The 53,686-nt window shown below is 64.9% G+C and carries 60 protein-coding genes, 2 tRNA genes and 2 pseudogenes (1 of these 64 cut by a window edge); 28 read left to right on the top strand and 36 right to left on the bottom strand.

Going from position 1 to position 53,686, the window contains the following annotated elements:
- The 3 genes in view from NF876_RS16235 to NF876_RS16225 are tightly spaced (each overlapping or abutting the next) and all read left to right on the top strand, a layout consistent with a single transcriptional unit that may run on beyond the window.
- On the top strand, positions 1-147 hold the final stretch of the coding sequence (locus tag NF876_RS16235; RefSeq protein ID WP_262269822.1) for an ImuA family protein. It extends 609 nt beyond the left edge of the window; only the last 147 of its 756 coding nucleotides appear in the window; the start codon falls outside the window, past its left edge; the stop codon is at positions 145-147.
- On the top strand, positions 65-1,567 hold the full coding sequence (locus NF876_RS16230; protein ID WP_262269821.1) for a Y-family DNA polymerase: 1,503 nt from the start codon (positions 65-67) through the stop codon (positions 1,565-1,567). The genes NF876_RS16235 and NF876_RS16230 overlap by 83 nt, the downstream gene beginning before the upstream one ends.
- Complete coding sequence (locus tag NF876_RS16225; RefSeq protein ID WP_262269820.1) at positions 1,564-4,830, top strand: error-prone DNA polymerase; 3,267 nt, start codon at positions 1,564-1,566, stop codon at positions 4,828-4,830. The genes NF876_RS16230 and NF876_RS16225 overlap by 4 nt, the downstream gene beginning before the upstream one ends.
- 526 nt (positions 4,831-5,356) lie before the next feature.
- Here the strand turns inward: NF876_RS16225 and NF876_RS16220 are convergent.
- The 5 genes from NF876_RS16220 to NF876_RS16200 form a co-directional block, all read right to left on the bottom strand.
- On the bottom strand, positions 5,357-5,563 hold the full coding sequence (locus NF876_RS16220) for a hypothetical protein (protein WP_262269819.1): 207 nt from the start codon (positions 5,561-5,563) through the stop codon (positions 5,357-5,359).
- Positions 5,564-5,651: 88 nt separating this feature from the next.
- The gene (locus NF876_RS16215; protein WP_262269818.1) at positions 5,652-5,897 is read right to left on the bottom strand and encodes a BrnA antitoxin family protein; all 246 of its coding nucleotides are present in this window, start codon (positions 5,895-5,897) and stop codon (positions 5,652-5,654) included.
- A gap of 581 nt (positions 5,898-6,478) precedes the next feature.
- Positions 6,479-7,456 (bottom strand): YsnF/AvaK domain-containing protein, encoded by a 978-nt coding sequence (locus NF876_RS16210; RefSeq protein WP_262269817.1) that lies wholly within the window; start codon positions 7,454-7,456, stop codon positions 6,479-6,481.
- Positions 7,453-7,944 (bottom strand): YsnF/AvaK domain-containing protein, encoded by a 492-nt coding sequence (locus tag NF876_RS16205; RefSeq protein WP_262269816.1) that lies wholly within the window; start codon positions 7,942-7,944, stop codon positions 7,453-7,455. Before NF876_RS16205 ends, NF876_RS16210 begins: the two co-directional genes overlap by 4 nt.
- Positions 7,945-8,157: 213 nt before the next feature.
- Positions 8,158-8,820, bottom strand: a complete 663-nt coding sequence (locus NF876_RS16200) for a DUF6766 family protein (RefSeq protein WP_262269815.1) — start codon at positions 8,818-8,820, stop codon at positions 8,158-8,160.
- Between the two features lie 367 nt (positions 8,821-9,187).
- On the opposite strand from NF876_RS16200, the gene NF876_RS16195 reads away from it, so the two are divergent.
- A complete protein-coding gene (locus tag NF876_RS16195; protein WP_262269814.1) occupies positions 9,188-12,559 on the top strand; it encodes a PAS domain S-box protein in 3,372 nt (1,123 codons plus the stop codon).
- A gap of 38 nt (positions 12,560-12,597) precedes the next feature.
- Here NF876_RS16195 and NF876_RS16190 read toward each other — a convergent pair whose 3' ends face one another.
- The 5 genes from NF876_RS16190 to NF876_RS16170 all read right to left on the bottom strand — a co-directional run bounded on the left by NF876_RS16190 (position 12,598) and on the right by NF876_RS16170 (position 17,204).
- Positions 12,598-12,990, bottom strand: a complete 393-nt coding sequence (locus NF876_RS16190; RefSeq protein WP_262269839.1) for a response regulator — start codon at positions 12,988-12,990, stop codon at positions 12,598-12,600.
- A gap of 634 nt (positions 12,991-13,624) precedes the next feature.
- Positions 13,625-13,873, bottom strand: coding sequence for a spore photoproduct lyase family protein (locus NF876_RS16185; protein ID WP_262269813.1), 249 nt, complete (start codon positions 13,871-13,873; stop codon positions 13,625-13,627).
- A 21-nt stretch (positions 13,874-13,894) separates the two neighbouring features.
- Positions 13,895-15,187 (bottom strand): multidrug effflux MFS transporter, encoded by a 1,293-nt coding sequence (locus tag NF876_RS16180; protein WP_262269812.1) that lies wholly within the window; start codon positions 15,185-15,187, stop codon positions 13,895-13,897.
- A gap of 255 nt (positions 15,188-15,442) precedes the next feature.
- Positions 15,443-16,057: a M15 family metallopeptidase gene (locus NF876_RS16175; RefSeq protein WP_262269811.1), complete on the bottom strand. Its 615-nt coding sequence runs from the start codon at positions 16,055-16,057 to the stop codon at positions 15,443-15,445.
- A 253-nt stretch (positions 16,058-16,310) separates the two neighbouring features.
- Positions 16,311-17,204 carry a LysR family transcriptional regulator gene (locus NF876_RS16170; protein ID WP_262269838.1) on the bottom strand — a complete coding sequence of 298 codons (894 nt, stop codon included), beginning with the start codon at positions 17,202-17,204 and terminating at the stop codon, positions 16,311-16,313.
- A 124-nt stretch (positions 17,205-17,328) separates the two neighbouring features.
- On the opposite strand from NF876_RS16170, the gene NF876_RS16165 reads away from it, so the two are divergent.
- Positions 17,329-17,802 carry an SRPBCC family protein gene (locus NF876_RS16165; protein WP_262269810.1) on the top strand — a complete coding sequence of 158 codons (474 nt, stop codon included), beginning with the start codon at positions 17,329-17,331 and terminating at the stop codon, positions 17,800-17,802.
- A 169-nt stretch (positions 17,803-17,971) separates the two neighbouring features.
- Here NF876_RS16165 and NF876_RS16160 read toward each other — a convergent pair.
- From NF876_RS16160 to mnmA, 4 genes are all read right to left on the bottom strand, one after another.
- Positions 17,972-18,048 (bottom strand) — tRNA-Met (locus NF876_RS16160).
- Positions 18,049-18,203: 155 nt separating this feature from the next.
- Complete coding sequence (locus NF876_RS16155) at positions 18,204-18,422, bottom strand: hypothetical protein (protein ID WP_173946356.1); 219 nt, start codon at positions 18,420-18,422, stop codon at positions 18,204-18,206.
- A 142-nt stretch (positions 18,423-18,564) separates the two neighbouring features.
- A complete protein-coding gene (locus NF876_RS16150) occupies positions 18,565-19,206 on the bottom strand; it encodes a class I SAM-dependent methyltransferase (protein ID WP_262269809.1) in 642 nt (213 codons plus the stop codon).
- Positions 19,207-19,228: 22 nt separating this feature from the next.
- Positions 19,229-20,383: a tRNA 2-thiouridine(34) synthase MnmA gene (gene mnmA / locus NF876_RS16145; RefSeq protein WP_262269808.1), complete on the bottom strand. Its 1,155-nt coding sequence runs from the start codon at positions 20,381-20,383 to the stop codon at positions 19,229-19,231.
- 473 nt (positions 20,384-20,856) lie between these two features.
- On the opposite strand from mnmA, the gene sciP reads away from it, so the two are divergent.
- Together sciP and NF876_RS16135 are read left to right on the top strand one after the other, a co-directional pair.
- Positions 20,857-21,132 carry a CtrA inhibitor SciP gene (gene sciP / locus NF876_RS16140; protein WP_009763782.1) on the top strand — a complete coding sequence of 92 codons (276 nt, stop codon included), beginning with the start codon at positions 20,857-20,859 and terminating at the stop codon, positions 21,130-21,132.
- 164 nt (positions 21,133-21,296) lie between these two features.
- Positions 21,297-21,575: pseudogene (locus NF876_RS16135) on the top strand (helix-turn-helix domain-containing protein); the annotation flags it as partial.
- Positions 21,576-21,648: 73 nt separating this feature from the next.
- On the opposite strand, the gene NF876_RS16130 reads toward NF876_RS16135, so the two are convergent.
- Both NF876_RS16130 and NF876_RS16125 read right to left on the bottom strand, forming a co-directional pair.
- The gene (locus NF876_RS16130; RefSeq protein ID WP_262269807.1) at positions 21,649-22,476 is read right to left on the bottom strand and encodes a class I SAM-dependent methyltransferase; all 828 of its coding nucleotides are present in this window, start codon (positions 22,474-22,476) and stop codon (positions 21,649-21,651) included.
- Complete coding sequence (locus NF876_RS16125; protein WP_262269806.1) at positions 22,473-23,486, bottom strand: lysylphosphatidylglycerol synthase domain-containing protein; 1,014 nt, start codon at positions 23,484-23,486, stop codon at positions 22,473-22,475. The genes NF876_RS16130 and NF876_RS16125 overlap by 4 nt, the downstream gene beginning before the upstream one ends.
- 251 nt (positions 23,487-23,737) lie before the next feature.
- On the opposite strand from NF876_RS16125, the gene NF876_RS16120 reads away from it, so the two are divergent.
- Entirely contained in the window at positions 23,738-24,361 is a 624-nt protein-coding gene (locus NF876_RS16120) for a GNAT family N-acetyltransferase (protein WP_262269805.1), read from the top strand.
- 54 nt (positions 24,362-24,415) lie between these two features.
- On the opposite strand, the gene NF876_RS16115 is transcribed toward NF876_RS16120, so the two are convergent.
- Positions 24,416-24,805, bottom strand: coding sequence for a flagellar export protein FliJ (locus NF876_RS16115; RefSeq protein ID WP_262269804.1), 390 nt, complete (start codon positions 24,803-24,805; stop codon positions 24,416-24,418).
- Positions 24,806-25,323: 518 nt separating this feature from the next.
- On the opposite strand from NF876_RS16115, the gene ctrA reads away from it, so the two are divergent.
- Both ctrA and NF876_RS16105 read left to right on the top strand, forming a co-directional pair.
- Positions 25,324-26,025, top strand: a complete 702-nt coding sequence (ctrA, locus tag NF876_RS16110; RefSeq protein WP_009763776.1) for a response regulator transcription factor CtrA — start codon at positions 25,324-25,326, stop codon at positions 26,023-26,025.
- Positions 26,026-26,145: 120 nt separating this feature from the next.
- Positions 26,146-26,583 carry an EamA family transporter gene (locus NF876_RS16105; RefSeq protein WP_262269803.1) on the top strand — a complete coding sequence of 146 codons (438 nt, stop codon included), beginning with the start codon at positions 26,146-26,148 and terminating at the stop codon, positions 26,581-26,583.
- 9 nt (positions 26,584-26,592) lie between these two features.
- Here the strand turns inward: NF876_RS16105 and chpT are convergent, their stop codons facing one another.
- Entirely contained in the window at positions 26,593-27,234 is a 642-nt protein-coding gene (gene chpT / locus NF876_RS16100) for a histidine phosphotransferase ChpT (RefSeq protein ID WP_262269802.1), read from the bottom strand.
- A gap of 172 nt (positions 27,235-27,406) precedes the next feature.
- Between chpT and NF876_RS16095 the strand changes: the two genes are divergently transcribed.
- The 3 genes from NF876_RS16095 to NF876_RS16085 all read left to right on the top strand — a co-directional run bounded on the left by NF876_RS16095 (position 27,407) and on the right by NF876_RS16085 (position 30,292).
- Entirely contained in the window at positions 27,407-28,240 is an 834-nt protein-coding gene (locus NF876_RS16095) for a 3'(2'),5'-bisphosphate nucleotidase CysQ family protein (RefSeq protein ID WP_262269801.1), read from the top strand.
- A 181-nt stretch (positions 28,241-28,421) separates the two neighbouring features.
- Positions 28,422-29,024, top strand: coding sequence for a DUF1134 domain-containing protein (locus tag NF876_RS16090; protein ID WP_262269800.1), 603 nt, complete (start codon positions 28,422-28,424; stop codon positions 29,022-29,024).
- Between the two features lie 158 nt (positions 29,025-29,182).
- The gene (locus tag NF876_RS16085; protein WP_262269799.1) at positions 29,183-30,292 is read left to right on the top strand and encodes a coiled-coil domain-containing protein; all 1,110 of its coding nucleotides are present in this window, start codon (positions 29,183-29,185) and stop codon (positions 30,290-30,292) included.
- Here the strand turns inward: NF876_RS16085 and NF876_RS16080 are convergent.
- Both NF876_RS16080 and NF876_RS16075 read right to left on the bottom strand, forming a co-directional pair.
- The gene (locus NF876_RS16080; RefSeq protein ID WP_262269798.1) at positions 30,271-30,624 is read right to left on the bottom strand and encodes a hypothetical protein; all 354 of its coding nucleotides are present in this window, start codon (positions 30,622-30,624) and stop codon (positions 30,271-30,273) included. The genes NF876_RS16085 and NF876_RS16080 overlap by 22 nt on opposite strands.
- A gap of 53 nt (positions 30,625-30,677) precedes the next feature.
- Positions 30,678-31,541 carry a D-amino-acid transaminase gene (locus NF876_RS16075; RefSeq protein ID WP_262269797.1) on the bottom strand — a complete coding sequence of 288 codons (864 nt, stop codon included), beginning with the start codon at positions 31,539-31,541 and terminating at the stop codon, positions 30,678-30,680.
- A gap of 123 nt (positions 31,542-31,664) precedes the next feature.
- Here NF876_RS16075 and NF876_RS16070 point away from each other — a divergent pair, with 123 nt between their 5' ends.
- Positions 31,665-32,270, top strand: a complete 606-nt coding sequence (locus NF876_RS16070) for a hypothetical protein (RefSeq protein ID WP_262269796.1) — start codon at positions 31,665-31,667, stop codon at positions 32,268-32,270.
- Positions 32,271-32,276: 6 nt separating this feature from the next.
- Here the strand turns inward: NF876_RS16070 and NF876_RS16065 are convergent, their stop codons facing one another.
- The 9 genes from NF876_RS16065 to NF876_RS16025 form a co-directional block, all read right to left on the bottom strand.
- Positions 32,277-32,600 carry an SWIB/MDM2 domain-containing protein gene (locus NF876_RS16065; RefSeq protein ID WP_213563760.1) on the bottom strand — a complete coding sequence of 108 codons (324 nt, stop codon included), beginning with the start codon at positions 32,598-32,600 and terminating at the stop codon, positions 32,277-32,279.
- Positions 32,601-32,785: 185 nt separating this feature from the next.
- Positions 32,786-33,238, bottom strand: a complete 453-nt coding sequence (locus NF876_RS16060; protein WP_262269795.1) for a response regulator — start codon at positions 33,236-33,238, stop codon at positions 32,786-32,788.
- Positions 33,239-33,318: 80 nt separating this feature from the next.
- Positions 33,319-34,359 (bottom strand): apurinic/apyrimidinic endonuclease family protein, encoded by a 1,041-nt coding sequence (locus tag NF876_RS16055; protein ID WP_262269794.1) that lies wholly within the window; start codon positions 34,357-34,359, stop codon positions 33,319-33,321.
- Positions 34,360-34,409: 50 nt separating this feature from the next.
- The gene (locus NF876_RS16050) at positions 34,410-34,763 is read right to left on the bottom strand and encodes a response regulator (RefSeq protein WP_262269793.1); all 354 of its coding nucleotides are present in this window, start codon (positions 34,761-34,763) and stop codon (positions 34,410-34,412) included.
- Between the two features lie 441 nt (positions 34,764-35,204).
- The gene (locus NF876_RS16045) at positions 35,205-35,912 is read right to left on the bottom strand and encodes a hypothetical protein (protein WP_262269792.1); all 708 of its coding nucleotides are present in this window, start codon (positions 35,910-35,912) and stop codon (positions 35,205-35,207) included.
- 21 nt (positions 35,913-35,933) lie between these two features.
- The gene (locus NF876_RS16040; protein WP_262269791.1) at positions 35,934-36,350 is read right to left on the bottom strand and encodes a DUF3618 domain-containing protein; all 417 of its coding nucleotides are present in this window, start codon (positions 36,348-36,350) and stop codon (positions 35,934-35,936) included.
- Entirely contained in the window at positions 36,350-36,742 is a 393-nt protein-coding gene (locus NF876_RS16035; protein ID WP_173946335.1) for a phage holin family protein, read from the bottom strand. Before NF876_RS16035 ends, NF876_RS16040 begins: the two co-directional genes overlap by 1 nt.
- An 11-nt stretch (positions 36,743-36,753) precedes the next feature.
- Positions 36,754-37,281 carry a hypothetical protein gene (locus NF876_RS16030; protein ID WP_262269790.1) on the bottom strand — a complete coding sequence of 176 codons (528 nt, stop codon included), beginning with the start codon at positions 37,279-37,281 and terminating at the stop codon, positions 36,754-36,756.
- A 119-nt stretch (positions 37,282-37,400) separates the two neighbouring features.
- A complete protein-coding gene (locus tag NF876_RS16025; RefSeq protein WP_262269789.1) occupies positions 37,401-37,787 on the bottom strand; it encodes a helix-turn-helix domain-containing protein in 387 nt (128 codons plus the stop codon).
- Between the two features lie 37 nt (positions 37,788-37,824).
- Here NF876_RS16025 and NF876_RS16020 point away from each other — a divergent pair, with 37 nt between their 5' ends.
- The 3 genes from NF876_RS16020 to NF876_RS16010 all read left to right on the top strand — a co-directional run bounded on the left by NF876_RS16020 (position 37,825) and on the right by NF876_RS16010 (position 39,636).
- Entirely contained in the window at positions 37,825-38,676 is an 852-nt protein-coding gene (locus NF876_RS16020) for a helix-turn-helix transcriptional regulator (RefSeq protein WP_262269788.1), read from the top strand.
- Between the two features lie 83 nt (positions 38,677-38,759).
- The gene (locus NF876_RS16015; protein WP_262269787.1) at positions 38,760-39,401 is read left to right on the top strand and encodes an acyl-homoserine-lactone synthase; all 642 of its coding nucleotides are present in this window, start codon (positions 38,760-38,762) and stop codon (positions 39,399-39,401) included.
- Positions 39,388-39,636 (top strand): hypothetical protein, encoded by a 249-nt coding sequence (locus NF876_RS16010; RefSeq protein ID WP_262269786.1) that lies wholly within the window; start codon positions 39,388-39,390, stop codon positions 39,634-39,636. The genes NF876_RS16015 and NF876_RS16010 overlap by 14 nt, the downstream gene beginning before the upstream one ends.
- A gap of 77 nt (positions 39,637-39,713) precedes the next feature.
- Here the strand turns inward: NF876_RS16010 and NF876_RS16005 are convergent, their stop codons facing one another.
- Complete coding sequence (locus NF876_RS16005) at positions 39,714-40,208, bottom strand: YciE/YciF ferroxidase family protein (RefSeq protein ID WP_262269785.1); 495 nt, start codon at positions 40,206-40,208, stop codon at positions 39,714-39,716.
- Between the two features lie 226 nt (positions 40,209-40,434).
- On the opposite strand from NF876_RS16005, the gene NF876_RS16000 reads away from it, so the two are divergent.
- Positions 40,435-40,680, top strand: a complete 246-nt coding sequence (locus NF876_RS16000) for a YgaP-like transmembrane domain (protein WP_262269837.1) — start codon at positions 40,435-40,437, stop codon at positions 40,678-40,680.
- 61 nt (positions 40,681-40,741) lie between these two features.
- Here NF876_RS16000 and NF876_RS15995 read toward each other — a convergent pair whose 3' ends face one another.
- Positions 40,742-41,008: a GlsB/YeaQ/YmgE family stress response membrane protein gene (locus NF876_RS15995; protein ID WP_262269784.1), complete on the bottom strand. Its 267-nt coding sequence runs from the start codon at positions 41,006-41,008 to the stop codon at positions 40,742-40,744.
- 147 nt (positions 41,009-41,155) lie between these two features.
- Here NF876_RS15995 and NF876_RS15990 point away from each other — a divergent pair, with 147 nt between their 5' ends.
- Positions 41,156-41,323 carry a hypothetical protein gene (locus NF876_RS15990; RefSeq protein WP_262269783.1) on the top strand — a complete coding sequence of 56 codons (168 nt, stop codon included), beginning with the start codon at positions 41,156-41,158 and terminating at the stop codon, positions 41,321-41,323.
- 93 nt (positions 41,324-41,416) lie between these two features.
- Here the strand turns inward: NF876_RS15990 and NF876_RS15985 are convergent.
- From NF876_RS15985 to NF876_RS15975, 3 genes are all read right to left on the bottom strand, one after another.
- Positions 41,417-41,493, bottom strand: a tRNA-Arg gene (locus NF876_RS15985).
- A 105-nt stretch (positions 41,494-41,598) separates the two neighbouring features.
- Positions 41,599-43,035 carry a sensor histidine kinase gene (locus tag NF876_RS15980; protein WP_262269782.1) on the bottom strand — a complete coding sequence of 479 codons (1,437 nt, stop codon included), beginning with the start codon at positions 43,033-43,035 and terminating at the stop codon, positions 41,599-41,601.
- A 155-nt stretch (positions 43,036-43,190) separates the two neighbouring features.
- Positions 43,191-43,988, bottom strand: a complete 798-nt coding sequence (locus NF876_RS15975; protein WP_262269781.1) for a TVP38/TMEM64 family protein — start codon at positions 43,986-43,988, stop codon at positions 43,191-43,193.
- Positions 43,989-44,254: 266 nt separating this feature from the next.
- Here NF876_RS15975 and rpmH point away from each other — a divergent pair, with 266 nt between their 5' ends.
- From rpmH to NF876_RS15935, 8 genes are all read left to right on the top strand, one after another.
- Positions 44,255-44,389, top strand: a complete 135-nt coding sequence (gene rpmH, locus NF876_RS15970; RefSeq protein WP_027314822.1) for a 50S ribosomal protein L34 — start codon at positions 44,255-44,257, stop codon at positions 44,387-44,389.
- A gap of 18 nt (positions 44,390-44,407) precedes the next feature.
- Entirely contained in the window at positions 44,408-44,842 is a 435-nt protein-coding gene (rnpA, locus tag NF876_RS15965; protein ID WP_262269780.1) for a ribonuclease P protein component, read from the top strand.
- Positions 44,835-46,694, top strand: a complete 1,860-nt coding sequence (gene yidC / locus NF876_RS15960) for a membrane protein insertase YidC (RefSeq protein WP_262269779.1) — start codon at positions 44,835-44,837, stop codon at positions 46,692-46,694. Before rnpA ends, yidC begins: the two co-directional genes overlap by 8 nt.
- Before the next feature lie 150 nt (positions 46,695-46,844).
- Positions 46,845-47,510: a ribosome biogenesis GTP-binding protein YihA/YsxC gene (gene yihA / locus NF876_RS15955; RefSeq protein WP_262269778.1), complete on the top strand. Its 666-nt coding sequence runs from the start codon at positions 46,845-46,847 to the stop codon at positions 47,508-47,510.
- Positions 47,507-47,869 (top strand): DUF423 domain-containing protein, encoded by a 363-nt coding sequence (locus tag NF876_RS15950; RefSeq protein WP_262269777.1) that lies wholly within the window; start codon positions 47,507-47,509, stop codon positions 47,867-47,869. Before yihA ends, NF876_RS15950 begins: the two co-directional genes overlap by 4 nt.
- 148 nt (positions 47,870-48,017) lie before the next feature.
- Entirely contained in the window at positions 48,018-49,106 is a 1,089-nt protein-coding gene (locus tag NF876_RS15945; RefSeq protein ID WP_262269776.1) for a calcium-binding protein, read from the top strand.
- 140 nt (positions 49,107-49,246) lie between these two features.
- On the top strand, positions 49,247-50,152 hold the full coding sequence (gene argB, locus NF876_RS15940) for an acetylglutamate kinase (RefSeq protein WP_210807925.1): 906 nt from the start codon (positions 49,247-49,249) through the stop codon (positions 50,150-50,152).
- An 82-nt stretch (positions 50,153-50,234) separates the two neighbouring features.
- On the top strand, positions 50,235-50,966 hold the full coding sequence (locus NF876_RS15935) for a pyrimidine 5'-nucleotidase (RefSeq protein WP_262269775.1): 732 nt from the start codon (positions 50,235-50,237) through the stop codon (positions 50,964-50,966).
- A gap of 576 nt (positions 50,967-51,542) precedes the next feature.
- On the opposite strand, the gene NF876_RS15930 is transcribed toward NF876_RS15935, so the two are convergent.
- Together NF876_RS15930 and NF876_RS15925 are read right to left on the bottom strand one after the other, a co-directional pair.
- On the bottom strand, positions 51,543-52,046 hold the full coding sequence (locus NF876_RS15930) for a YciE/YciF ferroxidase family protein (protein ID WP_173948416.1): 504 nt from the start codon (positions 52,044-52,046) through the stop codon (positions 51,543-51,545).
- Between the two features lie 47 nt (positions 52,047-52,093).
- Positions 52,094-53,343: pseudogene (locus tag NF876_RS15925) on the bottom strand (DNA recombination protein RmuC).
- An 87-nt stretch (positions 53,344-53,430) separates the two neighbouring features.
- Here NF876_RS15925 and NF876_RS15920 point away from each other — a divergent pair.
- The coding region (locus NF876_RS15920) for a peptide deformylase (RefSeq protein ID WP_262269773.1) at positions 53,431-53,686 on the top strand (256 nt) is incomplete at its 3' end.

Here is a 53,686-nt window from a genome sequence, read left to right as displayed (position 1 = left end):
TGGCAGATCGAACTCCTGCGCTGCCGTGGCGCCGAACCGCGTACCTGGATTTTGGAGGCCTGCGATGCGAAGGGTCGTCTCGCTCTACCTGCCGACCTGGCCGACCGATCGGATCAGGCGGCGGACCGGCGAGCCGCCGCGCGATGAGCCGCTCGTGACCGTTCATACGGTTGGATCACGCCGCGCCGTGCGTGCCGCCTGCGCGGCCGCGCAGGCGGCGGGTCTGCATGTCGGCATGGTGCTTGCCCAGGCTCAGGCCCTGGTGCCGAACCTGCACGTGGTCGAGGCGACGCCGGACGAGGATGAGGCTTCGCTGCGCGAGCTGGCACGCTGGGCCATCGGCTACTCCCCTGTGGTGGCGCCCGATCCTCCGGATGGGCTCTGGATCGATATTGCCGGCGTGGCGCATCTCTTCGGCGGCGAGGAGGAGTTGCTCGCCGATCTGACCAGCCGCCTGGGACGGCAGGGGATTGCCTCGAAGGCAGCCGTCGCCGATGCCCCGGGGGCGGCCTGGGCCGTGGCCCGCTACGGAAGCGGCGGGGTCGTGCCGACGGGCCGGACCGCGGACGCCGTTGCGACCTTGTCGATCCGTGCCCTGCGGATGGCGGCCGACAAACTCGGCGCCCTGCACCGGCTCGGCATCGAACGGATCGGTCAGCTGGCCGCCATGCCGAGAGCGCCTCTCGTCCGACGCTTCGGCCGCGATGTGGCGCTGCGTCTCGACCAGGCCATGGGCCACGCCTTCGAGCCGATCACGCCGCTCATCCCGAGGGAAGCGCCGACGGCAGCCATCGCCTTCGCGGAGCCGATCGGTCGGCTCGAGGATCTCAAGAGCGTGGTGCTGCGCCTGGCCAAGGATCTGTGCCGGCAACTGGAGCGCCGCGGCGAAGGGGTGCGCCGCCTCGATCTTCTCTGCCAGCGCGTCGATCAGAAGAGCGCCTGCCTGCGGGTCGGCACCGCCAGAGCCAATCGGGATGCGGTTCATCTCGCCAGGCTCTTCGACGAGCGCCTGCAAGCGATCGATCCCGGTTTCGGCATCGAGGAGATCGTTCTCGTCGCCAGCAAGGTCGAGCCTCTGACGGAGACGCAGGTTCAGGTCCATGGCCTCAGCGATGAGGTTGCCATGGAGGCCGATATAGGCCCCCTCGTCGATCGTCTCGGCGCCCGCATCGGCATGAGAAAGGTTTACCGCCTCGCCCCCGTCCAGAGACTCGTTCCCGAGCGCATGGCCCGCAGGATCCCGGCGCTCGCGCCGCCGACCGGCTCCATCTGGCCGGAGAACCTGCCGCGCCCCACGCGCCTGCTCGACCCGCCGGAGCCCGTCGTGGCGACCGCCCTGCTCCCGGATCACCCGCCGCGCTTCTTCATCTGGCGCAAGGTGAAGCACACGGTCGCCAAGGCCGACGGGCCCGAGCGCATCGCACCGGAATGGTGGAACGGCGACAAGGGTTCGGCCGCCCGGGATTACTATCGCGTCGAGACCATGCAGGGAGGCCGCTTCTGGATCTTCCGCGATGCGCCGACCGCCGAGGGCGGGCGCTGGTGGATGCACGGCTTCTTCTCATGACGGATGCCCTCTGCCCCCTCTATGCCGAGCTCCAGGTCACGACCCACTTCTCCTTTCTGCGCGGCGCCTCGAGTCCGCAGGAGCTGTTCGAGCAGGCAAAGCTCCTCGGCATCCGGGCGCTCGGCATCACCGACCGCAATTCCCTGGCCGGCATCGTTCGGGCTTACGAAGCGTCGCGGGACACGGGCGTTCGCCTCGTCGTCGGGAGCCGCCTCGACCTCACGGACGGCACATCGCTGCTCGTCTATCCGACCGACCGGGCTGCCTATTCCCGCCTCTGCCGGCTGCTCAGCATCGGCAAGAGCCGCGGCGGCAAGGGCAAGTGCTATCTCGTCTGGGACGACGTCGTCACCTGGAACCAGGGACTCGTCGCGATCCTGCTGGGCGATGAGGCGACGGAGGAGCTCGCTCGGAACCTCGTCCGGCTCAAAGAGACCTTCGGCAACCGCGCCTATATGGCGCTGATCCGGCGCTTTGCGCCCAACGAGCACCTGCGGCTTCACGCGATCGAGCAAGCCGCGCAGGCCGCCAGGGTGCCGACCATCGCCATGGGGGACGTGCTTTATCATCATCCCGATCGCCGCCGCCTTCAGGATGTGGTCTCCTGCATCAGGGAAGGCACCACCATCGACGAGGCCGGCTTCCGGCTCGAGCGCCATGCCGACCGCTACCTCAAGGACCCAGTCGAGATGGAGCGCCTGTTCGAACGCCACGGGCAAGCCTTTCATCGTGTTCGGGAGATCCTCGAGCGCTGCACCTTCTCTCTCGACGAGCTGCGTTATCAGTATCCGTCCGAGACGGAGGACGGCGAGACCGCGCAGGAAAAGCTGGAGCGGCTGACCTGGGACGGTGCGAGGCATCGCTATCCCGACGGCATTCCTGATACGGTCGCAACGACCTGCCGCCACGAACTGCACCTCATCGAGGAGCTCGGATACGCTCCTTATTTCCTCACGGTCCACGCCATCGTGTCGTTCGCCCGGTCGCGGGGCATCCTGTGCCAGGGGCGCGGCTCGGCGGCGAACTCCGCCGTGTGCTTCGTGCTCGGGATCACGTCGATCAATCCCACCGAGCACGACCTGCTGTTCGAGCGCTTCGTCTCTCAGGAGCGGCGGGAGCCGCCTGACATCGACGTCGATTTCGAGCATGAGCGGCGCGAGGAGGTGATCCAGTGGATCTATGACACCTATGGCCGGCACCGCGCGGCGCTGACCGCCGTCGTCTCCTGCTACCGTGCCCGGGGCGCCGTGCGCGAGGTCGGCAAGGCTCTCGGCGTTCCCGAGGACGTGACGGCAGGATTGGCCGGCCTCGTCTGGGGCTGGGGCAACGATGGCGTGTCGGACAAGGAGGCCAGGGAGCTCAACCTCAACCTCGATGATCCGCGCCTGCGGATGACGCTGGAACTCGCCGCTGAGCTCATCGGCGCTCCGCGTCACCTCTCGCAGCATCCGGGCGGCTTCGTGCTCACCCATGACCGCCTCGACGACCTCGTGCCCATCGAACCGGCCGCCATGGAGAACCGGCAGGTCATCGAGTGGGACAAGAACGATATCGACACTCTGACGTTCATGAAGGTCGACGTGCTGGGTCTCGGCATGCTGGGCTGCATGCGCCGCGCCTTCGATCTCCTGCGCGAGCACAAGGGCGAGGATTACGACATCGCCACGATTCCGGCCGAGGATCCGGCCACATACGCCATGATCCGGCGCGCCGACACGATCGGCACCTTCCAGATCGAGAGCCGCGCCCAGATGGCGATGCTGCCGCGCATGAAGCCGAAGACTTTCTATGACATCGTCATTCAGGTGGCGATCGTCCGTCCTGGTCCGATCCAGGGCGACATGGTTCATCCTTATCTGCGCCGGCGCGAGAGGCGCGAGGAGGTCGAGTACCCGCGCCCGGAGCTCAGGCGCGTGCTGGAGAAGACGCTCGGCGTGCCGCTGTTCCAGGAGCAGGCCATGCGGGTGGCGATCGAATGCGCGGGATTCACGCCCTCCGAGGCCGATCAGCTCCGGCGCGCCATGGCGACCTTCAAGTTCACCGCAGGCGTCTCCAGGTTCCGCGACAAGCTGATCCAGGGCATGACCGCCCGCGGCTACGACGCGGCCTTCGCCGAACGGACCTTCAAGCAGCTCGAAGGCTTCGGCTCCTATGGCTTTCCGGAGAGTCACGCGGCGAGCTTCGCCAAGATCGCCTACGCCTCGTCCTGGATCAAGTGTCACCATCCCGACGTGTTCTGCTGTGCCATCCTGAACGCGCAGCCGATGGGCTTCTATGCCCCGGCCCAGCTGGTCCGGGACGCGCAGGCCCACGGCATCGAGGTCCGGCCCGTCGACATCAACCATTCGCGCTGGGACTGTACCCTGGAAGCAACGGCCGACCCACGGCGCTTCGCCGTCCGGCTCGGGTTCCGCATGGTCCATGGTCTTGCCAATGCGGACGCAGCCCTGATCCCGATCGTCCGCACCGGGCAGCCGTTCACGTCCATCGAAGATCTGTCGCGGCGCACCGGTCTTCCGGTCGCATCCCTCACCCGTCTGGCGGAGGCTGATGCCTACGGTTCCCTCGGAATCAGGCGCCGCGACGCCCTTTGGACCATCGAGGGGTTGTCGGACGCGGTGCTGCCGCTGTTTGCGGCTGCCGACGAGCGGGAGCGCACGATCCGACCCGAGGTGATCGAACCCGAGGTCGAACTCGCCCCGATGACCGAAGGTCGCGAAGTGGTCGACGATTACCGCTCGAAAGGGCTGACGCTGCGCCGGCATCCTGTCTCCTTCCTGAGGCCGGAGCTGACCGAACGCCGGATCCGTTCATGCGGGGATCTTCACCATGCCCGGGACGGGCAGCGGATGACGGTGGCAGGTCTGGTGCTGGTGCGCCAGAAGCCGGGCTCCGCCAAGGGCGTGACCTTCATGACCATCGAGGATGAAACCGACGTCGCCAATCTGGTGATCTGGTCCAGGGTATTCGAGACGCACCGGCGGCTGATCCTGTCGTCGGGCATGATCGGCTGCCGCGGGCGGCTTCAACGAGAGGGCGGCGTCACCCATCTGATCGCCGAGCATCTCATCGATCTGTCCGATCTCCTGCGCTCTGTGGGTGATCGGGACGAGCCCTTCCGGATGAGGCATGGGGCCGGCGACGAGGCGAAGTCCGGCTCGCGCGAGATGTTGCGGATGAGTGCCCAGGAGCCCCCCGAACGATCGACGACCGACATTGCGCAGGCGCCCGTGATCAGAGTTGCAACGCGGGACTTTCGCTGAATGGGCCTCAGCATCGCCCGAGGGCCGTCCCGGGCCGCTCGCGCATCGTGCGGGATGGGAGCATCGGACAATCGGGATGGCCGGCCATGACGACGAGGGTGGTGCGAGCCGGGTCTTTCATCCTCCACGTCATCACCGGCCTCGTGCCGGTGATCCCGCTTCTGAGAGGCGCCGCGCTTCAAGCAATCGGGATGGCCGGGACAAGCCCGGCCATGACGTGGGAGGGTGGCGGGAAGGGCGGAGGTTGCCATGACGTGGGAAAGGTCACGCCACGGCGATGGTCACTCTCTCCACGTCATCACCGGCCTCGTGCCGGTGATCCCGCTTCTGAGAGGCGCCGCGCTTCAAGCAATCGGGTTCACCGGGACAACCCCGGCCATGACGTTGGGAAGGTGTCATTACCGGGCGTGTCCCGGTGAACCCGATCGAAAGACCGCAGAGCGCATCGTGCGGACGATGCGCCGCTTCAAAGTGTGAGCAACGGAATCGATCCCAAAAGCGGTGTCCCCTCTTCACGTCCGAGGCTCTAGCGCGGGCCTGCCTTCATGGATCTGCGCTCGGCTTCGTCGAGTCTTTCAATCAGAGCGATCAGATGGCGCGGATGCGCCTCTGCAAGGGTTTCCGCATAGAGGTTCTTGAGCAAGAGCCCGACCATCGCCGCAGTGTGGCTCGGCGGCAGCTCGAGGGTATTGGGGAGCCGAAGCCCCCGGATCTGCTCATCGTCAACCAACATCGCCAGGCTCCGCGTGCCTCGCCTTCCCCTTGCCCATCGTTGAGCCAACCCTCTCGGAGGGATCCGGTTTCAACGCAAGAGTTGATTCTCAGTCGTCGGACTTGCCGGCAACCTTCCGGAGCGCCGCATTGATGCGATCCTGCCAACCGGGGCCGTCCTCCTGGAAGAATGCAAGCACGTCCTGGTCGATGCGAAGGGTGACCGTCTCCTTGACGCCGGGAATGGCAGCAGCCTTCGGCGGCCCCTCGACCGGCTTCGTGGTGGCCTTCTTGAAGGCGGCTTCGGCCGCCTTCAAAGGATCGCTGGAGCGCCGGCCCCCTGTGGATCTCGTCATTGCTTCCCTCCTGAACCTGCCCTGCCCCGCACGCGTTCCGCCATCGTCATGCTTGGGCCCGTCGGAATGCGGGCGCCCCCTGTCACCAGAGGTACGAAACGCTGTAGGCAAGGATGCCCGCCACGACGAGGATGGCCGCGGTCTTCCAATGTTTCTGTATATGCTGGTGCAGGGTCATCCTGTGTCCCACCTCGCCCTTCGCGGAACGCGCGCCCGGAATGCGCAGGCGCGAACGTCGCCTGCGCGGCTGTCGGCAACCGGGCGCATGGCCCGTCAGCCTGCGTCGATCCTATGCCGGATCGAGGGAAATGAACAGTTGGAGGCAAACAGGGGACGATGGTCCACGGTCGACCTGCGGGAATCGGCCGGATCTGCCGTGCGAGCCCCACGTTCAGGCCGGATCAGAGCCCTGTGGCCTTTCATGCTTCGGCGATGTGCCTCCAGCGCAAACCACGCCAAAACTCCGACGAGGCAGATTCAACGATGGCAGGGGAACCTGATTCCCGCTGATCGACCCTGAAGAATGTCTCGCCTGATGGGCGGGCCCTTTCCGCCAGGATCTTTGGCCCGCCTCTCATGGGTTAGGAGGTGCGATCGTCCGTGCCCGTCCGGTTGCCGCCGGCGCCGCGCTCGTCCTCGACGTCGACCTCGGTGCGGCGCACCGTGTCGGAGATCGTCTCCGTGCGCTGCTCGGCTTCCTTTCGGACGACAACCTCCTCGACCACGCGGGCTTCCTTCGAGACCACCGCCTCTTCGCGACGCTCTTCGACCTCGATGGTGCGCTCCTGGAACGGGTCGCCGCCGATCGTACCGGCCTGCGCCGCGCCCGAGACCGGGCGCCGCTCCACCTCCACGTGCTCCTCGCGCAGGTTCACCTGCTCGCTGACCGGACGCTCGACCACGTAAGAGCGGATTCGAACACGCCCGTGGCTCACGTCACGCCGGCCGACATGCAGCTGCTCCTCGGCAATCGGGATCACCTCGTCGCCGCGCGCAGTGCGCTGCGAGTCCGTGTTCATCGAGGCTGCGCCCCCGGAGCCTTCGAAGCCTTCGAAGCCTTCGGAGCGTGCGGAAGTCCCGGACGCGGTCGAGGTGCCTGTGGTCAGGTTGGCCGTGCTCCCGGACAGCACGTCCGAGGTTCCGACATCCGATGCTCCCGCCCATCCTTCGGAACGCCAGGAATCAGCGCGCTCATCGATGTCGATCGTGCCTTCATCATCGAGGATGTCGATCACGCGCTCGTAATCGGCATCGGCGGCGTTGACCGAAACGAGGTAGCCGCCGCGGCGCAGGCCCTCGGCGTAGGTATGGCGATCCTCGTCGGGCAGGAACAGGTCGCGCAACGAATCCCACAGGCCTACGCTGGCCTCCGGGAACGACGGCGTGTCCGTGCCGCGGGACGTATCGGCGTCCTCGTCGCCCGGGGTCAGGCGGATGCTGTCCTGTGCAATCCCGGCGGCATGAAGACGGCTGATCGCCTGTTCGGCATCGCCACGGCTGTCGAAGAAGGCCGTCACGAGCTTTTGGGTTGCAGATCCGGTTGCGGCTCCAGAGTTCATCGGGATGTCTCCTCCTGAGGGGTGGGTGCATCGGGAGCAAGCCGCTCCACGACGGCGCGCTGCTTGCGCAAGCTGACTGGCACCTCGACCGTTTCGGTTTCGGCACTGCGCCGGATGTGCAGTTCCTCCTTGAGCACCAGCCGCTTCTCGACCACGAGCACCTCCTCCAGCACCGGCACGATCGTCACATCGCCTTCGGTTCTGATCTCGGGAGCGCTCTCGACCATCCTGTCGATGGGGACGCGCGTGACCTCCACGACTTCCCGGCGCATGTCCGCATGCGCCAGTTCCTCGACGGTGTCCGTGATCGTTTTGACCTGCACACGCCCGGTCACGACCTGACGTTTGCCGACCGAAACGGTCTCCTCGACGATCGGGATGGCTTCTTCGGATACGGCCTGGGTGCCGGCCTCGAGGGACGCCTCGAGCCTGGCGTGGTGCTGCTCGTCGTCCGGGCGCCGAAAGATGGGTGTGGTTGGATCGCTCATGGCCGTTCTCAAGTGAACGGAAGCCAACGGGCGCTTGCCATGAGAGTTCCCTGAACGTGAGAGTTCCCTGAACGTGAGAGCTCCCTGAACCTGGGCGTTCCCTGAGACTGCGGGCGCGATCGACCCTATGCTTCCAGACACGACAGGGCCGATCCGTTCAGACCGGAACGGAGTTGCGGCCGCCCGGATCGAGGGGACGGACAGGCCTTCTTGTCAATGACCGGTCATCGCATGCGGAGCGGCCACCGGCTTCGACTCGGGCGAGCCGCGCTCGCGCAGATAGATCCCGAGCAGCAGCAATACGCCGATCGACAGGAACTCGCTCTGCCAGTTCTGGAAGCTCTCGTACCAGAACTGCGGATCTCCCAAGGTCTCCAGCACCGTCTGCGTCGGCTGGTGGTGCTGAAGCGCCTCCTCGTTGATCCGGCGCGTGCTCCCCGCGAGATGCAGCCAGAAGGACGCAAGAAAGAGCGTGACCAGCGCGATGCTGAGCGAGTGCGAGTAGAGCTTCAGCACCAAGCCGCCCCGGTGGACAGGCCACGGTGCGTCCGGATCGGCGCGATGCGCCGACGGCGACTCGTCCTCGGCATTGGCCTCGTCCGGCTTCTTGGACTCCGAGGCGCCCTTCTGAAAAAGGAAGATGGTGAGCAGCACGTAAGCCGCCATCTGGAGGAACTCGCTCTCCCAGTTCTCGAAGACGGCCGAGATGAAGTGGCCGCTGGCCAGATAGGAGCCGAAACCGATGGCCGGCAGGTTGTGGAGGCGCAGTTCCTCCCCATGGGCCCGCCATCCGGTGAGGGCCTGACCGATCAGGGACAGGACGAACAGGGCCAACAATGTGACCGTCAGCCCATTGTCACGCAGGAACCTCCGCATACGCCAACCTCACGGAAACACGAACTGCTACGGTTGGATAACTCGGAACGGGAATGTTGGTTTCGTTCCCGTCGCGGAGGCGGCAAGGCGCCCCGGTGACGCGCGTGGCCATCGTCGGGACGCAAGAGGAGCGTTGAGATCGGCGGCGCATCGTGCCGGACTTAGAGCTGCTTCCCCTCACGTGGAATCATCTCTCTTCTTTGCCGAGTCGCATTTTTTGACGGTGAACCGGATCCACTTCACCGAAAAATGCTCTAGATTTCAGCCCGAGGCCGATCCAGCCTCCGTTCCGACCGTCGCTAGAGCCCTGGCGAAGCCTGATTCTGGCCCGTCCACGAGCCGGACCTAACTTCCGCACAGGATACCGATGCACGATACGACGTCACTCCGCCCTGCCCCCGTTGATCGCGAATTCCTGTCCTCCGGAGGGGAGATGGGAGCCCGGATGCGGGCGCACGACTGGACGACCTCTCCCCTGGGGCCGCCCGAAGCCTGGCCGCAATCCCTGCGCACCCTGGTGCGCCTGATGCTCAATGCCAAGCAGGCGATGTTCATCGCCTGGGGCCCCGAACTCGCCTTCCTGTACAACGACGACTATGCCCCGATCTTCGGCGCCAAGCATCCTGAGGCTCTGGGGCGCCCGTTTGCGGAGGTCTGGTCGGATATCTGGGGGCAGATCAAGCCGCTCGTCGACCAGACTCTCGCGGGACAGGCGAGCTGGCATGAGGATCTCCTCATCCCCATGGAGCGGCACGGCTATCGGGAGGAGGCTTGGTTCAGCTTCTCCTATTCTCCCGTTCATGACGAGAGCGGGGCCGTGGCCGGCATGTTCTGTGCGGCCATCGAGACGACCGGGAAGATCCTCAATCAGCGCGCCCTGCGCGAGAGCGAGGAGCGCGCGACGGGCGTGCTCAATGGAATGGACGAAGCCTTCATCCTGCTCGACCGCGAGTTCCGCATTCTTCAGATCAACACGGCGGGACTGCGGCTGGACACCCGGCCGGAGACCGAGATCATCGGGCGCCGCCATTGGGAGGTCTGGCCGGGTACGGAGGAAACGCCGCTCGGCCAGTTCTACAAGCAGGCGATGGCCGGCCGGGCGCCGATGCGGATGGAGAACCGCTATGTCTGGCCCGACGGCCGGGAAGCCTGGACCGAGATCCGGGTCTATCCGGGCCCAGACGGCCTGGCTGTGTTCTACCGGGATATCACCGAGCGGAAGATCGCCGAAGATCGGCTCCACGAGGCGGAGGACCATTACCGCCACACGGTCGAGCTTAATCCGCAGGTCACCTGGACGGCCGCTCCGAACGGGCAGCTCGACCGTGTGGCCCAGCGTTGGCAGGACTGGACCGGCACGTCCGGGCTCGGGGAGACCTGGACCCAGGCCATGCACCCGGAGGATCTGGAGCCGTCCCTGAAGGCATGGACCCACTCCACATCCACCGGGGAGACCTACGACATCGAGCACCGCGCCCGCATGCGCTCGGGCGAATACCGCTGGATGCATTCCCGCGCCTTCCCGCGACGGGGCCCGTCCGGAGACATCGTCAAGTGGTACGGGACCACGGAGGATATTCATGAGCGCAGGGCCGCCCGGGAGGCCCTCCAGGAAGAGACGCGCTCCCTGGAGATCCTGAACACCGCCCTCGCGGCGGTCGCGTCGGAGCTTGATCTCGACCGGCTGGTCCAGCGGGTGACCGATGCGGGCGTCGAGCTCACGGGAGCGCAATTCGGCGCCTTCTTCTACAACGTCGAGAACGCGGCAGGCGAGAGCTACATGCTCTATACGATCTCCGGCGTTCCGCGCGAGGCGTTCGCCAAGTTCCCCATGCCGCGCAACACCAAGGTGTTCGCTCCGACGTTCGGCGGGGACCGCATCGTCCGCTCGGACGACATCACCCGCGATCCGGCCTACGGTCACACCGAGCCGCATCGCGGCATGCCGCCGGGCCATCTGCCCGTCCGCAGCTATCTGGCTGTCCCCGTGGCGTCCCGTTCGGGCGAGGTGATCGGCGGGCTGTTCTTCGGACACGCACAGACCGGTGTCTTCGATCAGCGCTCCGAGCGCCTGATGGCAGGGCTTGCCGCAGGAGCCGCGGTGGCGATCGACAACGCTCGCCTGTTCCAGAACGCTCAACGCGAGATCGAGGAGCGGCGGCGTGCCGAGGAGGCCTTGCGGCGCCTGAACGAGACCCTGGAGGCCCAGGTCGAGGAACGGACCCGCGAACGCGACCAGATCTGGCAGCTCAGCACCGACCTGATGGATGTATGCCGTTCGGACGGAACCCTGCTCGCCGTCAATCCGGCCTGGACCACGATGCTCGGCTGGACCGAGGAGGAGCTCCTGGCGAGCAACTTCCTCGGCCTCATCCATCCCGACGACATCGAGAGCACCCTCGCGGAACTTGCCCATCTGGAACAGGGGATTCAGACGTTCCGGTTCGAAAACCGCTTCAGGACCAAGGGCGGCAGCTATCGCCTGGTCTCCTGGACCGCCGTGCCCAAGGAGGGACTGTTCTACGCGATCGGTCGCGACATCACGGCGGAGCGGGAAGCCGCGGAGGCATTGCGCCAAACCGAAGAGGCGCTGCGGCAGTCGCAGAAGATGGAAGCGGTGGGCCAGCTCACGGGCGGCATCGCTCACGACTTCAACAATCTTCTGACCGGAATCGTCGGCTCCCTCGACATGCTGCGCACGCGGGTCTCCCAGGGCAGGCTCGACACGGTCGATCGGTACATCACGGCCGCGACCACGTCGGCCAACCGGGCGGCGGCGCTCACCCACCGCCTGCTGGCCTTCGCACGCCGCCAGCCGCTCGATCCCAGGCCGGTGCAGGCGAATGCGCTGGTTGCCTCCCTCGAGGATCTGTTCCGGCGCACGGTTGGCGAAACGGTGACCCTCGAGGTGGTGCTCGCCGGCGGGTTGTGGCCGACGCTCTGCGACCCGAACCAGCTCGAGAGCGCACTTCTCAACCTTGTCATCAACGCCCGCGACGCCATGCCGGACGGGGGCCGGCTCACGGTCGAGACCTGCAACGCGCACCTCGACGACACCTACATCGCCGCGCAGCGGGACGTGAAGCCGGGCCAGTATGTCTGCATCTGCGTGACTGACACGGGCACCGGCATGCCGCCCGACGTGATCGAGCGTGCGTTCGAACCGTTCTTCACGACGAAGCCGTTGGGTCAGGGCACCGGACTCGGATTATCGATGGTGTATGGGTTCGCGCGCCAGTCGGAGGGCCATGCCCGGATCTACAGCGAGATTGGCCAGGGCACCACGATCAAGATCTACCTGCCGCGCTACAGAGGAGAGACGCAAGCCGAGATCGAAGCCTCGACCCTCGCCGAGGCGCCGCGGGCGCAATCCGGCGAGACCGTTCTGGTGGTGGAGGACGAGCCGGTGGTGCGTGGCCTCATCCTGGAGGTGCTGGAGGATCTCGGCTACCGCACCCTCGAGGCGGTGGACGGACCGGAGGGGCTCAAGATCCTTCAATCCAAGCGGCACATCGACCTTCTCGTCACGGATGTCGGCCTTCCCGGGCTGAACGGGCGCCAACTGGCGGATGCCGCCCGGGAAACGCGCCCGAACCTCAAGACGCTTTTCATCACGGGCTATGCCGAGAACGCCACTCTGGCCGCGGGCTTCCTCGAGCCGGGGATGCAGATGATCACCAAGCCGTTCGCGGTGGATGCCCTCGCGCAGAAGATCCGGTCGATGATCGAGGATGAGTGACGCCCGTGGCCATCGAATCCGACCGGATCGGGAGGGCGTCAGATGTCATTCGCGACGAGAAGCTTCTTGAGCAGACGGACCAGCGTTTCGGGATGAACGGGCTTCCCGATGAACAGCGCCCCTTCGGGCAGTTCGCCCGACTTGGGGGCGGCCCGCCCGGAGACGACCAGAACGCCGATTTCGTGCCGGCTCGCCCGCACGTGTCGGGCCAGCTCGAAACCGTTGATGCTGCCGCGCGGCATTTCCACGTCCGTCACCATCCCGTGGATGCCCGAGACGGCCCTCAGAACCTGGAGCGCCTCATCCGCATGGACGGCTTCGATCACCTTGAAGCCTGCATCTTCCAGCACGTCGACGAGCGTCATCCGGACGAGCGCCTCATCTTCAACCACCAGAATGATGGGGCGAGTATCATGTTTCGGTCCAGCCATGCCCGACGAAAGAGGAAACAACGGTCTTTGTTCCGAATGCCAAGATCTCGATCGACCCCCACCCGAGCTGCTCCCCCTCGCGTGGAATCATCTCACTTCTATGATTCCACGCGAGGGGAATTGGCCGAGCCGCATTGTGTGACGGTGAATCGGATCCATTTCGCCGAAAATGTCGAGTCTCCCGCTTCGCGCCGGCCACGCCCCGGCACGGGAGAGCCGCGTCCCTCTCCCCGTCATCTCCCGCTCATACCACCCTCCACGTCATCACCGGGCTTGTCCCGGTGATCCCGATGCGAGAAGCGCCGCGCGCTTCCGTATCGGGATGGCCGGCACAGGGCCGGGCATGACGTGGGTGGGTAGCAGGAAGGGCGGAGGATGCCGTGACGCGGGAGGGTGTCGGCACCGGCCCTGACCACCTTCTCCACGTCATCACCGGCCTTGTGCCGGTGATCCCGATGCGAGAGGCGCCGAGCCCTTCCGATCGGGATGGCCGGCACAAGGCCGGCCATGACGTGCGGAGGCGACCCAACGGACGAAAGCGGGCCACGCTCGTGACCAGGGTCGTGTCCTGGAAGAACCCGATGGAGATGTCGACCGGAGGTATGACATCCGATCACGGATGCGCCGTGAGAGTTCAGGTCCAGGAGAGCACCTGCGCGGCGAGGAGCCGGCTCGGCAGCTCGGCCATGAAGAAGTCGCGCATCCGCTCCATGAGTTCGGGCTGGTAGACATCCTTGAACGAGCCGAACTTCATGTGCTTTTGGGCCCGTGAGGCTTCGTCCATGTCGAGGCTCGAACCCGGATACCAGCGCGCCAGCATTTCTTTCGATCCAGCCGTGAAGCGGTGCGTGATCAGCGCGACGGTGAGGTCCGCCCCGGGCACGCTGCCGAGAGACTCGGCCCCTCACTCCGCCGCAACCGGCATGGCCTGCTCGTCGCCTTCTTCATCGGGCTCGCTCCAGAGGGACAGGTGCCCTCTCTCGGTCCACAGGACCACCGCGAGGCATGCCGCGCCGAGGCAGAGATAGCCCAGGCTGAGAGGCACGACCGTGCCGTTGAAGGAGCGTCCGATGACGAACCCGAACAGAGCCCCGACCAGCGTGGTGTAGGAGCCGATGAAGGATGACGCCGTGCCCGCGATGGCTGCCAGGGGGGCCATCGCGATGGAATTGAAGTTCGGCACGGTGAGGCTGTACAGGAACTGGTTGAAAGCGAAGATCGCCGCGAACAGAAGCAGGGGCGGCCGGCCGCCGTAGAGGAGCGCCACGCCAAGCTGCACGGCCGCAACGAGCGTGAAGCCGCACAGGCCGATATGCGACAGGCGGCGCATCCCTAAGCGCCGCACCAGCGTCGCGTTCGTGAACGAGGCGGCTCCCATGAAGGCCGCGATGCACCCGAAGACCAGAGGGAAGAGCGCTCCAAGGCCGTAGACCTCCGTCTCGAAGATCTGTTGCGCGGACCCGATATACGCCATGAGACAGCCCATCATGAGGGCGACGCCCGTCGCATAGCCGATGCTGACCCGCGTGGAGACCGTGACTTTCACCGCGGACACGATCTGGCCGACGGAGAAGGGCCTGCGGTATTCCGGATGGAGGGTTTCCGGCATGCGGATGAAGAACCAGGCCGCCACCAGCACGGCAAAGCCGAGGATGGTCCCGAAGATCATGCGCCACGTGCCCAGGAGCAGGAGAAGGCTGCCCGATGCGGGCGCCAGCATCGGCACGATGATGAAGACCATCATGGTGATCGACAGAACGCGCGCCATCTCGCGGCCTGCGAAGCGGTCCCGGATGATCGCCACCGTCAGCACGCGCGTGGCGGCCAGGCCGGCTCCCTGAACGGCACGTCCGACCAGCAGCATGGCGAAGCTCGCGGCGGTCGCTGCGATGAATCCGCCCAGGAGGTAGACGGCCAGCCCGATCATCAGCGTGGGCCGCCGGCCGATCGTGTCCGAGACGGGACCATAGACCGTCTGCATGACGGCGAAGGGCACCATGTAGGCGGTGATCAGCATCTGGAGGTCGTTGGGATCGGGGATCCCGAAATCGGACTGGATCGGCCCGAAGGCGGGAAGCAGGTTGTCGATGGACAGAGACCCCAGGCTCATCACGAGCGCGATGAGGAGAACGAACTCGTGCAGGGACGGGAATCGGGTGTGGCCGCTCTGGGCTGGGCCGCCGGCAAACGGAGACATTGCAAAACTTTCCGCGACAGGGGTCTCTGCCGCATGGGGCATTCCTCATGCGAAATGCATGGAAGCGCAGGTCCCGGGCATGGGACGAGGATTGAGAATGGAAGGAAAAATCTAACCTGGAAGCGGCGGGCAGACCCGCTGAACCTGCATTCGAGGGCGTTTCGGCATCCGGTTCGCCTCGCGGAGTCGTTTGGTTACCGGCTATCAACCACGAGAGCGGGTGAGGGTTTCATCGGGAATGCGAACGCGGCCGGATCAGCCTTGTCCCGGTTGTCGCGGCGAGAGCTCGAAATGGGAGCGGTCCATGTCCTTGAAGCTGTGGAAGTGACCGCCCCAGCGGATCGGCACGCCCAGCGCCGCGGCGGCCCTTTTGACGGCTTCTGCGATCCGGGTCTGGACACCGGGATCGAAATAGACGCGCCCCTCCGGGTCGAGGGGCCACAGGTCGACCGCATCGCCGGTGCGGTGCGGGCTGCCCTGGGTTCTCGACCAGCCCCAGGCCACCGCCTTGCGCTGCAGCTCGGCGTCCCGCCGGCCCGAGCCGATCACGAAGGGCAGCCCGGGATGATCGGCCTGCGCCTTGAGGATGACCCTGGCCAGGGCCGGGTTGAGGGCCCGAACATTGGCCTCGTGCTGTCCGACCGGGTCCGGGTTCCAGGCCCGGAACATTGCCAGCTGGTCACGGCCGCGGTCGTCTCTCGCTGGGATCCTCGCATAGACCCCGCCCGGCCCGAGGATCGGGTCGAGCCTGGCGCCGGGCGGCCGTTCGGTCCCGCCCCCGAGCCTGACCTGAGCCCGGGCGTCCGGGCCGGCGCTCACGAGCAGGAGGATGAGGAATCCGGCGGAGAGGGAGTGGACCTGTCGAAGCATCGTCGCCTGATGGGTTGCAGCCCCATCTTGCCAAAGAATGGCAACGCTCGTCGACTCCTCGACGGCAGCTGCCCGGCCCGCCCCGGCACCGGAGATCACGGCACCGGGTGACGGCCAGGTTCGACCGGCCCTGTGACCGAAGGCCTGCCTCGCCCTCGGGCTTGGAGCATTTTTCGGCGAAGTGGATCCGGTTCGCCGTCAAAAATGCGGCACGGCAAAGAAGAGAGGTGATTCCACGCCAGTGGAAACAGCTCTAGCCCGGGACGAAGGCTGCCAGCTCGTCGGGCGTTCCCTTCGGAAAGGCTTCCTTTAGGTAATCGAGGAAGGCGGACACGCGAGGACTCAGGAGCCGCCGCGACGGATAGAGCGTCCACAGGGCGATGTCCGCCCCCTCCACGGCGCCCCATTGCACCAGCGTTCCAGCGGCCAGATCGTGGCTGACAAGGGACACGGGCAGGCGTCCGACGCCGACGCCGGCCCGCACGGCATCGCGGACCATGACGAGGGACGAGAGGCGAAGGACCGGATCGACCGGGAGGCGTGATCGTCCGGACGGCGTCATGAGGCTCCAGGCCGCAACCCGGTCGCCGGTGCCCCGGACGATCGCCGGAACGGCGAGATCGCCCGCCGGCCGAGAGAGGTTCGGGCTTGCGACCACGACCAGCCGGTCGCGCAGGAAGATCCGTCCGACCAGGGTTTCGTCCGGATCCGGATTGACCCGGATGACCAGGTCGTAGCCTTCCTCCACCATGTCGACGGGCCGGTCCTCCGTCGTGATCTCGAGCCGGACCTCGGGATATTTCAGCGCGAAGCCGGCCGCCAGCCGTCCCATCGCGGTCTGCGAGAAGAGCAGCGGTGCGCTGATGCGCAACCTGCCCCGCGGCGTGTCCCCGCCCGAGGCGATCGCCGCGGCGGTCTCGTCGAGTTCGGTGAGCAGCGCGCCCGTCCGCTCGAAGAGCGCCCGCCCCTCCTCGGTGAGCTTCAGCGCGCGTGCGCCGCGCTCGAACAGGCGCAGGTTGAGGCTGCCCTCCAGGTCCGCGACCCGGCGGGACAGGGTCGCCTTCGGGCGTCCCGCCGCGCGCGCCGCGCGCCCGAACCCTCCGTAGCGGGCCACGAGATTGAAATCGGAAAGAGCCAGCAGGTCCATGAACGTTCCACCAGTGAGACGGAGCGTCCAGATATAGCGGCTATCGGGGCGAATGTGGATCACTCATTGTCGGAATGTCGTCACGACCGATCCACGCTGACCCCTCACGAGAAGGAACCTCATCATGATCTATTCGACCGCCACCGTCCCGGTGAATCCTGAAGGCGAGACCACGCTGACCCGGGCCCAGGTCTGGGCCGGCCTTGAGCTCAAGGCCCGCGATGCCCGCCTGTTCCTTCCGCCCGGCCTCTGCACCCGCTGCGACGTGGTCGAGGAGAGCGCGACCCATTTCGTCCGCGAAGCCACGATCGGCGGTGCCGACCTGCGGGAGATCGTCACCCTCGAACCGGAGAGCAAGGTCACGTTCTTCCAGGCCACCGGACCGCGCGAGGGCGCCATCGTCAACGAGCTGTTCGAAGGCCCGGACGGCACGCTCCAGCTCCGCTTCTATTGTTATCTGGGCCTGCGCGGCAGAGAGCCGAACGGCCCGGAGGAGCGGGCCGAACAGGCGCAGTTCGACGGCGAGACCGGCTACAAGGCCGCCCTCATGTCCACGCTCAAGCGCACCCGCGAGTTGCTCGCGGAAGGCCGTCTCTGACCACCGTGATCACCGTCAGCCCGGGGCCGCCTCCTCCGAGGCGCCCCGCCCTCCGAGGTCGCGACCATGCAGGATTCGAGAGCCGACGCCAAACATCTTGCACCGTCGAAGCTTTCGATCTCAGACAGCAAAAAGCCCGCTAAGCTGTCGCTTTCGCGGGCTTTTTTGATGGTAGCGGAGGAGGGATTTGAACCCCCGACACAAGGATTATGATTCCTCTGCTCTGACCAACTGAGCTACTCCGCCCCAGGAATCGGGGCGGACCCCGCGTCAGGCAAGCGCGATATAGGGAAGGTTGCCCCCCGGTGTCAAGAAAGACGCGCGGCCGAGCCGCGGATTTGTGAAACGCGCGCTCTCGAGGAATGAGGCACCGGCGACCGAGGCACCGGCCGGCCGATCCATCAGCCTTTCGGCTTCATGCGCCAGAGCTGGAATCCCTCGGAGGAAATCGCCTGCTCGATGGCCTTTCGCGAGAACTTGTGCGGCGGAGCCTCGCGGGAAGCGAGCGTGCCCGTCAGGCCCCAGGGGGCGTATTTGGCGGGAAGCTTGCTGCCTGCCTCGTCGCCCGCAAACGCGTGCAGGTCGTCCTTGGCCTGGGAGGTGAACATGAAGAGACGCATGGGAGTGGCTTTCGTAATAAGCGGAGGGCAGCCCCTCCTTAGATAGGGCCCGCCCCCCGAAAGTCACCCGGCCGGTCCGGCGCCGATGCCCCCGCGCGCTCAGGCGGACCGCACGCGACGCCCCGCCTGCCGCACCGGACGGTCAGGCCCGCTTCCTGATCCTCATCAGCTTGAAGAAGCCGCCCGGGAACAGGCTCCTGAGTTCCACGACTTCCATGCGGCCGGTCCCGCGGGCCCAGTCCTCGACCCGGGACGCCTTGAAGGCCGAGCTCCAGCCGATGGCCTTGGCCACGGGTGAGGCCAGTTCCTCCAGGGCGGCGATCGGGCCGGAGAGCTGGCCCCAGTGGTTGGCGAGGACGATCTCGCCCCCGGGCTTCAGCACGCGCATGAACTCGTCGAGCGCCGTCTCGGGCTCGGGCACCAGGGTGATGATGAACTGCGCCGTGACGGCATCGAAGGTCTCGTCGGGAAAGCTCAGGCGGGTGACGTCCATCACCTGCAGGCTCTTCACATGGCCGAGCCCCCTCCTCTCGACCTTGTCCTGGGCCCGGCGCAGCATGTCCTCGGACAGATCGACCCCGTAGACCTCCGCATGCCTCGGATAGTACCCGAGGGACAGCCCCGTGCCGACGCCGGCCTCGAGAATCTTGGGCCCGCAGGCGACGGCGGCGTTCACGGCTGCCCGGGCGGCCGGTTCGGTCAGCTTGTCGTAGACGAGGTCATAGATCGGAGCCCAACGCGCATAGGCCTTGCGCATCAGGACCGTAGTCGCTCCATCCGTCATAAACTATCCCTAGGTAAGCACCTCAGGCCGCGGCGGGGGCGGCCTCGGCGATGGTCCGAGCAATGGTGCCCCCGCCAAGCACACGTGCCCGCGGAGCATCGCTCTCATAGATGACACAAGCTTGACCGGGAGACACCCCGTCTTCCGCCGATAACAGCTCGACCGTAGTGCCGGTTCCTGTGGATCTCAAGGTGGCCGGGCGCGGCTCGCGGGTGGAGCGGACGCGCACCGCCACCTCCATGCCCGTCTCGCCCAGGGATTCGAGGGGAACGTCCCCGAGCCAGTTCACGTCCGTCACGCGGATCAGGCGGGTGGCCAGGGCCTCCCGGGGCCCCACGACGACGCGGGCTTCCTTGGCCTCGAGGCGCACCACATAGAGCGGCTCGCCCACGGAGAGCCCAAGCCCCTTCCGCTGCCCCACGGTGTAATGGATGATGCCGTCGTGCCGGCCCAGCACCCGGCCGTCCACATGGACGATCTCGCCGCCCTGCACGGCGCCCGGCTTGAGGCGCTCGATCACGTCGCTGTAGCGCCCCTGGGTGACGAAGCAGATGTCCTGGCTGTCCGCCTTCTCGGCCACGGTGAGGCCGAACTCGCGGGCGAGTTCCCGGGTCTTCTCCTTGGGCAGCTCGCCCAGGGGGAAGCGGAGCAGATCCAGCTGCGCCGGCGTGGTGGCATAGAGGAAATAGCTCTGGTCCCGGTCCGGATCGGCCGCCCGGTGGAGGGCGCGGCGCCCGTCCGGCAGGGCGCGGCTCGCCACGTAATGGCCCGTGGCCAGCACGTCGGCTCCCAGCTCCCGGGCGGTCTCCAGGAGGTCGCGGAACTTGATCGAGCGGTTGCACTCGACGCAGGGGATCGGCGTCTCGCCGGCGAGATAGCTCTGGGTGAAGCGGTCGATCACCGCCTCCCGGAAGCGCGCCTCGTAGTCGAGCACGTAATGGGGAATGCCGATGGCTTCGGCCACCCGGCGGGCATCGTAGATGTCCTGGCCGGCGCAGCAGGCGCCCTTCCGGTGGGCGGCGGCGCCATGGTCGTACAACTGGAGCGTGATGCCGATGACGTCGTAGCCCTGGCGCTTGAGCAGGGCCGCGACGACCGACGAGTCCACGCCGCCCGACATCGCAACCACGACGCGGGTCTTCGAGGGATCGGTGGGGAGGTCGAGTGAATTGAGCATCTTTCCATCCAGAGGCGCCGTTCAAGGCGGCGCACGGGAGGGGCCAAGGCCCCTCTATAGCGCATCGTGCGGAAAAGTGGACCCGGTTTTCCGCTCGAACGATGCGCCAGCCAAGAGTGGAGCATCGGATCGATCCCAAAAGTGGACCCACTTTTGGGTCCGATGCTCTCGCGCATCGTGCGGAAAAGTGGACCCGGTTTTCGCTGACGCGGCCCCCTCGGGTCCCATAGGGTCTGGCCCGGCGGGGCGCTCACCGGGAGAGCAGGCCTCGGGTCCAAAGGGCACGACCGTTCCCGGATCCGGTGCCCTGGCCACAATTCTTAAAGGGAAAGTGCCCCGCAATAAGCCAACGTTAACGTTTATGGCTAAGCTTAGGCATTCTCGTAACCGCCTGATGGGCTTAGGGAAACATTAAGTCCCCTCGCGTAGGTTCGAGCCTGTCAAAGGTCGTTGAATTTTTGTGTGAGCGTATCATGACCGAACCCCACCGCCCAAGGGTCAAGTATGTCATTGGGCCCGACGGCAGTCCCCTGACGATTGCCGACCTTCCCCCGTCCAGCACCCGCCGCTGGGTCATCCGCCGCAAAGCCGAGGTTGTCGCCGCCGTCCGCGGTGGCCTGCTCAGCCTCGAGGAGGCCTGCCAGCGCTACACGCTGACCACCGAGGAATTCCTGAGCTGGCAGATGTCCATCGATCAGCATGGCCTGGCCGGCCTGCGCACCACCCGGATCCAGCAATACCGGCAATAGGCACCGCGACGGTCGGCACGAAGCGGGCGCTGGTCATCCGACCGGCGCCTTTTTGTCGTCGGGAAGCGCGGCCGTTAAGATGTTCCTAACCATACGATGAGCATAAACTCCTGAATCACTTCCCTTAAGGCAGGCTCCTTATCGTGCTTGGCATTCCGGATCCGTTGGACCAGCAAGGCTCATCCCGGGCCCCTATGGGGCCGCCCCTTTCCGCCGATGGGGAGCAGACCATCGACGCGCTCAGGCGCATCCTGGTCGGGCGCACCATCGCGGACGTCGAGCGCCATCTGATCCTCGATACCCTGGCCTCTTGCTTCGGCAACAGGACGCACGCCGCGCGGATCCTCGGCATCTCGATCCGCACCCTGCGCAACAAGCTGAACGAATACATGGAAGCCGGCATTGCCGTGCCGGAGCCAGGCCAGAAGCCGGCCGCCGCCTGATGGCCGATGCTCAACCCTTTGAGCGGCGCACCGTTGAGTGCGAAAAACCGGGTCCACTTTTTCGCACGATGCGCTAGAGCTTACGCAGCCACAGGCTGGTCTCGTGGGCCCCGGGGACCAGCGGCAGCTCCGTCAGGATTCCCTGCGAGAACGCGGATCCATGGTCCCTGACGAGGGCGTGGCTCGCGAAAACCAGCTCGTAGGCGCCGCCCTGCAGGAGAGCCCCCACCAGCAATTGCTCGTTGTACCCGCGCCAGCCCCAGACCTCCGGGTAGGCGTCGGGCAGCGTGATATCGTGGACGTGGATCAGCGTCCCGCCGGCGAGGCGCGGCAGCACGTCGAGGAAAAGGCGGTCCACATCCGTGCCCGGCATGGCGATGTGGCTGGAATCGACGAACAGGATGTCGCCGGCCGCGAGGGCCTCGAACTCGGCCGGGTCGGCATCCCGCAGGAGCGCCTGCCGGTGCTCCACGTCGAGGGTCTTCAACGTGGCCCGGGGGGCGGGGTCGATGCAGGTGATCCGGGTGGGAAGCCCCCCATCCCGAACCGCCCGGGCCATGAAGCGGGTCGAATGGCCGGAGCCGATCTCGACGATCCGCCTGGGCTTTTCCTGCCGGACGATGGCGTAGGCCGCGGCGGCGTCGAGACGGGGAAACCAGCTCTGATCGAACCGCGCCGGCCCCCTGCCCCGCAGGATCGCGCGCAGGTCCTCCGCATGGGCGTCGATCGCCTCCAGCACCTGGGCGAAGCGCGGACGCGCGGCCTCGAACACGGGGCGCAGCGCGGGATAATCCTGCGGCTCGACGCTTCCGGCATACCGATAGGGAATGAAGAAGCCGAGCGGTTTCACGCCAAGCAGCGTCGCGAGGCCGAAGCGCAGCCGGCGCCAGAAGACGGTCATTGATCGGAGGAGGAGAGCGGCGGCGGCGGTACGGACCCGTCGGGCGCCACGACCCGGCCGCGCCAGGCCTGCGCCAGCCGCGCGCGCTCGAACATCAGCACGACCACGAGCGAGAGGGCGAACGGGATCAGGAGATAGAAGAGACGGAAGATGATGAGGGCCGCCAGGACGTCGGCCTTTGGGATGTCGGGCATCGCGGTCAGGAAGACGAGCTCGAACACGCCGAGACCGCCGGGCGCATGGCTGACCAGGGCGGCCGAGAACGACGCCAGGAAGACCGCCAGCACGATGATGAAGCTCGGCTCAAGATGGGCCGGAAGCACGAAATAGATGATGCCGGCCGCGCCCAGGAGCTCAAGCGGCGCAGCGATCAGCTGGCGCACCATCACGGCCGGCCGGGGATATTCCAGCTTGGCCTTGCGGACGACGAGCGGCGGGAGGTGCAGAATGGACCCGACCACGTAAAGCGCCACGAAGCCGAGGAGCAGGATGCCGACGATGCGGGCCGTCGCCGGGTTGGTCAGGACCGAGGGAAGCAGTTCCTCGAGCCGGTGCAGCAGGGTCGGGTCGGCCACCAGGGCGATGCCGCCGAGCAGGATGGTGCCGAGCCCGAAGGTGAACGAGCACAGGGCGACCAGCACGGCGATCTGAGGCGCGCCCAGGCCCTTCGAGGTATAGGCGCGATAGCGCACGACCGCGCCGGAAAAGACCGAGGCGCCGATGTTGTGCGACAGGGCGTAGGTGGTGAACGACGTGATGGACACGAACAGCCACGAAATGTGGTGGACGCCCAGGTGCAGCAGGGCGATCCGGTCGTACCAGGCCAGGGCCGCATAGGCCACGAGGGTGGACAGGGCCGCGAGGGCATAGCGATGGGGCGGAACGGCGGTCAGGCTGTCCCAGACGTCGTCGAGGGACATGCCGCGCAGCTCGCGATACAGAAGCCAGCCCGACACGACGACTGCCAGCAACCCGATCACGGGCCAAATGAACTCACGCACATTCTTCATAGAGCCGGCAGAACTCCCTCGCTGTTATCTTCTGTGCCCACAATCCCATTGTTCCGCAAGGGGATTATGCCTTGCCGCAACATGACATAAGGTCCAAGGCCGGCACCCGCCACGGGAGGCAAGGCCGGGGCGGCTCCATGGAAGCCGGGAGGCATGTCCGGCCTGCAACCGGAAGGGAGTGACGCGGGACCCCGATGCCCTTATCAAACGGCATCCTTCCTCTTCCCCATCGCGTCCACGAGGCCCGGTCCATGACGACGGAACCTGCAACGGCTCTCAACCTCAACGGCTACACGGACCTGCCGCCCGGCAAGATCGCCGCGATCGTCACATATCTCGACATGCGCGAGCGCCCCAGCACGTCGCCGTTTTGCAAGCCCGCCGGCTGGAGCCTTCATCGGATCGATCGGGACCGCCCGCGCTACCGGGCGCTGTTCAGGGCAATCGGCGAACCCTGGCTCTGGTTCAGCCGCGCGGCCATGGCCGACGACAGGCTGGCGTCCATCCTCGACGATCCCGGGGTGGAAGCCTATGCGCTGCACGACGGCACGGCCGATGTGGGGCTGCTCGAACTCGACTTCCGGATCGACCGGGAGGTCGAGCTGGCGTTTCTCGGGCTCGTTCCCGGGTTCATCGGCCAGGGCGCGGGCCGCTTCCTGATGAACGAGGCCATCGTCCGCGCCTTCGCCCGGCCGATCGAGCGCTTCTTCGTCCACACCTGCACGCTCGACGCCCCGGGGGCCCTCGCCTTCTACATGCGGTCGGGCTTCACCCCGTACCGGCGCGCCATCGAGGTGGCCGATGATCCTCGGCTGCTCGGGTTCCTCCCGCGGGAGGCCGCCCCCCAGGTGCCGATCCTGACGGCCCCGGCGTGAAAAAGGGCGCGGTCGGTCGAGCGCGCCCTTCGATTACGGGAATTGTTCGGACGGTCAGGCGGTGGCGCGGACGGCGCGGCCCTGCCCGGTCTGGCTGATCGCGGCATCCAGGCTCCGCTCGCGATCCTCCAGGCTCTCGGCCTTCTTCAGCTCCTCGAAGGCCTCGCCGAGCTCCGCCTTCGCGTCGTCGAGCTGGATGTGAAGGTTCTGAGCCGAGTGGCGGAGGTTGTCGCGGCGCTGGGCCGCGGCGCGCGCATAGGTTGGATAGGCAAAGTGGTTCGGGTCGGCGATGCCGGCCTTCTGCTCTTCCGCCGCGATCTCCCGGTCGAGGTCAGCCGCCATGCGGTCGAACTCGGCGATCATCATCTCGATCTGCGCCACCCGCCGACGCTTCTCGTCGACCTGAAAGCGCTTGAGGCGGATGAGCGTATCCCGCGACTTCATCTTGATTCAACTCCACACGTCGCTGTTTCACTGCATCTCACGGATCGCTCAGTTATCCGCCAGACATGCCCGACCATCGCCCACGGAGGTTGAGCTTTCCTTACCGCCTGCGACAAAAAATTTCCTATCCCCTGGCTCCCCTGCGGGGCGCATGGGCCCGGGAGCGACGTCGTCCGGCTTTGTAAACCTTTCGTTTACCGGTTTCGTTAACACTGGGTCGGTCACGGGCGCGGCCAGACCGGATCCGCCTCCGGATTCACCTGAAACGCTTAGGTTACAAGAATTTGGGATGATGTGAGGCGGTTCCCTATGGTTACCCAGAATCCACAGGACAATCGTCTTCGGCGGATGATCTGCCGGCCAAGGTCGTTAAGCGCTTGCATCCCAGAATCAGTGTTTGTTAACCATTCTGAATTAGCGTTTCGAATCAGTTCAAAAGAGCATCCGTCGCAGGCCCGGCGTCGGATGGGCAGTCTTCCGCTGCTCTCAAGCTCAAGGGCAAGGGCTGGGGATTGAACATGCGCGTACTTCTGATTGAAGACGACAGCGCGACAGCGCAAAGCATCGAACTGATGCTGAAGTCCGAGAACTTCAACATTTATACGACGGATCTCGGCGAAGAGGGCATCGACCTCGGCAAACTCTACGACTACGACATCATCCTTCTCGATCTGAACCTGCCCGACATGTCGGGCTACGAGGTTCTGCGGACGCTCCGCGTCGCGAAGGTGAAGACCCCGATCCTGATCCTGTCCGGCATGGCCGGCATCGAGGACAAGGTGAAGGGCCTCGGCTTCGGGGCCGACGACTATCTGACCAAGCCGTTCCACAAGGACGAGATGGTGGCCCGCATCCATGCGATCGTCCGCCGCTCGAAGGGCCACGCCCAATCGGTGATCACCACCGGGGACCTGATCGTGAACCTCGACACCAAGACGGTCGAGGTCAGCGGGGCCCGCGTTCACCTGACTGGCAAGGAGTACCAGATGCTGGAACTCCTCTCCCTGCGCAAGGGCACCACCCTCACGAAGGAGATGTTCCTCAACCACCTCTACGGCGGCATGGACGAACCCGAGCTGAAGATCATCGACGTCTTCATCTGCAAGCTGCGCAAGAAGCTCGCCAATGCCTCGCAGGGCCGCAACTACATCGAGACCGTCTGGGGCCGCGGCTACGTGCTGCGCGAGCCGAACGAGGCGGAAGAGCGCATCGCGATCTAGAGCATTTTAGAGAGGTGATTCCACGTGAGTGGGAACAGCTCTAAGCCTCGCGATCGATGGCAAACCCAAAAAGGCCCGGTTCAGACCCGGGCTTTTTTGTTGACGGTACGGGAGGCCTGCATGAAATCCGTTCTTGTCTCGTGGCAGTTCTGGGCCCTGCTTTCAGCCGCCTTCGCGGCTCTGACGGCCATCTTCGCCAAAGTGGGCATCGAGCAGATCAACTCGGACTTCGCCACGTTCATCCGGACGGTCGTGATCCTGTTCGTCCTCGGGGGGATCCTCGTCGCCAGCGGCCAGTGGCAGGCGCCTGCCTCCATTTCCGGAAGGACCTATCTGTTCCTTGTGGTGTCCGGGTTGGCCACCGGTGCGTCCTGGCTCTGCTACTTCCGGGCCCTGAAGCTCGGCGATGCGGCCCGCGTCGCCCCGCTCGACAAGCTCAGCGTCGTGCTCGTCGCCCTGTTCGGCGTGCTGTTTCTGGGCGAGAAGCTGGCGATGCCGAACTGGATCGGCATCGCTCTGATCGCGTCGGGCGCGGTTCTCGTCGCCTATAAGGCCTGACCGGCAGCCTCAGGCCATGGCGGCCTTGATCGTCACCTCGTCGCCTTCGAGGCTGAAGGCGACGCTCATGCTCGAGGCGCGCGCCACCATGCCGGCATAGTAGATCTGGATGCCGTGGGCATCGACGGTGCCGGTTTCCGAATTGCCCGCCAGCAGCGCCTCGGAATGTGCGGGAATGCGGGCATTCAGCCCCTTCGAGACGATCGTGAAGGCGCAGTTCTCCGCATCCCCCGTGACGGTCACGGCAATCGAGCCGCCCCGCGGGATGGCCGCCGTGGCGATCATGACCAGATTGAGGAGCAGCTTCACCCGGTTCTTCGGGAAGAGGAGCCGCGGCGACGACCAGGAGAAGGAGATCTTGTCGTCGAGGAAGAGCCCACGGGCCACCTGCTCGGCGTCGCCGAGATCGATCGAGGCCCCCGCCGATCCGGCCGCCCCGAAGGCCAGCCGGGCGAATTGCAGCCGGGCGGAGGCCTGGCGGGCGCTCTTGTTGATGAGATCGAGCGCGAAGTCGCGCATGGAGGCGTCGCTGTCGTCCTCCAGAACCTCCAGCCCGTTGACGATCGCGCCCACCGGGGAAATCACGTCGTGGCAGACGCGCGAGCAGAGGAGAGCGGCGAGGTCGAGCGAATCGAGCGAGATCGTGGCCATGAGGGCTCCGGAAGCACCGTAATGTCAGCTATGTGTTCATGAAATCGAGATTTCGACCAGCATGCATACAGCCAAACAGCAAAGAGAACGTGAACCCGGATACCCGGCTACGAGTTCTTTGAAAAGCGGGCAAAAAGAGATCGACAGGTCTCAAGGGAGCAGGCACAAAGCCATGATGCGCTTCGATGGTCAAAATCCCGACGAGATCGCCCTCAAGCTCGCCCATATCGCCTGGGAGGCGGGCCGCATCCTGCGCGGCATGGAAAGCGCCATCGTCGACAAGCGCATCAAGGATGACGGGACTCCGACGACGGCGGCGGATCTCGCAGCCGAACGGCTGATCATCCAACGTCTCGACGAATCGTGGTCCGGCGTGCCGGTCGTGGCGGAGGAAACCTCCAGCTCCACGCAGACGGACGACTACTTCTTCCTCGTGGACCCTCTCGATGGGACCGGCGATTTCATTCACGGCACCGGTGAATACAGCGTCAACATCGCCTTGATCCACGGCGACAGGCCCCTGGCGGCCGTGGTGGCGGCTCCGGCCATGGGATCGGTGTGGATCGCCGGGGACACGGCCCTCAAGAGTCCCCTGCCGGACAGTCTGGAGGCGGGATTCGACTGGCGCGAGGCGAGGGTTCGTCCAGCCCCCGAGAAGGACCTCGTGGCCCTGGTCAGCCGCCGTCACGGCGACATGGCGACGGAAACGTGCCTGTCGGCCCTGTCGATCGGAACGCGGCGCATGACCTCGTCGGCCCTGAAATTCTGCCTCATCGCGTCTGGCGAGGCCGATGTCTACGTACGCTGCGGCCCCACCATGGAATGGGACACGGCGGCCGGGGATCACATTCTCACCTGCGCGGGCGGCAGCGTCGTCGGGCCGGGCGGCACTCCGCTGACCTACGGCCACGAAGGAAGGGGCTACCGCAACGGCCCCTTCGCGGCGATCGGCGATGGGGCTCTCGCGACGCGCCTCGATCTGCCGGTTTCGGCCTCGGTCGCCTGAATCCCACGACCGATCGGGGAATTTTTCGCGACGTTGCCGGTCAGAATGATGAATCCCGCGCGTCCCTTGGGCTTTCCGTACAGAGATTGTTAGGGTTGATGATCTTAAACTTCGGGCCTCGATAGCAGCCCTCCGGCCCGAGCGGCCGGACGGCCCCCTGTCTCATGCGAGGAGATAGCCCATGCGCTCCCGATCCACGTTCCTTGCGGCAGCGGCCTTTGCCGCCCTGATCGGCACCCTGCCCTTCCAGGCCTCGGCGCAATCCGTTCAACGCGCCTACGCGAGCAATCCCGGCAATCCCAACTCGTTCAATTCCAACGAACTGGTCGAGTCGGGACACCAGTTCTTCGGTTCGGCCTCCCGCGGTCTCGCCCTTGCTCTCCAGGAGGCGATCAGGCGGTGGGGCGAGCCCAACGGCTACATCCTGGGTCAGGAAGCCTCCGGGGCTTTCTTCGGCGGCCTGCGCTACGGCGAGGGCAAGCTTTTCACCCGCAACGCGGGAGACCGTCGCATTTTCTGGCAGGGACCGTCGCTGGGCTTCGATGTGGGCGGCGACGGAGCCCGCACCATGATGCTCGTCTACAACATGCCCTTCACCGAGGCCCTCTATAAGCGCTTCGTGGGCATCGACGGCTCGGCCTATTTCATCGGCGGCTTCGGCGTGACGGCCGTGGCCGCGGACGAGATGATCGTGGTTCCGATCCGGGCCGGCGTGGGCGCCCGTCTCGGCGTCAATGTCGGGTACCTGAAGTTCACCTCGGAACCGACCTGGAATCCGTTCTAGGACACAGGGCGGGCCGGCATCTGCCCGCCAGCCAGTGGAAACGGCCCGCGAATGCGCTACAACGGGCCGTCTGGGGCACGATGGCTCTGGAAAGCTGCGCAGGCACAAGTCAAGGTGCTTGAGCGTTACCGGTCAAGCATCTTGGAGTTGGCGTCCGCGTGATCGAAAGCATCATGATCTTTGCGCTGGGGTTCGTTGCAGCATCCCTCATCGCGCTTCTCATCATCCCGGCCGTGAATGCGCGAGCGGAGCGCCTGGCCCGACGCAGGGCCGAGGCTCTGTTTCCCATGTCGATCTCGGAGCTGACGGCGGAGAAGGACCACCTCCGGGCCGAATTCGCCGTGCTGCAGCGGCGCATCGAGCGCAAGGCCGAGGAGGCCCTCGCCTTCAAGCACGAGAGCATGGAAGAGCTCGGCCGTCGGGCCATCCGCATCGAGGCTCTCGAAGCCACCCTGGCCGAACGGGACAGGACGGTGTCGGAGCTTGAGACCAGGCTGGCCGAGACCCAGACACGCCTCGCCGCCGCCGAGGCCGATCAGACGCAGACGCAAACCTATCTCTCGAGCACGCGCGAGACGCTGGCCGCTCTCGAGAATGCCCACCGGGCCACCCTGGACGAGCTGTCGAACACCCGCATGGAACTGGATCTGGCGCAGCAGGAGCGCGCCAAGCTCAAGAACGAGCTCATCCACGCGGACGAGAAACTCTCCCGTCTCGAGACCGAGTTCACGGATGCGCAACGGCGTCTTACGGCCTCCCTGAGCGAGCTCGACACCAAACGCATCACCATTTCCGACCTCGAAACCCGCCTGATGACCCAGACCGCCCGCGGCAACGACTTCGAGAGAGCGCTGGGCGAGCGCCACAGCGAGCTCTCGGACGAGCGCCTGCGCTTGGCCGAGCTGGCCAAGAGTCTTGCCGCCGAGCAGGAACGCGGCCTGATCCTGGAGCAGAAGATCCGGGAGATCGAAAGCGAGCGGGACGAGGTTCAGGCCCGCTTTGCGGGGCTGGAGAGTTCGCAGGGCCAGAACGACGAACTCCGCCGCGAGATCTCCGAAGTGGCCGCTCAGATCATGAAAAGCGGCGGCCAGCCCGGGAACGGGAAGGACCGCGAGAACAACAGGTCCCGTGACGGTAAGCGCCGGGGGGGGGGGGGGCCAAAGGCACCCGCCCGCGCCCCCCCCAAGGCGGGCGCGCGCTGCCAACTCCCCCCGCCCGCGCCCCGGAACCGTCAAAGGCGATGCGACTACTTGGGTTGTACCTGCTGATTGCCCCCGGGACTTCCCGGCGGGCGAATGACCGGCGTGGTGCCCGGATCAGGGACAGGCGCCGGCACGGTGATGTCCGGTGTGGCATTCTCCGGCGGACGGATCACCCCGTCGGAACGCTCCAGCTTGTCGCTCAAGGTATTGGTCGAACCAGTCTCGGAGGGTCCGTTCGTGCCGGAGAGATTGCTGTCCGGCTCGACCTTTTCGGCCGGCATCTGGCTGGGAGCAGGCATGTTCGGAGCCTGCTGCCTCAGAACCTCGGGGTTTTGCGCCAGGGCAGCCGTGCCGAGGCCGGCTGCCAGGATCGTGGATAAGACCAACACACGCTTCATGGGTCGCTCCTTTGGAAAGGCAACGAGCGACCCAGGAGGGGGTTCCGGCCCAGCTACTCGGCGGCCAGGGCCGGTGAGCCGGCCATGGTCAGGTAGAGCTCCCGCAACCGTTTCGTGATCGGGCCCGGCTTGCCGTCGGCGACCGGCCGCCCGTCGATGGACACGATGGGAAGGACGAAGTTCGACGCGCTGGTGAGGAAAGCCTCGGCGGCGCCATAGGCCTCCTCGACCGTGAAGCGGCGCTCCTCGAGCTTGATCCCGGCTTCTCTCGAGAGTTCCAGCAGGGACTTGCGCGTGATGCCCGGCAGGATGGCGTTGGACAGCGGACGCACGACGATGCTGCCGCCCGTCGTGACGATGAAGGCGCTGGACGAGCCCCCCTCCGTCACGAAACCATCCTCCACCAGCCAGGCCTCCTGCGCACCGGCCTCTCGGGCCGCCTGCTTGGCGAGAACCTGAGCGAGCAGGTTGATCGACTTGATGTCGCGCCGCTGCCAGCGCAGGTCGGGCACGGTGACGACGGCGATCCCCGTCTGCGCCGCGGGCGCTGCGGCAATGGCCTTGGCCTGGGTGAACATCGCGACCGTCGGCTTGGTGTCCTCCGGGAAGAAGAAGTCACGCTCGGCGACGCCGCGGGTGACCTGGAAGTAGATGAAGCCCTCCGTCATGGCGTTTCGGCGAGCCAATTCCTCCTGGAGAGACGTCCACTCGGCCCTGGTATAGGGATTGGGGATGCGGATCTCGGCGAGAGAGCGCTCCAGGCGCTCCAGATGGGCCTCGTTGTCGATCAGCCGCCCGTCGAGCATGCCGATGCCTTCATAGACGCCATCCCCGAACATGAAGCCTCGATCCATGAAGGGCACCTTGGCCTCTTCGATCGGCAGGAAGGATCCATTGAGGAAGACGATGCGGGACATGAGACCTCCAAAGTCGTAACCCGACTCAACCAAGCTTAACCTATGGGCAGACGAACGGTCCGATCTATATGAACCGGGGCACCCGCAGCGACGCCGGCGATAGGTATCCCCATCATGAGATCGATGCCACTTCTCATTTTGAAAGCCCTTCCGTTCCTGTTCACCGTTTCATCCGCCGCGGCAGGACCCCTTCCGGCCCAGAGCTGGTTCAACCAGCAGGGTTATGTCGGCCCGTCGGGCGGCCGGATCATTGCCTGTCACGGCTATGGATGCGTGCGTCGGATGGCGATCTCGGTCGATGGAACCTGGATCGACAGGGCCAGGGCGGCTCTGAAATCCGGTCAGGCTTCGCCGGATGCGGAGCGGCGGGCTCTGGGCGAGGTGATCAGATCCTACACCGCCTATCTTGCCACGTCCCTGGGCGGGAAGCCCGACGTGCCGGGGTCTCCGCCGCAGATGTCCGGCGTCTATGGTCAGATGGACTGCCTGGACGAGACCACCAACACCACGAGCCTGCTCCTGGTTCTGCAAGAGCAGGGCCTTCTCACCCATCATATCGTGGAATATCCGGAATCGCGGGGCTTCTTCCTGGACGGACGCTATCCGCATTTCACGGCGGTCATCGCGGAGAAACGGTCCGGAACGGCCTGGGCGGTTGATCCCTGGGAGAAGGCCCCGGGTCAGCGGCCGGATATCCTGCCGCTCACGCAGTGGCGGCAGGATTCCTGACGAGGCTTACTTCAGATGCTGGGCGAGGTGCTTGTTCATCTCGAACATCGTCACCTTCGGCTTGCCGAAGATCGGCTGCAGCTTGTCGTCAGCCAGGATTTCGCGCTTGTTCTCAGGATTCTGAAGGTTGTTCTTCTTGATGTAATCCCAGATCTTGCTCACGACCTCGCCGCGCGGGAGCGGATCCGAGCCTACGATGGCGGCCAGTTCCTTGGACGGCTGCAGAGGCTTCTGAAGAGCATTGGGCTTGGAGCCGGCAGCCTTCTTAGCGGCAGGCTTGTCTGCAGCCTTCTTCGCACCGGCTTTTCCGTCTGTAGTCTTGGTCGGCATGTATTCCTCCGGGAATGGTATGGGAAAGCTCGTCGACGGCCGTCACTCGGGCCCGAAAAGCTGATTGACCAGCCTTCGGTCGGACGTAGCGGAAAGGCATACTGGAGTCCGGCCCCCTGACAGAAGGTCAATTCCGGCAGAGCTTATGTCCGCTCAACGTCATCAGCAAGCCAGAGTTCAGGAATTTAGGCGGTTTTCGGGAATGGGAGGATCTTGGCCGCATGTTCGGCTGGGGGCCGTGGACTTTTGGCAACATGGCTGAAGCGTCTCGTCCGCTCCGCCGCGGAAATCACATGGGACACGATGGCCTCGTTGGGGCACGGCTTGGCCAGGAACGCCGCTCCGGGCGGAAGGTCCCCCTCGGACGGCCATTGCCGACCCGACATGATGAGGATCTCGGTTCCCGGCCAGGAACAATGGACCCGATGAGCCAGTTCGAACCCGTTGCAGCCCATGGGCATATCCACGTCCGTCAGAAGGACGTTGACGGGAAGGCCGGCCTCGAGAAGCACCAGGGCCTCCGTGGCGTTGGCAGCCTCGACCACCTTGAAACCGGCTTCTTCGAGAAGGTCTGATATGAAGAGGCGGATGAGAGGCTCGTCTTCAACGAGCAGAACGGTGGAAGGCTCGGAGGGCATCGACTTCTTGACTCGTTGCACAATGCCCGACAACGCCGCCGAAACGGTTTGGTTCCAAGTCCGACCACGCTCGCATGACGTTACTCCGTAACAGACTCGGATCCCTGACGCTTCTCCATGTGATGAGCCAGGCCTTCCGACGCGATGTTCTTGAATTTCGCTTCGATCTCGAAATCGGACCAAGCCAAATGACGCATCACCAGGTCGTTGATGGCCTCGTTCCACATGAGATCCGAGTGGGCGCGCAGTTCCCTTGGCTTGATCCCTGCGGCGACGAGAGCCTGGAAATCCGGCAGCGCCCCGATGTCCTGATCGGGCAGCAGGTCTTCCCGGGACACGCTCACATGGCTTACGGGCCGCACGCCGCGCCAGGAGGCGATGATGCGGGCGATCCGGGGGTCGTCCGGCTCCATGTACTCGCCCTGACTCATGATCCAGTGATGATGCAGGTCAAGGACCAGCGGCACGTCGTCCGTGAGCGGCAGGAGATCGTCGAGGCCGAAGCTGACCTCATCGTTTTCGATCGTGATGAGATTTCGGGCCGTGTTCGACAAACGGGCGAGCCCGCTCCTGATGCCCTCGGCCCCCAGCGCTTTCGCACCGCCATGGATGTTGATGTGGGCGCCGTGCGGATGCCAGCCGTCACCGTAGCCCATGAGCGCCATGATCTCGGCATGGTACTCGAACTCCGCCAGACCGTTCGCCGCCGCCGCCGGATTGGCGGACGCGATGACGCAGAACTGGCCGGGATGCATGCTGAGCCGCACGTCGCTGTCCCGGGCGAACCGCCCCATCGCGGCGAGCTTCGCGTCGATCAGACGGCGCAGATCCGGGTCACGGTAAAAGTCCTTGCAGCCCGGATGCGTGTAGCCCGGAAGAAGATCGCTCGACAGGCGGTGCAGACGCTCGATCTTCGGTCGCGTCGCCACATGGGCGATCTGCAGCCGGAACGCCTCCAGGTTATGAGCCACGACCCCCCTGAGCTTGTCGTAGGCCGCCTTCGGATCGAGCCGTCCGAGATAGGCCATGGTCACCGTGCTCGTGTTCATCGCCCGCGCGGATTGGGCATCGCCATCCTCGGGAATGTACTTGCAGCAGAAGCCGAAACGGGAGTGTTGCATGACCAGGGATGACGTTATCGGATCGTCACAGGTTCCCGCCTGCGGCGTCGTCAGCAGGGCAGAGGATTGACGGTGAGATGCTCGACGGATCGGAGAAGCGCCCGCTCCTCGAACGGCTTTGCGACGAAGGCCGCCTGACGAAGAGGTTCGGGCAGGTCGGAGGGACTCGAGGCCGACACGAACACGAATGGGATTCGTCGCTCGATGAGCGCCTCGGCAACGCCGAAACTTTTTCCGCCGATGACGTCGATGTCGAGCAAGGCACAATCGAATTCGTCATCGAGATGTCGGTAGGCCTCGTCGATGGAGCCGAGCGAGTCGACGACTTCATGCCCTTCGGATTCGAGAATGGATTGCAGATCCGTCGCAATCCACGGATCGTCTTCCAGGATCAGAATACGCATGCCCCAACTCCGCCATCCGACCCGCAAGCGGACCGTCTCTCGCACCACACTCACCGGGGATAGGAAAGTTTATCCTTGTGCAGAGCCAACAAGTTGGGAAGCAGCTCGTTCCCTCATGTCTTTCGAAGAAACGTCTTTCAAAGGAATAAGGTTAAGAAAAGGGTTGCGCCGCGTCCGTCGATCGGGAGCCATTCACCGGGGAGATCTTGAATTCATCGGTCTCCATTCCTATTTTAGGGTCATCCTGGTGGCATCATCGCCTGCCAGAAACGGTCACGATGCCGAGACGATGACGCCGGATGTACGCGCATCGTTTCGCCGTGGCCGTTGCCATTTCTCCCTCCGCACCGGCTCATGGCCCTGCCTGTCGCCCACGGGCACAGGCCCATGAAAAACGCCGGCTTTCGCCGGCGCTTCCGATCGTGGTTGGCGGCTCATGCCTCAGTGTTGGTTGGCATCCCGCTGGCCGTTGAACTCGCTCTCATGCCGGCTGAAGCGCGCGTCGTCGCCGTTGAAAGTCTCTTCGACATATTCACGGCCGCGATTGGCAGCATCACGGGCGTAGCGAAGGCCTTGGTTGCGGACCTCGTCCGCCCACTCGCCGAACATCTCGTTCTCACGGCGGGTGCGCGGCAGGAGGGCGCCCAGGAGCAGACCTGCGGCGAGACCCACGAGGCCGACGACCATCGGGTTTTCCGAGACATAGCTCTGAACGCCTCCGCGGGCGCTGCCGAAAGCCCGTGCCGAGCGGCCGCCCATCTGGTTCACGCGGCGGCGCTGGCCCTCATAGGTGCTGGACGCCCATCCGGACGCGCGCTCGTAGGTGTCGCGGGCCCAGTCGGACGCACCCTCATAGGCATCTTCCGCCTTCTGGCGCACCTGATCGGCGGCCTGTTGAGCCTTGCCGGCCATGGAATCGCCCTGCCCCTGCGTATGCTGCTGGGACGACTGGCTCCACTGCTGGCCCGCGCCCTGACTTCCGCCCGCGGAAGCCGACGCTTGCGTGGATTTCTGCTCATGGGCGTGAGGCATCGGCGCCTCGCCGATATTGCCCACCGACGTTCCCGCAGAGACATTGCCCGTCGTCCCGGACTGAGCTCCGCTCGGCTTGTCCGTCGGCTTGCCGGTGTCATTCTTCGTATTGGCCATAGGAAACTCCTGTTCTATCCATCAAAGGCGGGAATTGACGCCGGGGCGCTCGAACATCGGGTCGGACGAATGCAAGGGCGCGGCCTCGGCCCCATAGAGGCGAGGATCATCCATCTCCATCAGGAGATGCTCCTCGGTGATCAGATCCTCATCCGCCGCGATCAAGCGTGTTCGCCGCGGCGCTGCGGACCGTCCGAGCCTGTAGGCGAGAAGCCCGATGCCCATGGCGATCAGCATGACCGGCACCGGGTTACGTCTGACCGTGTCCAGCACCTGCTCGTAGAGCGGCCCGTACTGGCCGTTCCGGGCCGTACCGAGCATGTCGTCGACGACACCGGAGACGGACATCTTGTCCTGGAGACGATCGATGGTCTGGTCGAGCTGAGCGCGGCTGCGCTCGATATCCCGCTCCATCTCCTGCAGGCTCTGTGTCGTCATCATGCACCTCTTTCGGACAGGACTTCCGCATCGCGCTTGAGCGAACGCATCGTCCGCTGCGGCATGAGCGTGGACGAGGTCATGGCGCTGCGTCCCCAGAGCCCGAGACCGATGGCGATCAAGGCCAGCACGCCGCCAACGATCAGCGCGGCAAGCGCCTCCGAATTGACCACGGTGGCAAGCCATTCGACCAGCGACTCGGTGAGCAGCATGAGGGCCGCAATGGCGAAGACTGCCGCGACCACCACCATGGCGAGGCCTAAGAACAGGGTGCGGATATTCTGGGAAACCTCGGTCTTGAAGAGGGTGAATTCCTTCTGGGCAAGATCGGTCGATTCCCGGAGCGCCTCACCGACGAGGCCTTGGATGGTTTGGTTGCCGTTGCTGTGCATGGCAGCCTCCGTCAGGCGCCGGCTCTGGAACGCGCATGCTGGGCTTGGCGCGCACGAACCTGCCCGCCCTGTCCCTGGCCGGCATTCATTCCGTCGTAGCGAAGATCCTCGGCCGTGCTCTTGATGAAGCGCGCCGCGAGAAAGCCCACGGCCACGGATACGGCTGCCACGGTCGCCGGACGGCGACGGACCACATCCTCGAACTCGTTGAAGAAGTCCGCGAAGGTGCGTTCCCGGATGGACTCGGCAAGCTGCTCCAATCCTTCGGCTGCCGTATCGACCACGGCACGAATGTTGGGCCGCTCATCGAAAGAATGGGTGGATTCCCGCAACGAAGTGGCGAAATCCGCAACGGACTGCGCGACATCGTCCTTGCGGCGGTCGACATAATCCGTCGCTTGCTCCCTGGCGGAATCGATGAAGTAGCGGCTGCGCTCCACGGCAACGCCTGCAATGTCGCCGACATCACCCTTCAGCGCATCCCAATCCTCGTTGCCGGTGTCCTGCTGCCTGTCGGTGTTTTGCTGTCCCACGCCCATGGCCAACCTCTCTCAATCGTGAGTGAGTAACCATTAGAAGCGCGGCAGGTTCCGGACGTCTCCGGAACTCAATGCTTTGGAGGGATCTTCGTGGTTTGCCCGGGTTGCAGGCGGGACGCTCAGCTCGACGCGACCAGCCAATCGACGAGGTCCGCCACCTTCCGGCGGGCCTCGTCGTCCTTCAGCCTCACGAAGCCGCGCACGAGGCGGTTGCTTTCCGAACTGGTCAGGAACTCGGCAATGAGGCTGTCGTCCGCGAACCCGCCCGCCCGGAAGCCCGGAATGCCGCCGAAGAAGAACTCGATGTTCACGTCCAGGATGCCCGCAATGTGGAGCAGGCGGCTCGCGCCGATTCGATTGACCCCCTTCTCGTATTTTTGGACCTGCTGGAACGTAAGCCCAAGGGCGTCCGCGAGCCTTTCCTGGCTCATTCCGAGCATGATCCGCCTGGCCCTGACCCGGCTTCCGATATGCCGGTCGATCTGATTGGGAGACTTCTTCTGCAAATAACGCTCCTGCTACTCTCGTGAATGCTTCCCGTGAATGCTTCCTATGTCCACTTTATCAACCATTGGTAGCAATGTCACATATTTGCCCCTCGGGTTGAAACAGGATACAATATATCAATGGCGCATGGAACGTCGTGCGGAGGCAGCCTTGGCCGGACAGAGCTTCGATTACGCCACTGAAGCGTTTGATATGATTGACCTATTGGACTCGTTGGCCAGCCCGGAAGAGGTTGTGGACGCCGTGGCGAGGTCATTTACGCTCTTCGGCTTCGAGACCTTCATCATCACCGGGCTGCCCCATCCCCGAGAAAGCTTCGAACAGGTTGTTCTTCTCAGAAAGTGGCCCATCGGCTGGTTCGAGATCTACGCTAAGCACGATTACGTCCGGTCCGACCCGATCATTCGCCTCTGCAAGACCACCACTCGCCCCTTCGAATGGTCGGAGGCCCCTTATGATCGGGCCGAGGAGCCAAAGGCTGCCGAAGTCATGGACAGGGCCGTCGATTTCGGAATGAGGGAAGGTTTTTGCCTGCCGATCCACGGCATCAACGGCTATGAGGCCTGCTTCTCCATGAGCGGGACCCATCTGGACCTTTCCCCTCGGACGAAACCGGCCGTCCATCTGATGGCCATGTACGCGTTCGAGCGTGCGCGGCAGTTGCTCGCTCCGAACCCGCAATCGGGCGCCAAGATCCTGACACCGCGGGAATGTGAAATCCTTGTCTGGGCAGCGAACGGGAAATCAGCAGCCGATACGGGTGACATTCTGGGGATTACGGAACGTACGGTGACGGCCCATATCGCCAGCGCCTGTCAGAAGCTTGAGGCTGTTAACAAGACACAGGCGGTCGCCCGGGCGCTGCAATACAAGTTGATCGGCCTTTAATCCCTCCCCTGTAGATTCCTACAATATCTTTTGTCGTCCGAGTGCACCAGAACCCTTCCATAACAATGAAGGGGACAGCATAGATGACGCAAGTTCACGTGATTACCAACGACAATCGCTCATCCTACGAAGACGAGATCGGAGAATACTTTCGACTGAGGCACGACGTCTTCGTCAAAGAACGCGGCTGGAGGGATTTGAACTGCGCCGACGGGCAGGAGATCGATATCTACGACAATGAAAGCGCGATTTACCTTCTTGCCATCGATCGGGGCCGCGTCGTCGGAGGGCAACGCCTCTATCCCACGCATGCGCCCCATATGCTGAGCGAGGTCTTCGGTCATATGGCGCAGCGAGGCATTCCCCGGGCGCAGCATATCCTGGAATGGACACGATACTTCGTCGTCAAGGAACGAAGGATCGGACGGACGGATTGCCGCCTTCTTGCTGCCCTGCAGCAATTCTGCCTCGAGGAAGGCATCACGGGCGTTACGGCAGTGGTCGAGATGTGGTGGCTTCCCCGCTGGCATCAGGTCGGTTTCAAGGTCCGTCCGCTTGGGCTGCCAACCCTGATCGAAGATCAGCCCTGCATCGCAGCAGAGATCGAGATCTCAGAGGCGAGCCTTGATCAGGTTCGAAAGCTCGCAGGTCTGCATGCCCCTGCCCTGGTTCGCAACGGCCGGATGCGCCCTCTCATCGATCGGGTGCCGCATGTCGCCGCCTGATGAGAACCTTCCCCTCTCGTCCTTCATCCAGGAGGAGATGATCGACCGCGCGTCTCAGAACCTGGCGCATCTCCTTGGTCAATTTCCTCCCATCGTCCGTTTGAGGCTCCTCGCCTTCATGCATCTGGTGGAATATCCCGACACGATGAGAGCCTCGCTCGAGATCGCCCCTTCGGGAACCATGCGCCTGATCTTGGATACGAAGGTCACGCCGGGCCTCGCTCATCGCCATTGAGGCCCGTCCTCCGAGACAACCGCGAAGAGGCCCCGTGCTCTCCACGAGCACGGGGCCTTGCAGTCGACGCGATGTCCTCAGGCTGCCTTCGTGTTCACGCGGGCTTCCGCGAGATCGGTCAACAGCTTGTCGGTCTTCTTCTCTTCCTGAAGGTTCTGATCGAGGAGCTTTGCGGCATCGTCCATGCCGAGCTCCTGCGCCCAGGTCCTCAGGGAGCCGTAGCGGGTGATCTCGTAATGCTCGACGGCCTGCGCGGCCGCCAGGATGCCGGCGTCCAGAGCCTCGCTGTCCGCGAAGTCTTCCATGACCTCCTTGCCTTCCTCGATGATCCCGTTGATGGCCTCGCATTGCACGCCGCGGGCCGGCTTGCCGATCATTTCGAACACCTTCTCCAGGCGCTCGATCTGGCCTTCGGTCTCGTCGCGGTGGGTCTCGAAAGCCTGCCGCAACTCCTCCGACTCGGCATTCTTGGCCATTCTCGGCAGAGCCTTCAGGATCTGCTTCTCGGCATAGTAGACGTCCTTCAGCGTATGAAGGAACAGGTCGTTCAGGGTCTTTTCCTTGGCTGCCATCGTAACAACTCCTCGGTTGAGCGTGGACTCAACGAAGGTCAAGCTTTGGGGTTCCTCGACGTTTTTCCGGCGGCTCCTCGTCGGACGATATCGTCGCACGAGCCGCTTCGGGACGCTGTCCGTATCCTGGATTGTCGACCGATGAATCCGCTCGGTCATCGGGGGAACAACACCGCTCCACGTCGCGTTCGGCCAAGGTCCAACAAGGAGAACCGACGTGACGAACATGATCCCGGCGAGCACCGGATCGCTGATGAGCGGAGAGCCCAATCTCAGCACGGCCGAGCGCGGCGCCTACATGCTGGCCGGTCTCGGCCTTGCGGCGGCGGCAGCCAAGCCGCGCCCCAACCCGCTCCTGAACATTCTCGCCCTCCTGGGCGGCTCCTATCTGGCCTGGCGCGGCTATGTGGGCAACTGCCCCGTCAAGGCGGCCCTCACGGGCGGAAGCGGCCGCATCGCTCACGACGGCTGATGCAAGAAGGGCCACAGCGCTGCTGTGGCCCTTGGCGTTGAGATCCCATTCCCGGACGGGATCAGTACGACGACGTGGAACGACGTCCGGCGATCAGGCCATAGATGAAGAGGACGACGATCGCTCCGACGATCGCGCCGATGAACCCTGCCCCCTCGTCGGCCCGGTACCAGCCCAGAGCCTGACCGAGATAGGTCGCCACGACCGCACCCACGATGCCCAGGATGGTCGTCATGATGAAGCCCGACGGCTCGTTGCGGCCGGGCATGATCCACTTTGCGATCACGCCAGCCACGAAGCCGATGATGATGGTCCAGATAATGCTCATGTTGCGGTCCTTGGTCTGCGTTGCCTCCACAAGGAACGCACAGCTTCGGCTAAGGTTGCGGCAGACAGATTTCCCAGGCGCTCTTTTTCATGATCTCGCCTCACTTGCGGCAGACGCTTGCGCTCCCTTCGCATGGAGAGGCCTGCCATGAGCCCTGCCGGAGAAAACTGGAACTACGAATCCGTCCAAGCGCTTCTGTCCCTTGCCCGCGAGGGCATCCCGGTATCGGTGATCAGCCTGAAGCTGAAGCGGCCGGTCACCGAAATCCGCGCCAAGCTCAATGACCTCGGGGTCACGCCTGCGGCCGAAGTGTAGAATCCCGGAACGATCACTTGCCGATGGGAGGCTGCGGCATGCGAGGCCGTAGCCTCGAACCTTCGACTTTCATGCATCGATGTCGGAAGGAAATGGCGCGCCCGAAAGGATTCGAACCTCTGACCCCCAGATTCGTAGTCTGGTGCTCTATCCAGCTGAGCTACGGGCGCTTGGTCGGCAGGTCGTTGCGGGAAGCAACGTTGGCCGAGGCCGGTGACATAGAGGGATCCGATCCGGTTGGCAAGCCTCTTCGTGCAGAAGATGTGCGGAAAGCTTCAGTTTGCCCCTGCGGACGATAGGCGGTCCGGGATCGTGATCTTGAAGCAGGTTTTGCCATGGCTCTCGTCGAGGGTGATCGTCCCGCCGTGAAGCTGAACGAGTTCCGCCGCGATCGGCAGGCCCAGGCCCGTGCCTCCCTTCTGGGTGGAGCCCTGGAAGGGCGTGAACAGGTTGGCCTTCGCCCTCTCGGGGATGCCGGGACCGTTGTCCTTGATCAGGATGCACACCGTGCCGCCCTCCCGGGAGGCGGTTACGTCGACCCGGGGCTGTCCCTCGGGCGAGCCGGTCTGGCTCAAGGCCTGGACCGCATTGCGGACCACGTTCACCAGGACCCGGGAGAGCTGGTCCGGATCGGCATCCACCAGGAGATCCTCGGGAACCCGCGATTCGAAGATGATCCCCACCTCGGGAGCCAGGTCGGTCAGGTTCGACAGCTCATCGATCAGGGGCGCCAGGGGAATCATCCGCCGCTGCGGCAGCGGCTCGGTTGCCCGGCCATAGGCCAGGGTGGTCTCGCAGAAGGCGATGGCCCGGTCGAGGGTGCTGACGAGCCGGGGGGCGATGCGCTGGACGCTCTCGTCGCTCACCCGGTCGAGGCGATCCGTCAGGAGCTGGGCCGTCGTGAGCATGTTGCGCAGCTCATGGTTGATCTTGCTCACGGCCAGCCCCAGCTGCGCCAGGCGCCGCTTCTGGCGCAGCTCGTCGGCCAGGGTCGTCTCCATTCGGGCCAGGGCCTGCTCGGCCAGGCCGATCTCGTCGACCCGATCGGTCGGCTGGATGACCCGTGAGGCATCCTCCGGGTTGCTGGAGAAATCCGCGATATTGCCGGTGAGCCGCCGGACGGGCCGCACGATCACCCATTGCAGGGTCAGATAGACGAGACTCGCCGTGATGATGGAGATGAACAGGGACAGGAACAGGATGTTGCGCGAGAACTCGATCATGGCGCGGCGCAGGGGCGCCTGATCGAGGATCATCTCGACGAACTCCACGCCCATGCCGGCCCCGATGACCCGAATCGGCTTGTCGGCCGGATTGAACAGGGCATCGAAGGCATCCTGAACCAGCGTCATCCACTTGGCGTCGCGCAGATCCACGGTCTTGCTGACCTCCGGCGGCACGTCACCGGTGGCCAGCAGGCTCCTGCGCCCTCCCCCCTTCAGGGCGATCGCCTTGGCCCCGACCCCGTGGAGGAGGCGCAATTCCAACTCCTCGGACAGGCTCTCCTCGGGCGCGGCGTCGAGCACCATGGCGGCGATCTGGGCCGCCGCCAGGCGGTCGTTGAGCCAGGTCAGCCGGAAATTGGCCACCGAGGGCACATAGATGAGCACCTCGGCGATCATCACGAAGAGGACCGTCAGCAGGAGCAGGCGCGCGGAGAGCCCGAACTGGCTCAAGAAGCGTCCTGCCAAGGTGGTCTGCTCGCGGCTCATTCCGGTTTCATTCCAGGCAGCGAACCATGAACCCGGCCGCTGTGATCAGGGATTTTGATCTGACGGCTCAAGAAACTCCACCGCCCGATCCAACATCAGCTGGGATAAAGGGAGTTGGGCTTGAATCAAGCCCGCCCCTCCCTTGTCCTCTTCGTTCATGTCTCCTCCCTGGGAGCCCCGCCGCGCCAGTGCCTCACGGCGACCGGGACCAGCGCCAGAATCCCCAGGATGGCCAGAGCGATCATCAACCGGGGGGTCAACAGGCTCCCGGCGCTGAAATCGACCGCGCATTCACTCCGACCTGCCGCCACGCACTCGGCCCGGATCGTCTCATGCCTGGACATCACCTCGTCGAGCCCCGACCCGGCAACGGCGAAGGCGAAGGAGACCGGCAGCATGCCCAGCTGGGTGGCCAGCACGAACGACCTCACCCGCATGCCGAAGAGGGCAGCCGCGAGATTGGTCAGCCAGAACGGCACGACGGGGATCAGGCGCAAGGACAGCAAATAGAGGAAGGCCTGCCTGCGGAAGCCCGCCGCGAGGCTCTGGATCCGGGTGCCCGCCCGTTGCAGGAGCGGGCGCCCCAGGGCGGTGCGGGCGATCAGGAAGAGATTGGTCGCCCCCAGGGTGGCCGCCACGGAGGCGGCCGCTCCGCCGAGCGCCCAGCCGAAGAGATAGCCGCCGATGGTGGTCAGAAAGGCCGAAACCGGCAGCGACAGGGTCACGGCCACCACGTATACGAGGCCGAAAAGCCCCAGCATGGCCCATCGGTGGGCGGCCACGAGGCCCTGAAGCCAAGATTGGTAGCGGATGAAGGCCTCGAAGCTCAGGGAGCGGTGCAGGCCTGTGGCGAAGACGCCGCCGATGGCCAGGACGAGCAGCACGAGAGGCAAAATGCGCCGGAGACGGCTCGGCTCCTTCGGGCTATCGAGTTTTGGCTGCGTGTCGGCCACGGACCCTCCTGAATTCCGGGCCTTATGTAGGGCTTCGCCGGATCGAGCCCACCGGTCCGCCGGTGCGGCCGTGACACCGGGCCGATTGCCGCATAAGGGCCAGAGCGGCGTTGACTTTGCCCCACCGTTCCGTCATAAGCCCGCAAGCTGACAGCGCTCTTCTGGGGCGCTGATCGTTTTTTCGAGACAGTTTCGGGGGCAACCCCATCATACCAGACGGGCGCGAGCCATCGAGCACCGCTGCCCCATTCGACCGGAGATGTGCCGTGAAGAGGACGTATCAACCGAGCAAGCTGGTTCGCAAGCGCCGCCACGGCTTCCGTGCGCGCATGGCGACCAAGGGTGGCCGCAAGGTCATTGCCGCTCGCCGCGCCCATGGCCGCAAGCGCCTGTCGGCGTAAGCAGCCTGGGATCGCCCGATGCGCGAGCCTCGCGCAGAGCTAAGCCTCGGGCGTCTGACGAAAAGACCTGACTTCGTCGCGGCGGCCTCTGGCCGCCGCTTTCATACCGAGCGGATGTCGGTCCAGGCTCGATTGCGCGAAGGCTCCGGCCTCGGCCTGCGGTTCGGCCTCACGGTCACGAAGCGGGTCGGCCACGCCACCGAGCGCAACCGGATCAAGCGCCGGCTCCGGGCTGCCATTCCCACGGCGGGCCAGGATTACGCGAATATCGATGCGGACGTCGTCGTCATCGGGCGACGGGATATCCTGACCGCCGATTTCGACCTGCTCATCGACGATCTCCGACGCGCGCTGCGGGCCGTCACCAGGCCGAAAAGCGCCCCGCCGGCAGAGCGTCGCCACCCTTCCTCACCTCCCCCCAACGGCGAGCGTCGCGGACATTCCCATGCGTGAAGACAATAGAAACCTCATCGTCGCCATCGCGCTGTCGCTGGCGATCTTGCTGGGCTGGCAGTACTTCTTTGCGGCTCCCCAGGCCGAAAGACAGCGGCAGGCCGCCCAGCAGGCGCAATCCACGCAGGCCAACCCCACGGCGCCGAATCCGCCCCCGAGCCCGAGCCAGGCCGGCGGGGCTTCGCCGACCGTGCCGGGGACCGTTCCGAGCACGCCGGCAGCCCCGACCGTTCAGACCCGAGAGGCCGCCCTGGCCAGTTCGCCGCGCGTGGCCATCGACACGCCCGCGATCGCCGGCTCCATCAACCTGCGCGGCGGCCGCATCGACGACGTGGCGTTGAAGAACTACCGCGAGACGGTCGATCCCAAGAGCCCGATCATCGTCCTCCTGTCGCCCACCGGCACCCAGAACCCGTATTACGCCGAGTTCGGCTGGGTCGGCGCCCAGGCCGGCAGCCTGCCGAACCAGAACACGGTCTGGACGGCCGACAAGACCTCCCTGACCCCGGGCAGCCCGGTCACCCTGACCTGGCAGAACGAGCAGGGCCTGGTCTTCCGCCGCACGATCTCGGTGGACGACAAGTACATGTTCACGGTCAAGGACGCGGTCGAGAACCGCGGCTCGGCCCCCGTGACCCTGCAATCCTACAGCCTCGTCACCCGCCACGGCAGGCCCGTCACTCTCGGCTATTACGTGCTGCACGAGGGCATGATCGGCGTTCTCGGCGACGAGGGCCTGCAGGAGATCACCTACGCGAACCTGGACAAGAAGGAGCCGATCTCGGGCGGCAGCACGGTCGGCCAGATCTGGAACTCCGTCACCGGCGGCTTCCTCGGCATCACGGACAAGTACTGGGCCGCCGCCGTCATTCCCGATCAGAGCCAGCCGTTCCAGGGATCGTTCACCTCGCAGCAGGGCCAGACGGCTGACCGCACCTATCAGGCCACGGTGGCCGGCACGGCGCAGACGCTCCAGCCCGGCGCCAGCACGGAGGTGACCCAGCGCCTGTTCGCGGGCGCCAAGGAGGTCGCGACCGTCGACGCCTACCACAACACCCTGAACATCAAGAACTTCGATCTCCTGATCGATTGGGGCTGGTTCTACTTCATCACCAAGCCGCTGTTTAAGGTTCTCGACTTCTTCTTCCGCCTGTTCGGAAACTTCGGCATCGCGATCCTGCTCGTGACGGTGATCCTGAAGGCCCTGTTCTTCCCGCTCGCCAACAAGTCCTACGCCTCCATGGCGAAGATGAAGGCGGTGCAGCCGGAGATGGCCTCGATCCGCGAACGCTATGCCGACGACAAGATGAAGCAGCAGCAGGCGCTGATGGAGCTCTACCGCAAGGAGAAGATCAACCCGGTGGCCGGCTGCTGGCCGGTGCTGATCCAGATCCCGGTGTTCTTCGCGCTCTACAAGGTGCTCTTCGTCACCATCGAGATGCGCCATGCGCCGTTCTTCGGCTGGATCCGCGACCTCGCGGCTCCCGATCCGACCACGATCTTCAACCTGTTCGGCCTCCTGCCCTACAACCCGGGCGCCGTGCCGGTGATCGGCCACTTCCTGATGCTCGGCGTGTGGCCGATCATCATGGGCATCACCATGTGGCTGCAGATGAAGATGAACCCGGAGCCGCCGGACCCGGTGCAGAAGCAGGTCTTCTCCTGGATGCCGGTGATCTTCACCTTCATGCTCGGCTCGTTCCCGGCCGGCCTCGTGATCTACTGGGCCTGGAACAACCTGCTCTCGGTCACCCAGCAGGGCTTCATCATGCGCCGCAACGGCGTGAAGATCGAGCTGTGGGACAACCTGCGCAAGACGTTCAGCCGCAAGGCCAGCCCGGCCAAGGGCTGACCGACCAAGAGCGGACCGGCCGCGGGCCGATCAGGATCATCCCCGGGCATCGTCCCGGGGATTTTCGTTTGGGGCGCTGCGATCCGGCTCCCGGACAGGAATTCGACCGGATGCCTTGAAGAATGCCGTCCGAGCGCCGATAAGGACCCCATGACCGAGACAAGCCCCCCGAACCCGGACGTCGACCCCTTCCTCGAGATCGGCCGCAAGCTCTTTGCCGGCGAGGCGGACTTCATCTGGGCGGCCAATTCCCTGAAGAACCTGCCGCCCATGAGCAAGGTGGAGATCGCCTTCGCCGGGCGCTCCAATGTGGGCAAGTCGAGCCTCGTCAACGCCCTGACCGGGCGCAACACGCTGGCCCGCACGTCGCATACGCCGGGCCGCACCCAGCAGCTCAACTTCTTCAACATCAACGACCGCTTCCATCTGGTCGACATGCCCGGCTACGGCTATGCCGCCGTCGACAAGGAGAAGGTCGCGGCCTGGACGCAGCTGATCCACGATTATCTGCGCGGCCGGGCGAGCCTTGCCCGCGTCTACGTGCTGATCGATGCCCGCCACGGCATCAAGCCGGTGGACGAGACGGTGCTGCAGACCCTCGGCACGGCCGCGGTTTCCTACCAGATCGTCCTGACCAAGGCCGACGAGCTGAAGAAGGACGAGCTCGACAAGCGCATGGCCGAGACCCTGCAGAAGATCGAGAAGCGCGCCGCCGCCTATCCGGAGATCCTGCCGACCTCGAGCCGCACGGGCCTCGGCATTCCGGAGCTGCGCGCCAAGGTGGCCCAGCTCCTGAGCGAACGGGGCGCGGGATGACCCTCGCCGCCCGGATCCTCCTCGTCCTGGCCTCCCTGTCGGGCCTTCTGGGCGTCGGCCTGTCGGCGGCGGCCGCGCACATCACGGGCGGCCATCTCGCCACGGCGGCCCAGTTCCTGCTGTTCCACGCCCCCGCCCTGCTCGCCCTCGTGGCCCTGATCGCCGCCGGGGCCGTGAACCCCCTGTTGGCCCAGATCGCCGGCTACGCGCTGATTCTCGGCCTCGTCCTGTTCTGCGGCGACCTCTCCCGCCGGGCCTTCTCGGGCGCGGCGCTCTTTCCCAGGGCGGCGCCCGCGGGGGGCATTCTTCTCATGCTGGGCTGGCTCATGGTGGGCTTGTCCAGTCTGCTGAACCGCTGAGGGACGAAACAACCTCGTTTCCCGGCTCGACTACCGTTGCATTTATCGGCACGGCAAGTGCGCTGAACTCATCCTGCGATGGAAGAGAGGGTTGAAGATTTTTCGTGATGATATATCGGTATGATATCTAGCGATGGAGCCTCTCCGGATGTCTTACGTCTTTTACACGGAATACAAGCTGAAGCCCGACGAGATTGATTTTTCCGTCCCGGAATACCCGAACATCGTCGAGTACGGGACCATGCAGGAGTTGGCAGACGCAATCATAAGCGGGGCGGCGACTCCCTATTCAATCCATGCTCTCGGCAACAACCCGAATAATCGCATCGTCGGCAGCACGTTAGGCAACGTTTTGGACGGCGGCGCCGGCCAAGACACGCTCGAGGGGGCCGAAGGAAACGACGGCCTGATCGGCGGATTGGGGGCAGACCGCCTTATCGGCGGGAACGGGGACGATTCCTACAACGTGGATGATGCCGGTGATCTCGTCATCGAAGCAGGCAACGGCGGCAACGACTTCGTCCGCTCATCGATCAGCTATGTTCTGCCGGCCAACGTGGAAAATCTCGGTCTCGGCTCCGGCCGTCTTGTCTCTGAAAGCTACGAGAATATCAATGGCACGGGCAACGCCCTCGACAATGCGTTGACCGGAAATGCCGGCAACAATCACCTGATGGGCCTCGATGGCAACGACTGGCTTTATGACCTGGCTGGAACGGATACGCTTGAGGGCGGCTCTGGCGACGACAGCTACTATATCTCCAGCCCTACCAGCATGGTTGTCGAAGCGGCTGATGGCGGGCGTGACACTGCCTTCCTTATGTTCCCTGTCTCCGATCTCGGCGCCGTTGACTTCACCAAGCTCAAGAACGTTGAAATTATCCACTTCAGCAACTTTTCAGGGAAATACGCGATCCTGGAAGACGGCGAGTTCTACATTCTGGACGATACGCTGAGCCCCGCGACGCCCACGAACCTGGATGAGTTCCAGGTGAAGGACGATACGATCGGCCTTTCCAAGAAGATCTTCTCGAAAATCGCCAAGAAGGGCGACCTGAAGAACGGCGCCTTCTGGACCGGTTCGAAGGCGCACGACAAGGATGATCGGATCATTTACGACAGGAAGGCCGGGGATCTGTACTACGACGCGGACGGCTCCGGTTCCCGGAAAGCGGTCAAATTCGCCGATGTGGACAAGAACCTGAAGATGAGCGCCAAGGACTTCTTCGTCATCTGACGGAGGCAGTGGCGCCTGGGGCGGCTCTCTCCCGAGAGATCCGCTCCGCGCCGAACAGATATGATCAGACCGGTTTCCATCGCATCCGACCTGGGCTAGAAGGCAGGCCGTTCGATCCTGATCCCCCGCCGGAGCCGTTCATGTCCGATCCGTCCACGCCCCTCCCCGACGTCCACGTGCAGGCCGAAGTGCTCGTGCAGGCCCTGCCGCACATGCAGCGCTACGACCAGCAGGTGGTCGTGATCAAGTATGGCGGCCACGCCATGGGCGACCGGGCGGCCGCCGAGGACTTCGCCGAGGACGTGGTCCTGCTCGAGCAGTCGGGCATCAAGCCCATCGTGGTCCATGGCGGCGGGCCGCAGATCGGCCGAATGCTCGAGAAGCTCGGCATCAAGTCCGAGTTCAAGGGCGGCCTCCGCGTCACGGATGCGGCCACGGTCGAGGTGGTCGAAATGGTTCTTGCCGGCTCGATCAACAAGCAGATCGTCGGCTGGATCGGGGCCGAGGGCGGCAAGGCGGTCGGGCTGTCGGGCAAGGACGGCAACATGGTCACGGCCCGCAAGGTGACCCGCACGGCGGTCGACCCGGATTCCAACATCGAGAAGGTGGTGGATCTCGGATTCGTCGGCGAGCCGGAACACGTGAACCGGGCGGTGCTGGACCAGGTGCTCCAGGCCGAGCTCATCCCGGTTCTGGCCCCGGTGGCGACCGGACACGACGGCCAGACCTACAACGTGAATGCCGACACCTTCGCCGGAGCCATCGCCGGGGCCCTGACGGCCAAGCGCCTCCTGCTCCTGACGGATGTCCCGGGCGTTCTGGACAAGAACAAGAACCTGATCCCGGAGATGACCATCGAGGATTGCCGCCGCCTGATCGCCGACGGCACGATCACGGACGGCATGATCCCGAAGATCGAGACCTGCATCTACGCCCTGGAAAAGGGCGTCGAGGCGGTCGTCATTCTCGACGGCAAGGTGCCCCACGCGGTGCTCCTGGAACTGTTCACCGACCACGGTGCCGGCACCCTGATCCGGAGGGGGTAAAGCGTCGCCCTTCACGGATCGGCGGAAAACGCCTATATTCCATCAGTGGGGCCGCACGGCCCCATTGTCGTCTTTGGGATCCATGAACGCGAAACCGTCCGCCGAAAACCACCTGTCATCCGCCGGCTCCCGGCCCTTCTCGCATGTGGAGACCTGGGTCTTCGACCTGGACAATACGCTCTATCCGCACACCTCGCGGGTCTGGCCGCAGATCGACCAGCGCATCACCCTCTACATCACCGAGCTGTTCGGGCTCGACGGCCTGTCCGCCCAGGCGCTGCAGAAGTACTTCTATCACAAGTACGGCACGACCCTGCGGGCGCTGATCGACGAGTACGACATCGATCCGCACGATTTTCTCGATTTCGCCCACGACATCGACCATACGGATATCGAGCTGAACCACAGCCTGGGCGAGGCCATCGAGAGGCTGCCGGGCCGCAAGCTCATCCTGACCAACGGCTCGCGCAAGCACGCGGAGAACGTGGCCAGGAAGATCGGCATCCTGGACCATTTCGAGGACGTTTTCGACATCGCGGCCTCGAACTTCGTGCCGAAGCCGGACCGGCGCGCCTACGAGATTTTCCTCGAGAAGCATGGGGTCGAGCCCTCGCGCTCCGCCATGTTCGAGGACATCGCCAAGAACCTGACCGTCCCGCACGAGCTCGGCATGACAACCACGCTCATCGTTCCCAAGACCTTCGATCCGTTCCGGGAACGTTTCGAGCAGGAGGCCGTCCAGACGCCGGACATCGACTACATCACCAACGATCTGGCGGACTTCCTGCGCGCCTACGCGTTGCCGGCGCCATAGAGCCGGGCGCGATCGGCGGTCCCATCCGACGCCCGGTTCTGGCGATGATGCTGCGATGGTCATCCTCCACGTCATCACCGGGCTCGTCCCGGTGATCTCGCTTCTGGAGAGCGTGGCGCTTTTCCGCATCGGGATGGCCGGCACAAGACCGGCCATGACGCGCGGAGGGTGGCGGGACGGGAGAGCATCACGCTGCGGGCGGATGGCTGATCTGTGCCGATGGCAAAGAGCACCGGCTGCGGGCCTGAGGCGGGATCGCGGGTGGCGCGAGTGGCGGGCCGGCTCGATGGTTGTGGGGTGGGATGGAAGAGCCGGACGGCGCCTCGCGCACGCGCCTCACCCTCCACGTCATGGCCGGGCCTGTCCCGGCCATCCCGATCCGAAGAGCGCGGCGTTCCACGTCATCGGGATCACCCGCACAAGGCCGGCGATGACGTGGGAGGTGGCCATGGCGGGTGGAAGGTGCCATGACCTGCGGACATGGCCCAACGGGAGGTGGGAGCGGCCGCTTTCATGGGACCGCAAAACGAAAATGGCCCCCGTTCGGAGGCCATTCCCGTTCAACGACCGAGGGGCTTACGCAGCCTTCGTGTTGATCTTGCTCTCGGCGATCCGGTTGAGCTTCTGGTCCGTGGACTTTTCCTGATCCAGGATCTGGTGCAGGACGCCGGCGCAATCCTCGCGGCCGAGCTGCTTGGCCCAGGCCACGAGGGTGCCGTAGCGGGTGATCTCGTAGTGTTCGACGGCCTGAGCGGCCGCCAGGAGCGCCGCGTCAAGAACCTGAGGATCGTCGATGTCGCCGGCGATCTCCTGGGCCTCGTCGATGATGCCGTCGATGGCCGGGCAGGTCACGCCCTTCGGATCGTGGCCGTGCATCCGGAACACCTGCTCGACCATCTGGATCTGCTGCTGGGTTTCGCCGAGATGGGTCTGGAACGCCTGCTTCAGCTGCGGGTCGCTCGCCTTCTCGATCATCTCCGGCAGCGCCTTCGTGATCTGCTGCTCGGCGTAGTAGATATCCTGCAGGGTGTGGATGAAGAGATCATCCAACGACTTGATGTCCTTCGACAAAAGGCCCATAGCGCAATCCTTCCCGAGCTCTGAGGTAAGCCTACATGCGAGCGCCATCATCCGCCTGGCGCATCGTTCAGCCTGGGGAGAACGTCGCGGGAGAAAGCCGGTTCCCGGCCTATTCGACGGCGCGCAGATTCCGGCCCTGGAGGCGCAGCCACTCGGCCCGGGCCTCGGCCTCCCCGTCCTCGAATTCGAGGGTCTCGATCTTCTGACCGCGCTTCGCGATCTTGTCGGTCGAGACCCTGATCTGGGTAACGTCCTCCTGCGCCTGCCGGAAATGCGCGTCGAGCTTCGCGACACGGGAATCGAGGCGCACCACGTCCTCGAGGAGCTTCTGCACCTCGACTTGGATCACCCGCGCCTCCTCGCGGATGCGGGCATCGCGGACCAGCGCCTGCATGACCTGGATGGCGAGCGTCAGGAGCGAGGGCGACACGATGACGACCCGGGCGCGGTGGGCCTTCTGGACCACGTCGTCGAAATGCTCGGCGAGGTCCGCATAGATGGATTCCGCCGGGACGAACAGCATCGCGATGTCCTGCGTCTCGCCGGGGATCAGGTATTTCTCCGCAATGTCCCTCACATGGACGAGCATGTCGTTGCGGACCCTGGCGGTCGCGCGGCTGCGGGCCTCATCGCCCTTGGCCTCGCGGAACAGGGTGAAGCCCTCCAGGGGGAACTTGGCATCGATCACGAGGCCGCGCTCGTCGCCCGGCAGGCGCACGAGGCAATCGGGCCTCGTGCGGTTCGACAGGGTGGCCTGAAACGCGAAGGCGTTGGCCGGCAGCCCGTCACGGACGATCGCCTCCATCCGCCCCTGCCCATAGGCGCCCCGGGTCTGCTTGTTGGACAGGATATCCTTGAGCCCGACGATCTCACCCGTGAGGCTCGTCAGGTTCTGCTGCGCGGCATCGATCACGGCGAGCCGCTCGTTCAGCCTCGAGAGGTTTTCCGTCTGGTGGCGCGTGGAGGCCTCCAGGCCCTGCCCGACCCGATGCTGCAAGCCGTCGATCCGCTCCGAGATCATGCGGACGAAATCGCTCTGGCGGGTGCCGAAGACCTCCGCCATGGTGCGCATCCGTCCGGTCATCTCCGACTGGGTGCGGGTGAGCTCGGCGACCTTGTCGTCCATCTCCCGCGCCCGCTCGGCCGCGATGGCGGCTTCCAGCGCCCTCTCCCGCCGGGTGCTCAGGAGAAGCACGGTCACGAGCACGAGCAGAGCGAGGCTCAGACCCGCGATCCCCACGACGATCTGCCCCAGAGTCAGGGATGTCCGGCCGAGGATCAGGACGACGTTGTTCATGGAGCTTAAGGTTCCGGTTGACGGATGCATCCGAACATAAGACGAACGATTTGACCATCCTCGTCCAACCGCTTATCTCCCGCGATCATGAGCATCAGACCCCTCGTCATCATCCCCGATTCCAAGCTCCGCCTGGTTTCCGAGCCCGTTCAGGAAATCACGAGCGAGATCCGCCGGCTGGCGGACGACATGCTGGAGACCATGTACGACGCTCCCGGCGTCGGCCTTGCCGCCATCCAGATCGGCGTGCCGGTGCGCATGGTGACCATGGACGTGTCGAAATCCGAGGACGAGCGCCAGCCGCTGGTGCTCCTCAATCCCGAGATCGTCTGGGCCTCGGAGG

The sequence above is a fragment of the Microvirga yunnanensis genome, from assembly GCF_025460875.1.
This window is presented reverse-complemented; position numbering and strand designations above follow the sequence as displayed.

Excerpts from the sequence above, each read along its gene's own strand:
- NF876_RS16205 (WP_262269816.1), bottom strand. The coding sequence starts at position 7,944 with ATGAGCGATCCAACCACACCCATCTTTCGGCGCCCGGACGACGAGCAG.
- NF876_RS16060 (WP_262269795.1), bottom strand. The coding sequence starts at position 33,238 with ATGCCCTCCGAGCCTTCCACCGTTCTGCTCGTTGAAGACGAGCCTCTC.
- NF876_RS16030 (WP_262269790.1), bottom strand. The coding sequence starts at position 37,281 with ATGGGCGTGGGACAGCAAAACACCGACAGGCAGCAGGACACCGGCAAC.
- NF876_RS16000 (WP_262269837.1), top strand. The coding sequence starts at position 40,435 with ATGATCCCGGCGAGCACCGGATCGCTGATGAGCGGAGAGCCCAATCTC.
- ctrA (WP_009763776.1), top strand. The coding sequence starts at position 25,324 with ATGCGCGTACTTCTGATTGAAGACGACAGCGCGACAGCGCAAAGCATC.
- sciP (WP_009763782.1), top strand. The coding sequence starts at position 20,857 with ATGACCGAACCCCACCGCCCAAGGGTCAAGTATGTCATTGGGCCCGAC.
- NF876_RS16125 (WP_262269806.1), bottom strand. The coding sequence starts at position 23,486 with ATGAAGAATGTGCGTGAGTTCATTTGGCCCGTGATCGGGTTGCTGGCA.
- NF876_RS16230 (WP_262269821.1), top strand. The coding sequence starts at position 65 with ATGCGAAGGGTCGTCTCGCTCTACCTGCCGACCTGGCCGACCGATCGG.
- NF876_RS16170 (WP_262269838.1), bottom strand. The coding sequence starts at position 17,204 with ATGGACCTGCTGGCTCTTTCCGATTTCAATCTCGTGGCCCGCTACGGA.
- chpT (WP_262269802.1), bottom strand. The coding sequence starts at position 27,234 with ATGGCCACGATCTCGCTCGATTCGCTCGACCTCGCCGCTCTCCTCTGC.
- NF876_RS15945 (WP_262269776.1), top strand. The coding sequence starts at position 48,018 with ATGTCTTACGTCTTTTACACGGAATACAAGCTGAAGCCCGACGAGATT.
- NF876_RS16070 (WP_262269796.1), top strand. The coding sequence starts at position 31,665 with ATGCCACTTCTCATTTTGAAAGCCCTTCCGTTCCTGTTCACCGTTTCA.
- NF876_RS16210 (WP_262269817.1), bottom strand. The coding sequence starts at position 7,456 with ATGAACTCTGGAGCCGCAACCGGATCTGCAACCCAAAAGCTCGTGACG.
- NF876_RS16105 (WP_262269803.1), top strand. The coding sequence starts at position 26,146 with ATGAAATCCGTTCTTGTCTCGTGGCAGTTCTGGGCCCTGCTTTCAGCC.
- NF876_RS16045 (WP_262269792.1), bottom strand. The coding sequence starts at position 35,912 with ATGGCCAATACGAAGAATGACACCGGCAAGCCGACGGACAAGCCGAGC.
- NF876_RS15990 (WP_262269783.1), top strand. The coding sequence starts at position 41,156 with ATGAGCCCTGCCGGAGAAAACTGGAACTACGAATCCGTCCAAGCGCTT.
- mnmA (WP_262269808.1), bottom strand. The coding sequence starts at position 20,383 with ATGCTCAATTCACTCGACCTCCCCACCGATCCCTCGAAGACCCGCGTC.
- NF876_RS16115 (WP_262269804.1), bottom strand. The coding sequence starts at position 24,805 with ATGAAGTCGCGGGATACGCTCATCCGCCTCAAGCGCTTTCAGGTCGAC.
- NF876_RS16225 (WP_262269820.1), top strand. The coding sequence starts at position 1,564 with ATGACGGATGCCCTCTGCCCCCTCTATGCCGAGCTCCAGGTCACGACC.
- NF876_RS16095 (WP_262269801.1), top strand. The coding sequence starts at position 27,407 with ATGATGCGCTTCGATGGTCAAAATCCCGACGAGATCGCCCTCAAGCTC.
- NF876_RS16190 (WP_262269839.1), bottom strand. The coding sequence starts at position 12,990 with ATGGCTGGACCGAAACATGATACTCGCCCCATCATTCTGGTGGTTGAA.
- NF876_RS16090 (WP_262269800.1), top strand. The coding sequence starts at position 28,422 with ATGCGCTCCCGATCCACGTTCCTTGCGGCAGCGGCCTTTGCCGCCCTG.
- NF876_RS15995 (WP_262269784.1), bottom strand. The coding sequence starts at position 41,008 with ATGAGCATTATCTGGACCATCATCATCGGCTTCGTGGCTGGCGTGATC.
- NF876_RS16005 (WP_262269785.1), bottom strand. The coding sequence starts at position 40,208 with ATGGCAGCCAAGGAAAAGACCCTGAACGACCTGTTCCTTCATACGCTG.
- yihA (WP_262269778.1), top strand. The coding sequence starts at position 46,845 with ATGACCGAGACAAGCCCCCCGAACCCGGACGTCGACCCCTTCCTCGAG.
- NF876_RS16015 (WP_262269787.1), top strand. The coding sequence starts at position 38,760 with ATGACGCAAGTTCACGTGATTACCAACGACAATCGCTCATCCTACGAA.
- NF876_RS15930 (WP_173948416.1), bottom strand. The coding sequence starts at position 52,046 with ATGGGCCTTTTGTCGAAGGACATCAAGTCGTTGGATGATCTCTTCATC.
- argB (WP_210807925.1), top strand. The coding sequence starts at position 49,247 with ATGTCCGATCCGTCCACGCCCCTCCCCGACGTCCACGTGCAGGCCGAA.
- NF876_RS15950 (WP_262269777.1), top strand. The coding sequence starts at position 47,507 with ATGACCCTCGCCGCCCGGATCCTCCTCGTCCTGGCCTCCCTGTCGGGC.
- NF876_RS16035 (WP_173946335.1), bottom strand. The coding sequence starts at position 36,742 with ATGCACAGCAACGGCAACCAAACCATCCAAGGCCTCGTCGGTGAGGCG.
- yidC (WP_262269779.1), top strand. The coding sequence starts at position 44,835 with ATGCGTGAAGACAATAGAAACCTCATCGTCGCCATCGCGCTGTCGCTG.
- NF876_RS16075 (WP_262269797.1), bottom strand. The coding sequence starts at position 31,541 with ATGTCCCGCATCGTCTTCCTCAATGGATCCTTCCTGCCGATCGAAGAG.
- NF876_RS16130 (WP_262269807.1), bottom strand. The coding sequence starts at position 22,476 with ATGACCGTCTTCTGGCGCCGGCTGCGCTTCGGCCTCGCGACGCTGCTT.
- NF876_RS16065 (WP_213563760.1), bottom strand. The coding sequence starts at position 32,600 with ATGCCGACCAAGACTACAGACGGAAAAGCCGGTGCGAAGAAGGCTGCA.
- NF876_RS16155 (WP_173946356.1), bottom strand. The coding sequence starts at position 18,422 with ATGCGTCTCTTCATGTTCACCTCCCAGGCCAAGGACGACCTGCACGCG.
- NF876_RS16165 (WP_262269810.1), top strand. The coding sequence starts at position 17,329 with ATGATCTATTCGACCGCCACCGTCCCGGTGAATCCTGAAGGCGAGACC.
- NF876_RS16010 (WP_262269786.1), top strand. The coding sequence starts at position 39,388 with ATGTCGCCGCCTGATGAGAACCTTCCCCTCTCGTCCTTCATCCAGGAG.
- NF876_RS16175 (WP_262269811.1), bottom strand. The coding sequence starts at position 16,057 with ATGCTTCGACAGGTCCACTCCCTCTCCGCCGGATTCCTCATCCTCCTG.
- NF876_RS16080 (WP_262269798.1), bottom strand. The coding sequence starts at position 30,624 with ATGAAGCGTGTGTTGGTCTTATCCACGATCCTGGCAGCCGGCCTCGGC.
- NF876_RS15935 (WP_262269775.1), top strand. The coding sequence starts at position 50,235 with ATGAACGCGAAACCGTCCGCCGAAAACCACCTGTCATCCGCCGGCTCC.
- NF876_RS16040 (WP_262269791.1), bottom strand. The coding sequence starts at position 36,350 with ATGACGACACAGAGCCTGCAGGAGATGGAGCGGGATATCGAGCGCAGC.
- NF876_RS16200 (WP_262269815.1), bottom strand. The coding sequence starts at position 8,820 with ATGCGGAGGTTCCTGCGTGACAATGGGCTGACGGTCACATTGTTGGCC.
- rnpA (WP_262269780.1), top strand. The coding sequence starts at position 44,408 with ATGCGCGAGCCTCGCGCAGAGCTAAGCCTCGGGCGTCTGACGAAAAGA.
- NF876_RS16195 (WP_262269814.1), top strand. The coding sequence starts at position 9,188 with ATGCACGATACGACGTCACTCCGCCCTGCCCCCGTTGATCGCGAATTC.
- NF876_RS16120 (WP_262269805.1), top strand. The coding sequence starts at position 23,738 with ATGACGACGGAACCTGCAACGGCTCTCAACCTCAACGGCTACACGGAC.
- NF876_RS16180 (WP_262269812.1), bottom strand. The coding sequence starts at position 15,187 with ATGTCTCCGTTTGCCGGCGGCCCAGCCCAGAGCGGCCACACCCGATTC.
- NF876_RS16055 (WP_262269794.1), bottom strand. The coding sequence starts at position 34,359 with ATGCAACACTCCCGTTTCGGCTTCTGCTGCAAGTACATTCCCGAGGAT.
- NF876_RS16050 (WP_262269793.1), bottom strand. The coding sequence starts at position 34,763 with ATGCGTATTCTGATCCTGGAAGACGATCCGTGGATTGCGACGGATCTG.
- NF876_RS16215 (WP_262269818.1), bottom strand. The coding sequence starts at position 5,897 with ATGACGAGATCCACAGGGGGCCGGCGCTCCAGCGATCCTTTGAAGGCG.
- NF876_RS16020 (WP_262269788.1), top strand. The coding sequence starts at position 37,825 with ATGCTTCCTATGTCCACTTTATCAACCATTGGTAGCAATGTCACATAT.
- NF876_RS16150 (WP_262269809.1), bottom strand. The coding sequence starts at position 19,206 with ATGACGGATGGAGCGACTACGGTCCTGATGCGCAAGGCCTATGCGCGT.
- NF876_RS16220 (WP_262269819.1), bottom strand. The coding sequence starts at position 5,563 with ATGTTGGTTGACGATGAGCAGATCCGGGGGCTTCGGCTCCCCAATACC.
- NF876_RS15980 (WP_262269782.1), bottom strand. The coding sequence starts at position 43,035 with ATGAGCCGCGAGCAGACCACCTTGGCAGGACGCTTCTTGAGCCAGTTC.